Source organism: Pseudoduganella lurida (genome assembly GCF_007830455.1).
Lineage (GTDB): Bacteria > Pseudomonadota > Gammaproteobacteria > Burkholderiales > Burkholderiaceae_D > Rugamonas > Rugamonas lurida.
This window is the reverse complement of record NZ_VLLB01000001.1, coordinates 1-57,671: the sequence shown is the minus strand read 5'-3', so window position 1 is coordinate 57,671 and position 57,671 is coordinate 1. Positions and strand designations below refer to the sequence as shown.

44 protein-coding genes, 3 tRNA genes and 1 pseudogene (1 of these 48 running past the window's edge) are annotated in these 57,671 nt (G+C 67.0%); 19 read left to right on the top strand and 29 right to left on the bottom strand.

Going from position 1 to position 57,671, the window contains the following annotated elements; all coding sequences use genetic code 11:
• On the bottom strand, positions 1-560 hold the 5' end (the start) of the coding sequence (gene purL / locus IP91_RS00240) for a phosphoribosylformylglycinamidine synthase (protein ID WP_145646605.1). 3,457 nt of this gene lie to the left of the window's left edge; 560 of the gene's 4,017 nt are visible here — the first part of the coding sequence; its start codon is at positions 558-560; its stop codon lies off the left edge, out of view.
• A gap of 293 nt (positions 561-853) precedes the next feature.
• On the opposite strand from purL, the gene IP91_RS00235 reads away from it, so the two are divergent.
• Entirely contained in the window at positions 854-2,392 is a 1,539-nt protein-coding gene (locus IP91_RS00235; protein WP_145646603.1) for a response regulator, read from the top strand.
• A 64-nt stretch (positions 2,393-2,456) separates the two neighbouring features.
• Here the strand turns inward: IP91_RS00235 and IP91_RS00230 are convergent, their stop codons facing one another.
• On the bottom strand, positions 2,457-6,062 hold the full coding sequence (locus tag IP91_RS00230) for a hydantoinase B/oxoprolinase family protein (RefSeq protein ID WP_145646596.1): 3,606 nt from the start codon (positions 6,060-6,062) through the stop codon (positions 2,457-2,459).
• A 95-nt stretch (positions 6,063-6,157) separates the two neighbouring features.
• Here IP91_RS00230 and IP91_RS00225 point away from each other — a divergent pair, with 95 nt between their 5' ends.
• The gene (locus tag IP91_RS00225; protein ID WP_145646593.1) at positions 6,158-7,660 is read left to right on the top strand and encodes an NAD(P)H-hydrate dehydratase; all 1,503 of its coding nucleotides are present in this window, start codon (positions 6,158-6,160) and stop codon (positions 7,658-7,660) included.
• A 122-nt stretch (positions 7,661-7,782) separates the two neighbouring features.
• Here IP91_RS00225 and IP91_RS00220 read toward each other — a convergent pair whose 3' ends face one another.
• Positions 7,783-8,505 carry an ABC transporter ATP-binding protein gene (locus IP91_RS00220; protein WP_145646591.1) on the bottom strand — a complete coding sequence of 241 codons (723 nt, stop codon included), beginning with the start codon at positions 8,503-8,505 and terminating at the stop codon, positions 7,783-7,785.
• 37 nt (positions 8,506-8,542) lie between these two features.
• Here IP91_RS00220 and IP91_RS00215 point away from each other — a divergent pair, with 37 nt between their 5' ends.
• A complete protein-coding gene (locus IP91_RS00215) occupies positions 8,543-9,166 on the top strand; it encodes an arylesterase (RefSeq protein WP_145647959.1) in 624 nt (207 codons plus the stop codon).
• Positions 9,167-9,169: 3 nt separating this feature from the next.
• The gene (gene mnmH / locus IP91_RS00210; RefSeq protein ID WP_145646588.1) at positions 9,170-10,225 is read left to right on the top strand and encodes a tRNA 2-selenouridine(34) synthase MnmH; all 1,056 of its coding nucleotides are present in this window, start codon (positions 9,170-9,172) and stop codon (positions 10,223-10,225) included.
• A gap of 111 nt (positions 10,226-10,336) precedes the next feature.
• On the opposite strand, the gene IP91_RS00205 is transcribed toward mnmH, so the two are convergent.
• The 11 genes from IP91_RS00205 to IP91_RS00155 all read right to left on the bottom strand — a co-directional run bounded on the left by IP91_RS00205 (position 10,337) and on the right by IP91_RS00155 (position 24,891).
• Positions 10,337-12,274 carry a SurA N-terminal domain-containing protein gene (locus IP91_RS00205; protein WP_145646586.1) on the bottom strand — a complete coding sequence of 646 codons (1,938 nt, stop codon included), beginning with the start codon at positions 12,272-12,274 and terminating at the stop codon, positions 10,337-10,339.
• 434 nt (positions 12,275-12,708) lie between these two features.
• Positions 12,709-12,785: transfer RNA gene (locus tag IP91_RS00200), tRNA-Asp, on the bottom strand.
• Positions 12,786-13,087: 302 nt separating this feature from the next.
• A tRNA-Asp gene (locus IP91_RS00195) sits at positions 13,088-13,164 on the bottom strand.
• A gap of 64 nt (positions 13,165-13,228) precedes the next feature.
• On the bottom strand, positions 13,229-13,501 hold the full coding sequence (locus IP91_RS00190; RefSeq protein WP_145646584.1) for an HU family DNA-binding protein: 273 nt from the start codon (positions 13,499-13,501) through the stop codon (positions 13,229-13,231).
• Between the two features lie 337 nt (positions 13,502-13,838).
• Entirely contained in the window at positions 13,839-16,250 is a 2,412-nt protein-coding gene (lon, locus tag IP91_RS00185) for an endopeptidase La (RefSeq protein WP_145646582.1), read from the bottom strand.
• Positions 16,251-16,559: 309 nt separating this feature from the next.
• Positions 16,560-17,828, bottom strand: a complete 1,269-nt coding sequence (gene clpX, locus IP91_RS00180; protein ID WP_145646580.1) for an ATP-dependent Clp protease ATP-binding subunit ClpX — start codon at positions 17,826-17,828, stop codon at positions 16,560-16,562.
• 362 nt (positions 17,829-18,190) lie between these two features.
• On the bottom strand, positions 18,191-18,808 hold the full coding sequence (gene clpP / locus IP91_RS00175; RefSeq protein ID WP_371860595.1) for an ATP-dependent Clp endopeptidase proteolytic subunit ClpP: 618 nt from the start codon (positions 18,806-18,808) through the stop codon (positions 18,191-18,193).
• Between the two features lie 140 nt (positions 18,809-18,948).
• A complete protein-coding gene (gene tig, locus IP91_RS00170; protein ID WP_145646576.1) occupies positions 18,949-20,289 on the bottom strand; it encodes a trigger factor in 1,341 nt (446 codons plus the stop codon).
• Positions 20,290-20,321: 32 nt separating this feature from the next.
• Positions 20,322-20,408 (bottom strand) — tRNA-Leu (locus IP91_RS00165).
• A 236-nt stretch (positions 20,409-20,644) separates the two neighbouring features.
• The gene (locus IP91_RS00160; RefSeq protein WP_145646574.1) at positions 20,645-23,749 is read right to left on the bottom strand and encodes an efflux RND transporter permease subunit; all 3,105 of its coding nucleotides are present in this window, start codon (positions 23,747-23,749) and stop codon (positions 20,645-20,647) included.
• The gene (locus IP91_RS00155; protein ID WP_229473698.1) at positions 23,746-24,891 is read right to left on the bottom strand and encodes an efflux RND transporter periplasmic adaptor subunit; all 1,146 of its coding nucleotides are present in this window, start codon (positions 24,889-24,891) and stop codon (positions 23,746-23,748) included. The genes IP91_RS00160 and IP91_RS00155 overlap by 4 nt, the downstream gene beginning before the upstream one ends.
• 196 nt (positions 24,892-25,087) lie before the next feature.
• On the opposite strand from IP91_RS00155, the gene hpnC reads away from it, so the two are divergent.
• The 5 genes from hpnC to IP91_RS00130 all read left to right on the top strand — a co-directional run bounded on the left by hpnC (position 25,088) and on the right by IP91_RS00130 (position 30,090).
• Positions 25,088-25,906: a squalene synthase HpnC gene (hpnC, locus tag IP91_RS00150; protein WP_145646571.1), complete on the top strand. Its 819-nt coding sequence runs from the start codon at positions 25,088-25,090 to the stop codon at positions 25,904-25,906.
• Positions 25,907-25,946: 40 nt separating this feature from the next.
• Positions 25,947-26,780: a presqualene diphosphate synthase HpnD gene (gene hpnD, locus IP91_RS00145; protein ID WP_145646569.1), complete on the top strand. Its 834-nt coding sequence runs from the start codon at positions 25,947-25,949 to the stop codon at positions 26,778-26,780.
• Between the two features lie 112 nt (positions 26,781-26,892).
• Positions 26,893-28,245 carry a hydroxysqualene dehydroxylase HpnE gene (gene hpnE / locus IP91_RS00140; RefSeq protein ID WP_199754503.1) on the top strand — a complete coding sequence of 451 codons (1,353 nt, stop codon included), beginning with the start codon at positions 26,893-26,895 and terminating at the stop codon, positions 28,243-28,245.
• 235 nt (positions 28,246-28,480) lie between these two features.
• The gene (locus IP91_RS00135) at positions 28,481-29,278 is read left to right on the top strand and encodes a DUF1700 domain-containing protein (RefSeq protein WP_229473695.1); all 798 of its coding nucleotides are present in this window, start codon (positions 28,481-28,483) and stop codon (positions 29,276-29,278) included.
• Positions 29,278-30,090, top strand: a complete 813-nt coding sequence (locus tag IP91_RS00130; protein ID WP_307724384.1) for a GIN domain-containing protein — start codon at positions 29,278-29,280, stop codon at positions 30,088-30,090. Before IP91_RS00135 ends, IP91_RS00130 begins: the two co-directional genes overlap by 1 nt.
• Here the strand turns inward: IP91_RS00130 and IP91_RS00125 are convergent.
• Entirely contained in the window at positions 30,077-31,345 is a 1,269-nt protein-coding gene (locus IP91_RS00125) for a TIGR03862 family flavoprotein (protein ID WP_145646567.1), read from the bottom strand. The genes IP91_RS00130 and IP91_RS00125 overlap by 14 nt on opposite strands.
• A gap of 73 nt (positions 31,346-31,418) precedes the next feature.
• Between IP91_RS00125 and IP91_RS00120 the strand changes: the two genes are divergently transcribed.
• Positions 31,419-31,676: a hypothetical protein gene (locus tag IP91_RS00120; protein WP_145646566.1), complete on the top strand. Its 258-nt coding sequence runs from the start codon at positions 31,419-31,421 to the stop codon at positions 31,674-31,676.
• On the opposite strand, the gene moaD is transcribed toward IP91_RS00120, so the two are convergent.
• From moaD to kbl, 6 genes are all read right to left on the bottom strand, one after another.
• Positions 31,673-31,930, bottom strand: coding sequence for a molybdopterin converting factor subunit 1 (gene moaD, locus IP91_RS00115; RefSeq protein WP_145646565.1), 258 nt, complete (start codon positions 31,928-31,930; stop codon positions 31,673-31,675). The two genes, IP91_RS00120 and moaD, sit on opposite strands and share 4 nt — an antisense overlap.
• A gap of 13 nt (positions 31,931-31,943) precedes the next feature.
• Positions 31,944-33,158: a molybdopterin molybdotransferase MoeA gene (locus IP91_RS00110; RefSeq protein ID WP_371860594.1), complete on the bottom strand. Its 1,215-nt coding sequence runs from the start codon at positions 33,156-33,158 to the stop codon at positions 31,944-31,946.
• A 23-nt stretch (positions 33,159-33,181) separates the two neighbouring features.
• The gene (thrC, locus tag IP91_RS00105; RefSeq protein WP_145646563.1) at positions 33,182-34,693 is read right to left on the bottom strand and encodes a threonine synthase; all 1,512 of its coding nucleotides are present in this window, start codon (positions 34,691-34,693) and stop codon (positions 33,182-33,184) included.
• Between the two features lie 216 nt (positions 34,694-34,909).
• Positions 34,910-36,289, bottom strand: coding sequence for an L-serine ammonia-lyase (locus tag IP91_RS00100; protein WP_145646561.1), 1,380 nt, complete (start codon positions 36,287-36,289; stop codon positions 34,910-34,912).
• A gap of 37 nt (positions 36,290-36,326) precedes the next feature.
• Positions 36,327-37,289, bottom strand: coding sequence for an NAD-dependent epimerase/dehydratase family protein (locus IP91_RS00095; protein ID WP_145646559.1), 963 nt, complete (start codon positions 37,287-37,289; stop codon positions 36,327-36,329).
• 31 nt (positions 37,290-37,320) lie between these two features.
• Positions 37,321-38,571: a glycine C-acetyltransferase gene (gene kbl, locus IP91_RS00090; protein ID WP_229473693.1), complete on the bottom strand. Its 1,251-nt coding sequence runs from the start codon at positions 38,569-38,571 to the stop codon at positions 37,321-37,323.
• A gap of 202 nt (positions 38,572-38,773) precedes the next feature.
• Between kbl and IP91_RS00085 the strand changes: the two genes are divergently transcribed.
• Positions 38,774-39,349 (top strand): helix-turn-helix domain-containing protein, encoded by a 576-nt coding sequence (locus IP91_RS00085; protein ID WP_199754458.1) that lies wholly within the window; start codon positions 38,774-38,776, stop codon positions 39,347-39,349.
• 78 nt (positions 39,350-39,427) lie between these two features.
• The gene (locus IP91_RS00080) at positions 39,428-40,000 is read left to right on the top strand and encodes a hypothetical protein (protein ID WP_145646557.1); all 573 of its coding nucleotides are present in this window, start codon (positions 39,428-39,430) and stop codon (positions 39,998-40,000) included.
• 72 nt (positions 40,001-40,072) lie between these two features.
• On the opposite strand, the gene IP91_RS00075 is transcribed toward IP91_RS00080, so the two are convergent.
• The 7 genes from IP91_RS00075 to IP91_RS00045 form a co-directional block, all read right to left on the bottom strand.
• Positions 40,073-40,327 (bottom strand): hypothetical protein, encoded by a 255-nt coding sequence (locus IP91_RS00075; protein WP_145646555.1) that lies wholly within the window; start codon positions 40,325-40,327, stop codon positions 40,073-40,075.
• On the bottom strand, positions 40,324-41,121 hold the full coding sequence (locus IP91_RS00070; RefSeq protein WP_145646553.1) for a DNA/RNA non-specific endonuclease: 798 nt from the start codon (positions 41,119-41,121) through the stop codon (positions 40,324-40,326). Before IP91_RS00070 ends, IP91_RS00075 begins: the two co-directional genes overlap by 4 nt.
• 102 nt (positions 41,122-41,223) lie before the next feature.
• Positions 41,224-41,568 (bottom strand): hypothetical protein, encoded by a 345-nt coding sequence (locus IP91_RS00065; protein WP_145646551.1) that lies wholly within the window; start codon positions 41,566-41,568, stop codon positions 41,224-41,226.
• Between the two features lie 80 nt (positions 41,569-41,648).
• Entirely contained in the window at positions 41,649-42,632 is a 984-nt protein-coding gene (locus IP91_RS00060) for a response regulator (RefSeq protein ID WP_145647953.1), read from the bottom strand.
• Positions 42,633-42,727: 95 nt separating this feature from the next.
• The gene (locus IP91_RS00055; RefSeq protein ID WP_229473691.1) at positions 42,728-43,918 is read right to left on the bottom strand and encodes a hybrid sensor histidine kinase/response regulator; all 1,191 of its coding nucleotides are present in this window, start codon (positions 43,916-43,918) and stop codon (positions 42,728-42,730) included.
• Positions 43,918-45,258: a sensor histidine kinase gene (locus tag IP91_RS00050; RefSeq protein ID WP_145647951.1), complete on the bottom strand. Its 1,341-nt coding sequence runs from the start codon at positions 45,256-45,258 to the stop codon at positions 43,918-43,920. Before IP91_RS00050 ends, IP91_RS00055 begins: the two co-directional genes overlap by 1 nt.
• Positions 45,258-46,649: a class I SAM-dependent methyltransferase gene (locus tag IP91_RS00045; protein ID WP_145646549.1), complete on the bottom strand. Its 1,392-nt coding sequence runs from the start codon at positions 46,647-46,649 to the stop codon at positions 45,258-45,260. Before IP91_RS00045 ends, IP91_RS00050 begins: the two co-directional genes overlap by 1 nt.
• A 304-nt stretch (positions 46,650-46,953) precedes the next feature.
• Here IP91_RS00045 and IP91_RS00040 point away from each other — a divergent pair, with 304 nt between their 5' ends.
• Positions 46,954-48,045, top strand: coding sequence for a flavodoxin family protein (locus IP91_RS00040; protein ID WP_145647950.1), 1,092 nt, complete (start codon positions 46,954-46,956; stop codon positions 48,043-48,045).
• Positions 48,046-48,158: 113 nt separating this feature from the next.
• Here IP91_RS00040 and IP91_RS00035 read toward each other — a convergent pair whose 3' ends face one another.
• A complete protein-coding gene (locus tag IP91_RS00035; protein WP_145646547.1) occupies positions 48,159-49,385 on the bottom strand; it encodes a glycosyltransferase in 1,227 nt (408 codons plus the stop codon).
• Between the two features lie 296 nt (positions 49,386-49,681).
• Here IP91_RS00035 and IP91_RS00030 point away from each other — a divergent pair, with 296 nt between their 5' ends.
• From IP91_RS00030 to IP91_RS00005, 6 genes and pseudogenes are all read left to right on the top strand, one after another.
• Positions 49,682-51,118 carry an iron-containing redox enzyme family protein gene (locus IP91_RS00030; protein ID WP_145646545.1) on the top strand — a complete coding sequence of 479 codons (1,437 nt, stop codon included), beginning with the start codon at positions 49,682-49,684 and terminating at the stop codon, positions 51,116-51,118.
• Positions 51,119-51,256: 138 nt separating this feature from the next.
• Positions 51,257-52,267, top strand: a complete 1,011-nt coding sequence (locus IP91_RS00025) for a methyltransferase (protein WP_229473685.1) — start codon at positions 51,257-51,259, stop codon at positions 52,265-52,267.
• Between the two features lie 16 nt (positions 52,268-52,283).
• A complete protein-coding gene (locus IP91_RS00020; RefSeq protein ID WP_145646543.1) occupies positions 52,284-53,204 on the top strand; it encodes an isoaspartyl peptidase/L-asparaginase in 921 nt (306 codons plus the stop codon).
• On the top strand, positions 53,201-54,139 hold the full coding sequence (locus tag IP91_RS00015) for a cyanophycinase (RefSeq protein ID WP_145646541.1): 939 nt from the start codon (positions 53,201-53,203) through the stop codon (positions 54,137-54,139). Before IP91_RS00020 ends, IP91_RS00015 begins: the two co-directional genes overlap by 4 nt.
• Positions 54,136-56,814 (top strand): cyanophycin synthetase, encoded by a 2,679-nt coding sequence (gene cphA, locus IP91_RS00010; RefSeq protein ID WP_145646539.1) that lies wholly within the window; start codon positions 54,136-54,138, stop codon positions 56,812-56,814. Before IP91_RS00015 ends, cphA begins: the two co-directional genes overlap by 4 nt.
• A gap of 503 nt (positions 56,815-57,317) precedes the next feature.
• Positions 57,318-57,671: pseudogene (locus tag IP91_RS00005) on the top strand (hypothetical protein); the annotation flags it as partial.

The following is a 57,671-nucleotide window of genomic DNA, read 5'->3' as shown; positions in this document are numbered from 1 at the left end:
GCCCGCACCAGCGCGGCGCGGCCGGCTCCCAGTACGTCGATCGATTCCAGGCCCTTGCCTTCCAGGCTGCGGAACAGGTCCTGCGCCTGGCTGGCATGGCGCAGCACGGATTCCGTCATGCGGTCATGCAGCAGCGCGGCCACGGCCTGCGTCTGCTCGCTGTCGAGGCCCTTCGTGGCGCCGATGCTGGTGCCCAGGAAGCCGCCCTTCAGCTGCACCCGGTACGCCACGCCCCGTTCGACGCGGTGCACATGCGTCATGCCGCAGTTGTGCACGATGTCCGTTGCCTTCGATGCCCATGGCGAGATCGTGCCGAAGCGGGGAATCACGAAGAATTCCTCGACCGCGCCCTCCGCCGTTTCCGGCAGCGCCGGCTCGCCATACGTCAGCAGGCCCTGCAGGCGTGCCAGATCCTGTTCGGACAGTTCGCTGGGGCTATCGACGAAGTGGATGTAACGGGCCTGGACGGCCGTCACGGCAGGAAGCACGGCTTGCAGTTGGGCGAGGAGACGCTGGCTACGGAATGCGGACAGGGCATTGGAGCCCGGGAGTATCAACATGGTTGGGGGCGAGTTGATGCAGCGGAGCTGCGGATTAAAGGAATGCACGACGGACGACGCATACAGACATGGATAGCTTTTCTGCTGGCCTGTGGCGCTGAATGGGCCGCAGGAGTGCCGGCATTATACCCCTTTCAACCTCCGCTTCACAGGGCCGCCAGGGCCACCCACATCTGCGGCGGATGCAACACTTGGTGACCGCTTGCACGAGAAAACTGCCGGTTTCGCCGGATCGGGTGTTGCCCCTTGCCTGTTTTGGCATATCCTTGCGCTGTCGCGTTACCGCTCACGCCATGCCCAGCCAGCCCGCCCTGTCCGACCTGTCCGTCCTGATCGTCGATCCCAATCCGGGGATGCGCGGCAGCCTGCACAATATGCTGGCCGGCGCGTCGATCACCCAGATCGACTATGCGCTCAGCTCCGGCACGGCGATCCGCCAGCTGGGCCGCCGCAATTTCGACCTGATCCTGTGCGAATACGACCTCGATGCGGGCGGCGAGAACGGCCAGGATGGCCAGCAGCTGCTGGAAGACCTGCGCCACCATCGGCTGATCGACGCGGCCACCATCTTCATCATGCTCACCTCCGAAGGCGTGGACAGCAAGGTGATGGGCGCAGCCGAACTGACGCCGACGGACTATGTGCTGAAACCGTTTACGGCCGACGGCCTGCTGCAGCGGATCAGCCGCGCGTTCGAGCGCCGCATCGTGATGCTGCCCGCCTGGCGCCAGCTCGCGGCCGGCAACCTGCGCGACACGGTGCGCCTGTGCCGCGCAGGCGTGACCGGGACGCCCCGCCTGGCCGCCGACTTCCTCCGCCTCGAGGCCGAGTGCCACGCGGCGCTGGGCGACTGGGCGTCCGCCGAACGCATGTACCGGGACCTGCTGGCCGCGCGGCCCGCCGGCTGGGCCCAGCTGGGACTGGCGCGCTGCCAGTACGCGCAGGGTCGCATCGAGGATGCCCGCCACGGCCTGGAACTGCTGATCGACACCAATCCCCGCTTCATGGCCGCCTACGACCTCCTCGCCCGCACCTACGAGGCGGCCGGCCAGCCGGAGCAGGCGCGGCGCGTGCTGGAGAATGCCGTCACGATTTCCCCGCACATGGTGCGGCGCCTGCGCCGCCTGGGCGAGCTTGCGCTCGACACGGGCGACGTCGGCGGCGCCGAACGGGCCTTCCGCCAGGTGGTCACCAAGGCCAAGTACTCGGAGTTCCGCGACCCGCAGGACCATGTGAACCTGGTGCGCACGCTGGTCCGCAAGGGCAATGCCGCGCAGGCCAGCGGCATCGTGCGCGAAATGGAACGCACGCTGCGCAACAACCCGGAAACGGATGCCTGCCGCGCGATTGCCGCGGCGCTGGTGCAGGAAATGGCCGGCAACGACGGCGGTGCGGTGGCCGAGCTGTCGAAGGCCGTGGCGGCCACGCAGATGGCGCAGGGCCTGTCCGGCCGCACCCGGCGCGAACTGGTGCATTCGTGCCTGCAGTACAAGCTCGATGACGATGCTTCCACCGTCGTGCTGGGCATGATGAACGACCCGGCCGATCCGATGACGATGGCGCAGGCCGTCGGCCTGTTCGAGGCGGCCGGCCGCCACGACCTGGCCGCTGGCGTGAGCCGCCTGATCGGCCAGCGGGTCGACACGCTGATCGCCGACGTGCGCACGCTGCTGCACCAGCTCGACGAAGGGGGCTGGGAAGTGCCGCTGGCCGACCGCGCCAGCCACCTGCTGGCCCGCCTGCGCACCCTCGATCCGGCCAACGACGCGCTGCCGAACCTGTCGCAGCAGTACCTGCACACCCAGCGCAAGTACGGTATCGCTGCCGCCTGAAGCGGCGTCACGCTGCCGAGCAGGTGTCCTGGTGCCAGGCACCGAGACACGAACCGGGCAGTGCTCAGTCTGCGCTGCCGGGGATGCCGAACCCGCCGCCGCCGGGCGTCTCGATGACGAACACGTCGCCGGCTCCCATCTGCACCTTGGCGATATGGCCCAGCGCCTCGACGGTGCCATCGGCCCGCTCGACGCTGTTGCGGCCAGTGGCGCCCGCTGCGCCGCTGGCCATGCCGAACGGTGCATGCAGCCGGTTGTTGGACAGGATCGCCGCCGTCATGGGCTCCAGGAAGCGCACGCGCCGCACGCCGCCATTGCCGCCTTGCCAGCGCCCGGCGCCGCCGGAACCATGGCGGATCGCATAGCTCTCCAGCCGCACGGGGAAGCGGAATTCGAGGATCTCCGGGTCCGTCAGCCGCGAATTCGTCATGTTCGTCTGCACGACATCGGTGCCATCGAAACCTTCTCCGGCACCCGAGCCGCCGCTGATCGTTTCATAGTACTGGTAACGCGCGCTGCCGAACGTGAAATTGTTCATCGTGCCCTGCGATGCGGCCAGCACGCCGAGGGCACCATACAGCGCGTTCGTGATGCAGGTGGACGTCTCCACATTGCCCGAGACGACCGAGGCGGGATGGCGGGGATTGAGCATCGAGCCGGGCGGGATGATCACCTGCAGCGGCTTCAGGCAGCCGGCATTGAGCGGGATCTCGTCGTCGACCAGCGTGCGGAACACGTACAGCACGGCGGCCATGCAGACGGCCGATGGCGCATTGAAATTGTTGGGCAGTTGCGCCGACGTGCCCGTGAAGTCGATCGTGGCCGTGCGCGCCGCCTGGTCGACCCGCACCGCCACCGCGATGCGCGCGCCGTTGTCGAGATCGACCGTGTAGGCGCCATCGCGCAGCGCACCGATCACGCGGCGCACGGCTTCCTCGGCATTGTCCTGCACGTGGCCCATGTACGCGCGCACCACGTCCAGCCCGAAATGGGCCACCATGCGCGCCAGCTCGTCCACGCCCTTCTGATTGGCGGCCACCTGGGCGCGCAGGTCCGCCAGGTTCTGGTCCGGATTGCGTGCCGGGTAGCGGGCACTGCTCAACAGCTCGCGAGTGGCCGCTTCACGCAACACGCCCGCCTCGACCAGCCTGAAATTCGAGATCAGCACGCCCTCTTCCTCGATCGTGCGCGAATCGGGCGGCATCGAACCGGGCGTGGTGCCGCCGATGTCCGCGTGGTGGCCGCGCGAGCCGACGTAGAACAGGATGGTTTCATCGTCCGCAGTGAACACCGGCGTGATCACCGTGACGTCCGGCAGGTGCGTGCCGCCGTTGTACGGATCGTTCAGCATGTACACGTCGCCGCGCCGCATGCGCCCGGCGTTCTGCTGCATCACCGTCTTGATGCTCTCGCCCATCGAACCCAGGTGCACCGGCATGTGCGGCGCGTTGGCAATCAGGTTGCCGTCGCCATCGAACAGGGCGCACGAAAAATCCAGCCGCTCCTTGATGTTGACGGAATGGGCCGTGTTCTGCAGCCGCAGGCCCATCTGCTCGGCGATCGACATGAACAGGTTGTTGAAGATCTCCAGCATGACGGGATCGGCGCTGGTGCCGATGGCGCGCCGCTCCGGCAGCGCCGCGACGCGCGAGAGCACCAGGTGGTCCTGCGGCGTGACCACGGCCTGCCAGCCCGCCTCCACCACCGTCGTGCCATTCGCTTCGGCGATGATGGCCGGGCCGGGCAGCACGTCGCCGATGCGCAAAGCGGCGCGGCGGAACAGCGCCGTGTCCCGCCAGCTGCCACCCGTGTACATGGGCACGACGCGGTGCGGGTCGGCGGCGCCGGAACGCGGTGCCGCCACCGGCACCGGCTCCTCCGGCGCGTCCGAACGGCCGACCGCTTCCACCGACACGGCTTCCACGATCAGTGCCCGCGCCGGCATCAGGAACGAGAAGCGCTTTTTGTACGCGTGGGTGAACTGCTCCCCCATGCCATCCACCGTATCGAACGCCACGACGAGCGCGGAATCGGTACCCTCGTAGCGCAGATGGGCCCTGCGCAGCACGGCGATGCGCGCGTCATCGACACCCTGCATCGAAAGCTCCGCTTGCGCTTCGGCCGCCAGCGCATCGAGCTCGCGGGCCAGCAGCGGCAAGGCGTCCGCCGCGAGCCGGGTTTCCACCGCCCGTTCGCGCATCGCCACCTGGTCCGCCAGGCCCATGCCATACGCGGACAGCACGCCGGCCAGCGAGTGGATGAACACGGTCTTCATGCCCAGCGCATCGGCGACCAGGCAGGCGTGCTGGCCCCCGGCGCCGCCGAAGCTGGTCAATGCGTATTCCGTGACATCGTGGCCCCGCTGCACGGAGATCTGCTTGATGGCGTTGGCCATATTGCCGACGGCGATCTCCAGGAAGCCGGCAGCCACTGCCTCGGCCGTCGTGGCGACGCCGGTGGCGCGCCCGATTTCCGCTGCGAGGTCCGCAAAGCGCGCGCGCACGATTCCGGCATCGAGCGGCTCGTTGCCGGCGGGGCCGAACAGGTGCGGGAATGCATCGGGCTGCAGCTTGCCCAGCATGACATTGCAGTCGGTGACCGCCAGCGGTCCGCCGCGCCGGTAGCTGGCTGGACCAGGATTGGCGCCCGCGCTGTCCGGCCCCACGCGCAGCCGGCTGCCGTCGAAATGCAGGAGCGACCCGCCACCCGCCGCCACCGTGTGGATGCTCATCATCGGCGCGCGCATGCGCACGCCCGCCACCTGCGTCTCGAACACGCGCTCGAACTCGCCCGCATAGTGCGAGACGTCCGTCGACGTGCCGCCCATGTCGAAGCCGATCACCTTGTCGAAGCCGGCCAGCCGGCTGGCGCGCACCATGCCGACGATGCCGCCGGCCGGGCCGGACAGGATGCTGTCCTTGCCCTGGAACGCCCGCGCATCCGTCAGGCCGCCGTTCGACTGCATGAACTGGAGACGCACGCCGGGCAGCTCATGCGCCACCTGGTCCACATAGCGGCGCAGGATCGGCGACAGGTAGGCATCCACGACGGTCGTGTCGCCCCGCGCGACGAGCTTCATCAAGGGGCTCGCTTCATGCGAAACCGAAACCTGGGTGTAGCCGATCTCGCGGGCGATGCGGGCGACCGCGGCCTCGTGCGCGGTGTAGCGGTAGCCGTGCAGGAACACGATGGCCACGCTGCGCAGGCCACGGTCGTAGGCGGCCTGCAGCCCGGCCTGCGCACCCGCCGCATCGAGCGGCTGCACGAGGTCACCGTGCGCGCCGATCCGTTCGTCGATCTCGATCACGTCGCCGTACAGCAGCTCGGGCAGCACGATGTGGCGGTCGAACAGGCGCGGCCGGTTCTGGTAGGCGATGCGCAGGGCATCCCGGAAACCCCGCGTGATGGCCAGCACCGTCGGTTCGCCTTTCCGCTCTAGCAGCGCATTGGTGGCCACGGTGGTACCCATCTTCACGGCGCCGATCAGGCCCGGGGGCACCGGTGCACCGCTCGCGAGTCCCAGCAGATGGCGGATACCGGCCAGCGCGGCATCGCGATACTGCTCCGGATGCTCGGACAGCAGCTTGTGGGTGACGAGCGTGCCATCGGGGCGGCGCGCCACGATGTCCGTGAAGGTGCCGCCGCGATCGATCCAGAACTGCCAGTCCATGCTGCCTCCGTCGCCCGTGTGAAACCTCATTGTAGTGGGTACGACCGGTATGCGGGCCGGTGCTAGAATCGGCCGTTCTCCCTACGGCACCGGCCATGAAACCACTATACAGCGTTGCCCAGATCCGCGAAGTCGAACGCAGTGCGCCGGGCGACTTGATGGCGCGCGCGGGCGAGGCTGCGGCGCGGCTCGTGCTGGAGCTGCTGGCGTTGCGGGCACTGCGGGCGCACGAAGCAAAGGTGCTGGTGCTGGCCGGCCCCGGCAACAATGGGGGCGACGCGTTCGACGTGGCGGCACGCCTGGCCCATGGGGGCGTGCGGGTCACCGTGATGCACCTGGGCGGCAGTGGTGCAACGTCACCGGAACGGGATCGCGCGCTCCAGCGTGCCCGGGCAAGCGCGGCGGCCTTCATCGAGCCAAGCCCGCAGGACATCGCCGAGACGGCATGGCACCTCGTCGTCGACGGACTGTTCGGCATCGGCCTGGGGCGGCCGCTGGCCGGGCTGGCGGCCGCACTCGTTGCAGCCGTCAACGCACTCACGTGCAGCGTGCTGGCATTGGACGTGCCCAGCGGCCTCGATGGGGACACCGGCTGCGTCATCGGTCCCGGCGGCACCGCGATCGAGGCCACGCACACGGTCACCTTCATCGGCGACAAGCCCGGCCTCCACACCGCTGACGGCCGCGATCATGCCGGTGCCGTTACCGTCAGCGCGCTGGCCATCGATCCGGCGCTCTACCCGACGGCGACGCTGCACCTGAACGAGCCGGCACTGTTCGTCAGCCATCTCCAACCCCGCCGGCACAACAGCCACAAGGGCAGCTTCGGCAACGTGGCCGTGCTGGGCGGCGCGCCGGGCATGGCGGGCGCGCCGATCCTGGCCGGCCGTGCGGCCCTGCACGCGGGCGCCGGCCGCGTCTACCTGTGTTTTGCGGGGCCGCCGCTGGCGCTGGATGCCGGCCAGCCGGAACTGATGTGCCGCGCCGCGCAGGACTTCGATGCGGCCGGTGCCGTGACGGTGGCCGGCCCGGGGCTCGGCACGGCGCCGGCAGCGGCGCTTCTGCTGGCGCGCACGCTGGCGGCGGACCAGCCACTGCTCGCCGATGCGGACGCATTGAATCTGCTCGCGACCGATGCGGCGCTGCACGCAGCCCTGGCCGCGCGCACGGCTGCCACCATCTTGACGCCGCATCCGCTGGAAGCGGCGCGCCTGCTTGCGACCGGCATCGGCACCGTGCAGTCGGACCGCATCGCCGCCGCCCGGGGGCTCGCGCAGCAGACGCGGGCCATCGTCGTATTGAAAGGATCGGGAACGGTGATCGCGGCGCCGGACGGCCGCATCGTCATCAACCCGACGGGCAACCCGGCTCTCGCCACGGCGGGCACGGGCGATGTACTGGCGGGGTTGACGGGTGCACTGCTGGCCCAGGGGTGGCCGGCATGGGAAGCGGCGCTGGCGGCCGTCTGGCTGCACGGCATCGCGGCCGATGAGCTGGTGGAGGATGGCGCCGGCCCGATCGGCCTGGCTGCCGGCGAGCTGATTCCTGCGATCCGCGTGGCGCTCAACCGGCTCGTGGCGGCGCAGGCCCGACGCTGAACTCGCAGCCGTGGATCGGTGCAGCCGAGATCGGCGCAGCCGTGGATCAATGCAGCCGAGACCAGTGCAGCCGAGATCAGCGCAGCCGAGATCAGTGCAGCCGAGATCAGTCCTTCCCAGGCTTAGACCAGGCGTCCCGCAGCGATCGTGATCGTGCGGCCGCAACGCGCCGCCATGGCCGGATCGTGCGTAACGAGCACCAGGGTGGAGCCGTGCTCGCGGTTCAGTTCGAACATCAGTTGGATCACGGCCTCGCCCGTCGTCGCATCCAGGCTGCCGGTCGGCTCGTCGGCCAGCAGCAGCGGCGGCTGCGTGACGAAGGCGCGCGCCAGTGCCACGCGCTGCTGCTCGCCGCCGGACAGGAACTTCGGGTAATGCTTCAGCCGGCTACCCAGGCCCACGCGGCCCAGCATCGCTTCCGCCTTCGGCCGCGCGGCGCCATCACCCGACAGTTCGAGCGGCAGCATCACGTTTTCCACCGCCGTCAGGTGTGGCAGCAGCTGGAACGACTGGAACACGAAACCCAGCTTGGCCTTGCGCAGCGCGGCGCGACCGTCCTCGTCCAGCGCGAAGATATCCGTGCCATCGATGCGCACCGTGCCGTCGCTCGGCGTGTCCAGTCCGGCCAGCAGGCCGAGCAGGGTCGACTTGCCCGATCCGGATGCGCCCACGATCGCCAGCGTCTCGGCCTTTTGCACGGTAAAATCCACGCTGTGCAAAATGGTGAGTTCGCCGCTTGCATCGGCCACGCGTTTCGTCAGTCCCGTCACCCCAATCGCGGGCACGGCAGCAGGAACGGAAGCGTGGGAACTGAAACTGCTGGTCGCGTGAGGATTATCTGGCATGGTTGAACGGTATCTGGCGGGTGCGTTATTGCGTCGTATGTGGATGGGACTGGCCATGCTGCTGCTGTGCTGCAGCGCGGCGAGCGCGGCGAGCGCCTATTCTGCCCCAAAAACGCTGCTCGTGGTGGGCGACAGCCTGTCGGCCGAGTACGGCCTGACGCGCGGCGCCGGCTGGGTGGCACTGCTCGAACGGAGGCTGCAGGCGCAGAAGGCCGACATCCGCATCGTCAACGCCAGCGTGAGCGGCGAGACGACCAGCGGCGGCCGCACGCGCCTGCCGGCCCTGCTGGCGAAGCACCGTCCGGACATCGTCGTCATCGAGCTCGGCGCCAACGACGGCCTGCGCGGCCTGCCCGTTGCCGCGGCGGAAATCAATCTGCGCGCGATGACGAAGACGGCGCAGGCATCCGGTGCGCGCGTGCTGCTGGTCGGCATGCGCATCCCGCCGAACTACGGCCGCGATTACTCGGAAAAATTCTTCGCCATGTTCCGCACCGTGAGCCGCGACGAGAAGGCCGACCTGGCGCCCTTCATGCTGAACGGCGTGGCCGAAAAGGCCGAGATGTTCCAGGCAGACCGCCTGCATCCGCTGGCCAGCGCCCACCCCATCATCCTCGGTAACATCTGGCCGCATTTGCAGCCCCTGCTGAAAGCAAAGTAGAACATGAAGTATCCCGAAGTCCTGCCCATCGGCGACGTGCTGGCCCGCCTCGACGCATTCGACGCGATCATCGACGCGCGCACCCCGTCCGAGTTCGCGCTCGACCATCTGCCGGGCGCCATCAACTGCCCGGTCCTGGACGACGAGCAGCGCATCGCCGTGGGCACCACCTACAAGCAGGTCGGCGCATTCGAGGCCAAGAAGCTGGGCGCACCGCTGGTGGCCGCGAACATCGCGCGCCACATCGACACACTGTGGCACGACAAGCCGCGCGAGTGGCGGCCGCTGGTCTACTGCTGGCGCGGCGGCAATCGCAGCGGCTCCATGGCGCACATCCTGGCCAAGATCGGCTGGCCCGTCGTGCAGCTGGAAGGCGGTTACAAAGCGTTCCGCAACCAGGTCAATGCAGACCTGGAAGGGGCGCCACAGCTGGACTTCCGCGTCATCTGCGGCACCACCGGCAGCGGCAAGACGCGCCTGCTGGACACGCTGGCGTCGACCGGCGCACAGGTCCTCGACCTGGAAGGACTGGCGGCGCACCGCGGCTCCGTGCTGGGCAATCTGCCGAGCCGGCCGCAGCCCACGCAGAAGGCGTTCGAGACGGCGATCTGGACGCAGCTGCGCCGCTTCGATCCGGCCCGGCCCGTGTTCGTGGAATCGGAAAGCAAGAAGGTGGGCGCACTGCGCGTGCCGGCCGCGCTGATGGACCGCATGCGCGCGTCACCCTGCGTGGCGCTGCAGGTGGCGCGCGAACACCGCGTGCAGCTGCTGATCGAGGACTACCAGCACTTCGCCAGCGATGCGCCGGCACTCAACGCGCAGCTGGCCTACCTGACGGACCTGCACGGCAAGGCGAAGATCGCGCAGTGGCAGCAGATGGCCACCGACGGCCGGATGGCCGAACTGGTCGACGAACTGCTGGTGGACCATTACGACCCGGCATACACCCGTTCCATCTTCCGCAATTTCGCGCAGTACGACCGCGCGCAGGAAGTCGTCCTTCCGGACATCTCGCCCGCATCGTTCCAGGCCGCAGCGCGGCAGCTGCACGACGCCTGAAGCAGCTCCGGCAACGGCGTAAAAAAAAAGCCACCTGATTTTCAGGTGGCTTTTTCGTTGGCGCCGCGCCGACGGCGGTGCGCTTGGTGTGGCTTGCTTGGTGTGCCTCGCTTACTGTGGCTCGTTGGACGCCTGCAGCGACGACAGCGGCTTGACGATCTTGACCTTCGCCTTTTCCTTCAGCACCTCGACATACGTGGCCATGTCCTGCTGCGCGACGACGGTGCCGATCTGCTCCTGGGCCGCCTTGCGGTTGCCTTCGTCCGACGTGGCCGGCTGGTGCACCTTGCCGATGCGGTACACGGCATAGCCCATGCCTGGCAGCTCCACGCCCACGTAGGCCGGCAGCTTCGATGCATCGGCCTTCAGCACGGCGCGCGCGGCCACCGGGTTGACGCCTTCGGCCTTGACGCGCGAGATCGTCTTCGGTGCCGTGAAGCCGGTCGTGTCGTCGGCCTTCTTCAATGCGGCCAGCTTGGCTTCGCCGGCAGCCTTGGCGGCCTTGACCGCTTCTTCCACGGTCACGCGCTGGCGAATTTCCGCCGTCACGTCCGCCAGCGGCTTCTTCGCGGCCGGCATGAATTCCACGATGCGGCCGGACACCAGCGTGCTCGGTGCCGTCTCGACGGCTTCCGTATTGCGCTTGTTCTTCAGCGAATCGGCCGAGAACAGGGCGGCCAGGAACTTGGCGTTGTTGTACGGCGCAGGTGCGGCACCCGGGGCCGGCGTGCGCGTCAGGCCGGCGGCCGTTTCGATCTTCAGGCCCAGCTTGTCGGCGACGGGCTTCAGGCTCTCCGACTGCTCGTAGACGGTGTTGGTGAACGTTTCCGCCACTTCCGAATACTTCTTGCCCGCTTTCTGCTTCTTCAGTTCGGCGGCGATCTCCGTCTTCACGTCGTCCAGCGGCTTGACGGCCGACGGCTTCAGCGACGTCACGGTGATCACGTGGTAGCCGAACTCGGATTCCACGACATTGCTCACCTCACCCTGCTTGAGCGCGAAGATGGCCTGCTCGACGGACGGCACCAGCGTGCCCTTCTCGATCACGCCCAGGTCGCCGCCCTGCTCCGCGGAGCCCGGGTCTTCCGACCTGGCCTTGGCCAGCTTGGCGAAGTCGGCCGGAGCCTTCTTCACGTCGGCCAGGATCGCTTCCGCCTTGGCTTTCGCGGCGGCCTTGTCGGCCGGCTTGGCATCCTTGGCGGCGGCGACCAGGATATGGCTGGCGCGACGCTCTTCCGGCGCCGTGTAGCGCGCGGCATTGCCCTTGTAGTAGGTGGCGACTTCGTCGTCCGACACGGTCACCTGGCTGGCGATCGCATTGGCGTCGAGGACCACGTATTCGATGCGGGCCTGCTCCGGCACTTCGTACAGCTTGGCGTTCTTGTCGTAATAGGCCTTGACCATGTCGTCCGTGACCTTGACGGAGGCGGCGAAGTCGGCGGCCGGCAGGGCCAGCTCCTGGACGTCGCGTTCCTGTTCCGTCATGTCCGTCACCAGCTTGGCGACGGTACGGGGCGCAAAGGCGCTGCCCTGGATGCCGCTCACGAGCTGCTGCGTGGCCATGTCGCGGCGCAGCGACTGCACGAAGCCGTCCGGCGTCATGCCCGTACGGGTCGACAGGTAGTTGGCGAACGCGGCCTGGTCCAGCTTGCCGTCCGCCTGCACGGCGCCCGGCACTTCCTCGGCGATCTCGCCCAGCGTCCGGTCGATCGTGGCCTGGCTGACGGTGAAGTGGCCGCGCACGACTTCGGACGTGACGGCGCGCTGCGCGATCAGGTTGTCCAGCACGGACTGGCGGAATTCGGGGGTGTCGAACATTTTCTGGTCGAACTGCGCGCCGAACCGCTGGCGATACGTGTCGAGCTGCTGGCGCAGCGCGTTCTCGTATTCCTGCTGCGTGATCGGGCGGCCGTCGACCTTGGCCAGCGTGTTGGCGTTGTTGCCGCTGCTGTCGTAGCCGGCCACGCCGACGAAGATAAACGACGGAACGATCACGATCGCCAGCAGGATCTGCATCAGGCGCTGATGCGTACGAATGAATTCAAACATGGGCCATTTTTGATGAGTTATGCACTACAAAAAAAAGGCGAACCCGCGTTCGCCCTCTGCTGCTCTCGCGATTATAGGGCGCACGTTCTGCTATAGCAAGGCGGGGGTTTGAAAAATTGGCAAGCCATTTATCGACAGCTCAAGCTTTCAAGGACCAGAATGAAAAAACCCCGCAGCGCTTGGGCGCTGCGGGGTTTTTGATATTCAAAACGGACGGGGCTCGCCGACATTCTGCCGGCCGCGGTTTCGCTTGCAAGCGAAACCCTTCGAGCCCAAAAACATGAGCCCCGCAGGGGGCTTATTCTTGCAACTATGTTCTGGCGGAGCGGACGGGGCTCTCCCACATCCTGCGGGCCGCGGTTTCGCTTGCAAGCGAAACCCTTCGAGCCCAAAAACATGAGCCCCGCAGGGGGCTCATTCTTGCAACTATGTTCTGGCGGAGCGGACGGGGCTCGAACCCGCGACCCCCGGCGTGACAGGCCGGTATTCTAACCAACTGAACTACCGCTCCAGGTAGTGATAACGAACGCTAGGTCCAGCGGACGTTACTTGCTGCTCGTCGTAAAACTTTTCGATTCCACATGCTGGACCGATGGGCTCGCCGACGTTCCGGCCGGCCGCGGTTTCGCTTGCAAGCGAAACCCTTCGAGCCCAAAAACATGAGCCCCGCAGGGGGCTTATTCTTGCAACTATGTTCTGGCGGAGCGGACGGGGCTCTCCCACATCCTGCGGGCCGCGGTTTCGCTTGCAAGCGAAACCCTTCGAGCCCAAAAACATGAGCCCCGCAGGGGGCTCATTCTTGCAACTATGTTCTGGCGGAGCGGACGGGGCTCGAACCCGCGACCCCCGGCGTGACAGGCCGGTATTCTAACCAACTGAACTACCGCTCCAGCATCCCTACAACGTGGTCTTCAGGAGCAACCAAACTGCAAGCCGGTTGCTCACCGAAGTCCGTTAGTTTACAGCATCTTTCAGCGCTTTGCCAGCTTTAAATTTCGGCACTTTTGCTGCGTCGATGGTGATCTCTTCCTTGGTGCGCGGGTTGCGGCCGGTGCGGGCGGCGCGTTCGCTGACCATGAAGGTGCCGAAGCCGACCAGCGTGACGCTGTCGTTCTTGGCCAGAGTGGTGGTAACGCCATCGATCAGCGCGTCCAGCGCGCGTGCCGCGGCCGCTTTCGAGATGTCTGCGGAGGTGGCGATATGGTCGATCAGTTCAGTCTTGTTCACAGCTTGTTCCCCGTCACAAAGGTTTAAATCGTTTAAATCGTTTATACCGTTGAACGACTGGGCCGCGCACGGTACAAAGTAAGGCAGAGAAAAATCTCAGGCCGTATTAAACAGGCGGGCGTTACTCTGTGTCAAGGCGGAAAGATGTAAAAAGGGGCATGCAAAAAGTGAAATCGGCGAAAATCCGAGCCCCTCGGCCGCCATCGTGGAAAAACGCAGCCGGGATCGGCAAAAACGAACGGCAAAGCGAAGCGGGATGCGCCGGGCCGGCACGATGGGCACGGGCAAAAAAACGGGCACCCGAAGTTGCCCGTCCGTGACCGCGGGGTCTGCGAAATCAGTGCTTCACGACTTCGGTCTGGCCTTCCGGCTTCTGCGCGGCGGCGGCCACCGGCTCCACGGCCGGCACATCCGGCAGCGCTTCCGGCTGGCGTTCCAGCGCGATCTCCAGCACCTTGTCGATCCAGCGCACCGGCACGATCTCGAGCTTGTTCTTGACGTTGTCCGGAATCTCGGCCAGGTCCTTCACGTTCTGCTCGGGGATCAGCACCGTCTTGATGCCGCCGCGATGGGCTGCCAGCAGCTTCTCCTTCAGGCCGCCGATCGGCAGCACTTCGCCGCGCAGCGTGATCTCGCCCGTCATCGCCACGTCGGCGCGCACCGGGATGCCCGTGTACACCGACACCATCGCCAGCGTCATCGCGATACCGGCGGACGGACCGTCCTTCGGCGTCGCGCCTTCCGGCACGTGGATGTGCATGTCCTGCTTCTCGAACACCTCCGCCTTGATGCCCAGGCGCTGCGCCCGGCTGCGCACCACGGTGCGAGCGGCCTCGATGGACTCCTTCATCACGTCGCCCAGCGTACCGGTGCGGATGACATTGCCCTTGCCCGGCATCGACACGGCCTCGATGGTCAGCAGGTCGCCGCCCACTTCGGTCCAGGCCAGACCGACCACCTGGCCGATCTGGTTGTCCTTCTCGGCCACGCCGAAGTCGTAGCGGCGCACGCCCAGGAACTTGTCCAGGTTCTTCGGCGTGACGAGCACCTTCTTCTCGGTTTTCGACAGCAGCAGCATCTTGACGACCTTGCGGCAGATCTTCGACACTTCCCGTTCCAGCGAACGCACGCCGGCTTCGCGGGTGTAGTAGCGGATCACGTCGCGGATGGCCGCTTCGTTGACCGAGATCTCGCCTTCCTTCAGGCCGTTGTTCTTGATCTGCTTCGGCAGCAGGTAGCGCAACGCGATGCTGGCCTTCTCGTCTTCCGTGTAACCGGACAGGCGGATGACTTCCATCCGGTCCAGCAGCGCCGGCGGGATGTTGTACGAGTTCGAGGTCGCCACGAACATCACGTCCGACAGGTCGAAGTCCACTTCGATGTAGTGGTCCGAGAACGTGTGGTTCTGTTCCGGATCCAGCACTTCGAGCAGGGCCGACGATGGATCGCCGCGGAAGTCCGCGCCCATCTTGTCGATCTCGTCCAGCAGGAACAGCGGATTGCGCACGCCCACCTTCGACAGCGACTGCAGCACCTTGCCCGGCATCGAGCCGATGTAGGTTCGGCGGTGGCCGCGGATCTCGGCTTCGTCGCGCACGCCGCCCAGCGCCATCCGCACGAACTTGCGGTTGGTGGCCTTGGCGATCGACTGGCCCAGCGACGTCTTGCCGACGCCAGGAGGACCGACGAAGCACAGGATCGGGGCCTTGAGCTTGTCGACGCGCTGCTGCACCGCGAGGTATTCCAGGATGCGTTCCTTGACCTTCTCGAGGCCGTAGTGGTCCGTGTCGAGCACCTTCTCGGCGTTCGACAGGTCGCTGTTGACCTTGGATTTCTTCTTCCACGGCAGGCCGACCAGCGTGTCGATGTAGTTGCGCACGACGGTCGCCTCGGCGGACATCGGCGACATCAGCTTCAGCTTCTTCAGTTCGGCGTTGGCCTTGTCCAGTGCCTCCTTCGGCATCTTGGCGGCGATGACTTTCTTTTCGAGCTCGTCGAAATCGGCGCCCTCCTCGCCCTCGCCCAGTTCCTTCTGGATGGCCTTGACCTGTTCGTTCAGGTAGTACTCGCGCTGCGACTTCTCCATCTGGCGCTTGACGCGGCCGCGGATGCGCTTCTCGACCTGCAGGATGTCCAGTTCGCCTTCCAGCTGGCCGAGCAGGTGCTCCAGGCGCTTGGCGACGTTGAATATCTCAAGGATGACCTGCTTCTGCTCGAGCTTGAGCGGCAGGTGCGCCGCCACCGTGTCGGCCAGGCGGCCGGCATCGTCGATGCCCGACAGCGATGCCAGGATCTCGGGCGGGATCTTCTTGTTCAGTTTTACGTACTGGTCGAACTGCTGCACGATCGCGCGGCGCATTGCTTCGATCTCGGAGTCGTCGCCGATCTCGGAGTCCAGCGGCTGCAGCTCGGCCACGAAGTGCGTGGGCGTGTCGGTGATGTTGCGAATGCGGGCGCGCTGCGAGCCTTCGACGAGCACCTTCACGGTACCGTCCGGGAGCTTCAGCATCTGCAGGATGTTGGCAACGCAGCCGATCTCGTAGATGTCGGCCGGGGACGGTTCGTCCTTCGCGGCAGCCTTCTGGGCGGCAAGCATGATGCTCTTGCCCTGCTCCATGGCTGCTTCCAGCGCCTTGATCGATTTAGGACGGCCGACGAACAGTGGTATCACCATATGCGGGAAAACGACGACATCCCGTAAAGGCAACAACGGCAGTTGGGTCTGCTCAGTTAATTTGGAAGTTGTCATGGCGTACCTTATATAAAAGCATGTTTATGATGTAGGCGCTTGCAGCCGAATCACAAGACCCGCCACCGAATTATTCTCGACAATAAATGCCGACAATATTGGCAGCGTTGCTCTAAAAGACATCAGCGGAAATAAAAAAGCCACGCGCGACAAGCGCCGCGAGTGGCTTTTCGAATGAAGCCTGCTTCTCTTATTGGTTTCGATTGTACTGCCGTTGCTCCACGGATGCAAAACGCTTTTTCAAGCGGCCCGCCGGCGCACGATTCAATCAATCAATTGCATGCCCGATTGCCCGGCATGCGGTCCCAATCAATTCTCGCCGGAGGCTTTCGGCGTTTCCTGATAAATCAGCAACGGCTTTGCACCCTGGGTAATCGTGTTTTCATCGATGACCACTTTCGTGACGTTCTGCTGGTTCGGCAGATCGTACATGATGTCCAGCAGCGCGTGCTCCAGGATGGAACGCAGGCCGCGGGCACCCGTCTTGCGGGCCAGCGCCTTCTTAGCGATGGCGTGCAGGCCGGCCGGGCGGATTTCCAGCTCGGCGCCTTCCATTTCCAGCAGCTTGCTGTACTGCTTGATCAGCGCGTTCTTCGGCTCGATCAGGATCTGGATCAGCGCTTCTTCCGTCAGCTCGGCCAGCGTTGCGACGACCGGCAGGCGGCCGACCAGCTCGGGAATCAGGCCGAACTTGATCAGGTCTTCCGGTTCCGCTTCCAGCAGGATATCGCTGTTGGAGCGCTGCTCCTGGCTCTTCACGGTGGCGGAGAAGCCGATGCCGCTCTTTTCGGAGCGGTTCGAGATGATCTTCGCCAGGCCATCGAACGCGCCGCCGCAGATGAACATGATGTTCGTCGTGTCGATCTGCACGAAGTCCTGGTTCGGATGCTTGCGGCCGCCCTGCGGTGGCACGGAGGCCATCGTGCCCTCGATCAGCTTCAGCAGCGCCTGCTGCACGCCTTCGCCGGACACGTCGCGCGTGATCGACGGATTGTCGGACTTGCGGGAAATCTTGTCGATCTCGTCGATGTAGACGATGCCGCGCTGGGCCTTCTCGACATCGTAGTTGCAGCTCTGCAGCAGCTTCTGGATGATGTTCTCGACGTCTTCGCCCACATAGCCCGCTTCCGTGAGCGTGGTGGCATCGGCGATCACGAACGGCACGTTCAGCATGCGCGCCAGCGTCTGGGCCAGCAGCGTCTTGCCGGACCCCGTCGGGCCCACCAGCAGGATGTTGCTCTTGGCCAGTTCGACGTCGTCTTTCTTGCCCAGGTGCTTCAGGCGCTTGTAGTGGTTGTAGACGGCCACGGACAGGATGCGCTTGGCAGTCTGCTGGCCGATCACGTACTGGTTCAGCAGCTCGGCGATCTCGTGGGGCGTCGGCAGGTCCGACTTGGCACCCGTCACGGATTCGATGCTGGACGTCTCGTCGCGGATGATGTCATTGCACAGGTCGATGCATTCGTCGCAGATGAAGACGGAAGGTCCGGCGATGAGCTTCTTGACCTCGTGCTGGCTCTTGCCACAAAACGAGCAGTACAAAAGTTTTTCGCCGCTGGAGGATTTTTTGTCGGACATGGGACTTTTCTTTAGTTACAAGAATGGGTACTGCACAAAGACTGAGCTTCGGCACGCAAGGAACCGCGCCAGGCCAGGCCGGACAGCGGTCCGCGATGCGCGGGCGGAATCACGGAGAGGACCGGACGGACTGCGCACCGGGTCGGGAAAACCGCCCTCCACGACCTCGTTGCAATCTATACGGCATCTGGTCATTAAAACACCAGTACACCTGGCTTCGATCCCGCGTAAAGCTCGGCATGTGATGGGGCAAGAAGTCCTGCTCACAACCACATGCTACCCGAAATAAAAATAAAACGCCCGGCACGTTGTAGCGTCCGGGCGTTTTTTTCGCGAACTCGCGATGGCGCGCTTACGCTACATCAAGAACGGGTCGTCAGGACCTTGTCGATCAAACCATATTCGGCCGCTTCGTCGCCGGACATGAAACGGTCGCGGTCGGTGTCCTTGGCGATCTGGTCGATCGACTGGCCGGTACGCTCGGCCAGGATGCTGTTCAGGCGATGGCGCAGATACAGGATTTCCTTCGCCTGGATCTCGATATCGGATGCCTGGCCCTGCGAACCACCGGACGGCTGGTGGATCATGATGCGGGAGTTCGGCAGCGAGAAGCGCTTGCCCTTCGCGCCGGCGGCCAGCAGGAAGGCGCCCATCGAGGCGGCCATGCCGGTGCACAGCGTGGACACGTCCGGCTTGATGAACTGCATCGTGTCGAAGATCGCCAGGCCGGCCGAGACGGAACCACCCGGCGAGTTGATGTACAGCGAGATGTCCTTGTCCGGGTTTTCGCTTTCCAGGAACAGCAGCTGTGCCACGATCAGGTTGGCCATCTGGTCATTGACCGGGCCGACCATGAAGATCACGCGCTCTTTCAGCAGGCGCGAATAGATGTCGTACGAGCGTTCGCCACGACCGCTCTGTTCGATGACCATCGGCACCAGGCCGAGCATTTCCGTGTCCAGTGCCGGATTGCGGTTCATTCCGATCATTCTCTTTCCTTGTGAAGCAGCGCGGCCGGCTGAAGTGCGTGATTCACGTACCGTCAGCCGGCCGGCGCCGGTAATTAGCAGAGAGTAACCTCAGCAGAGAGTACCCTTGCAGCGGTTACCCCACGGGCCGATCAGCCCTGTGCGGTGCTTCCCATCAGTTCGTCGAACGGCACTTCCTTCGCCGACGTCTTCGACAGGCCCAGGACGTAAGTGACGACGTTTTCTTCCAATACAAGAGCTTCCACCTCGGCCAGGCGGCGGCGGTCGCTGTAGTAGTACTTCAGCACTTCGCGCGGATCTTCGTAGCTTTGTGCGAAGTCCTCGATCTGCGCCTTCACCTGCTCCGGCGTGGCGGCCAGTTCGTTCTCGCCCACCAGCTGCGACAGGATCAGGCCCAGGCGCACGCGGCGTTCCGCCTTTTCCTTGAACAGCTCCGGCGGGAATGGTACATCTTTTACGTTCATGCCGCGCGATGCCATGTCCTGGCGGGTCATCTCGGCCAGGCGCTCGGTGTCCTGGTCGATCAGGGCCTGTGGCACGTCCAGCGTGGCGGTGTTCACCAGCGCGTCCATCACGGCTTCCTTGTTGCGCGCCTTGACGCGGCCATTGACTTCGCGTTCCAGGTTGACCTTGATGTCTTCACGCATCTTCGCCAGGTCGCCATCGGCAACGCCCAGCGATTTGGCGAACTCGGCATCGACTTCCGGCAGGTGCGCCCATTCCAGGTTCTTCAGCGTGATCGTGAATTCGGCGGTCTTGCCGGCCACGTCCTTGCCATGGTAGTCCTCGGGGAATGGCAGCGGGAAGGTCTTCGACTCGCCCACTTTCAGGCCCACGGTGGCCGTTTCGAATTCCGGCAGCATGCGGCCTTCGCCCAGCACGAACGTATAGTCGTCGGCCTTGCCGCCTTCGAACTCGACGCCGTCGATCTTGCCGACGAAGTCCACCGTCACGCGGTCGCCATTGGCGGCCACGGCTGCACCGCCGTCGCCGTGTTCACCGGCTTCACCCTTGGTGTGGAAGTGCACGCGCTGCTTGCGCAGGATGTCGATCGTCTTGTCGATCTCGGCATCCGTCACGGACGATTTCACGGTTTCGATCTCGACGGCCGACAGGTCGCCGATCGTCACTTCCGGGTAGACCTCGAACGTTGCATCGAAGGTCAGCTGGCCTTCCGGCGAGTCTTCCTTCGGCTGGATGTTCGGGAAACCGGCCACGCGCAGCTGGTTTTCGTTGGCAGCGTCGTTGAAGGCGCGGCCGACCTTGTCGTTCAGGACGTCGGTTTCGATCTGGTAGCCGTACTGGGCTGCCACCATCTTCATCGGCACTTTGCCCGGACGGAAGCCGGGAGCGCGCGCGGACTTCGCCTGGACTTTCAGGCGCTTTTCCACTTCGGTGCGGACATCCGACAGCGGGAAGGAAATCGTGAGTCGGCGTTCGAGTTTGCCCAAGTTTTCGACAGCAGTTGCCATGTAAAAATCGTCCAAAAAATTGTAAATACTGTTGGTGCGAGGAGGGGGACTCGAACCCCCACACCATTGCTGGCGTCAGGACCTAAACCTGGTGCGTCTACCAATTTCGCCATCCTCGCGCTATCGGGGACCTCGAAAAGCCGTCGTGCCGTGCACGGCGCTTTTCGTGATCCCCAGGTCCGTCAAAACGGCATAAAAGCAAAGGGCGACCATTCAGTGAAAACGGGTCGCCCAACCCTGCGGTAGCACAGGGGCTTTCAACTTCAACACGGCATTTTACTGGGTTTTCCCAAAAATGGGGACGAATTTTGACCTTTCGCCAACTGGGCCATATTCATCATGAAACTGGGCCATTTCATTCTGCGGGCCGAGGCCGTTTCACGCGGAACCAGGCCGCGTACAGGGCCGGCAGGAACAGCAGGGTCAATGCCGTCGCGAGGACCAGGCCGCCCATGATGGCGACCGCCATCGGGCCCCAGAAAACCGAGCGCGACAGGGGAATCATCGCCAGTGCCGCGGCAGCGGCCGTCAGCAGGATCGGGCGGCAGCGGCGCACGGCCGATTCGATGACGGCGTCCCATGGCGCGGCGCCACCCTTGATGTCCTGCTCGATCTGGTCGACCAGGATCACCGAGTTCCGGATGATCATGCCGAACAGTGCGATGATGCCCAGGTTGGCGACGAACCCCAGCGGCCGGCCCAGCAGCAGCAACGCGAACGCGGCGCCCGCCACGCCCAGCGGCCCGGTCAGGAACACCAGCAGCGACCTGGAAAAGCTGTGGAGCTGCAGCATCAGCAGCGTAAAGATGAGGAACAGCGCCAGTGGCAGGTTCACGGCGATCGACTGCTCGGCCTCGCCGCTGTCCGACGCGGCACCCTTCTCCTCGATCGCGTAACCAGCCGGCAGGCTCGCGCGCAATTTGGCCAGCGCCGGATTGATCTGGCCGGAGACGGTCGGCCCCTGGATGCCCTCCACCACGTCCGACTGCACGGCGATCGCCCATTCGCGGCCCAGCCGCCAGACCACGCCCGGCTCCCACACGAACTGCACGCGCGCCAGTTGCGAGATCGGCACCGAGCGGCCGGACGCCGTGGGCACGTTGGTGTTGTTCAGCACGGACATGGTCTGCCGCTCGTCCAGCGGCTGGCGCACCTGGATGTCGATCAGCCGGATGCCCTCGCGGAACTGGCCGACCGTGGTGCCGGACAGGATCGTGTTCGCCACCCGCATCACCGTCTGCGTCGTCACGCCCAGCGCGCGCATGCGGTCCTGATCGAGGTCGAGGCGCAGCACCTTCACCGACTCGTTCCAGTTGTCGTTGACGCCCACCGTCCCGGCATTGGCGCGTACGATGTCCTTCACCTGGTCGGCGATGGCGCGCACCTTCTCCACCTCCGTGCCCGTCACGCGGAACTGCACGGGATACGGCACCGGCGGTCCATTCGGCAGCAGTTTCACGCGCCCGCGCACTTCCGGGAATTCGCGCTTGAACACGTCCGTGATCGTCTTCTGCAGCGCGGCGCGGGCCTGCAGGTCCTTCGGCAGCACCACGATCTGCGACACGTTCGTCTGCGGGAAGATCTGGTCCAGCGGCAGGTAGAAGCGCGGGCTGCCCGTGCCCACATAGCTCGTCACCGACACCACGCCGGGCTGCTTGCGGATGAAGGCCTCGAATTTCTTGACCTGCGCCTCGTTGGCCGTGAAGGCCGTACCTTCCGGCGACCACATCTCCACCATCAGCTCCGTGCGCGACGAATCGGGGAAGAACTGTTTTTCGATGAAGTTGAAGCCGTACACGCCCAGCGCAAACACCAGCAGGGTGGCGGCAATCGTCGTCTTGCGCCACGTGACGCACCAGGTCACCACGCTCCGGAAGCGCCGGAAGCCGGGCGTGTCGAAGGGATCATTTCCATGCCCATGGTCATTGCCGCCATCGGCATGGGGTTTCACCTTCAGCAGAATGTAGCCGATGTACGGCGTGAACATCACCGCCACCACCCACGACGTCACGAGGGCGATGGCATTCACGGAGAACAGGGAGAACGTGTATTCGCCGGCCGTCGATTTCGCCAGGCCGATCGGCAGGAAGCCGGCCACCGTGATCAGGGTCCCCGTCAGCATCGGCAGCGCCGTGGACGTGTAGGCAAACGTGGCCGCTTCCAGTCTCGATAACCCCTCCTCCATTTTACGGACCATCATTTCGACGGCGATGATGGCATCGTCCACCAGCAGGCCCAGCGCGATGATCAGCGCACCCAGCGAGATCTTGTGCAGGTCGATGTCGAGCATGCGCATGAACAGGAACGTCACGGCCAGCACCAGCGGAATGGTCAGCGCCACCACCAGGCCGGGGCGCACGTCGAGGCGCAGCTTCGGCTTGGTGTGCAGGCCCAGCGCGACGAAGCTCACCGCCAGCACGATCAATACCGCCTCGATCAGCGTGTGCACGAATTCGCCCACCGACGCCGTGACGGCCTGCGGCTGATTCGACACGCGTTCCAGCTCGATCCCCACCGGCAGCTTGGCCTTCAGGGCGGCGACGGTCTTTTCCAGTTCCTCGCCCATCGTGATGATGTTGCCGCCCTTTTCCATCGACACGCCCAGGCCGATCACCTCTTTACCGTTGAAGCGCATCTTGTCCTGCGGCGGGTCCTGGTAACCGCGCTTGATGGCAGCGAAGTCGCCCAGCCGGAACGTGGTGCCGTTGGCGCGCAGCTCCAGGTTTGCCAGGTCCTTCACGGTGGCCAGCGCACCCGTCACGCGCACCTGCAGGTTGTCGGTGGGCGTGACGAGCGTTCCGGTCGACTGGATCGTGTTCTGCGTGGCGATCTGGTCGACGATCTGGTCGAACGGGATGCCCAGCTGGGCGAACTTCTGGTGCGAGAACTCGATGGTGATCTTCTCGTCCTGCACGCCGAACAGCTCCACCTTGGCCACCTTGCCCACGCGAAGCAGCTGCTGGCGCACGAAGTCCGCGTAGTCCTTCATCTCCGCGTAGGTGAAACCGTCGCCGGAGAGTGCGAAGATCGAGCCGTAGGTATCGCCGAATTCGTCGTTGAAGGTGGGGCCGATCACGCCCTGCGGCAGCGTGCCGGCGATGTCGCCGACTTTCTTCCGCACCTGGTACCAGGCGTTCGAGGTTTCCTTCGGCGGCGTGGATTCGCGCAGCGACAGCAGGATGAGCGTCTGGCCCGGCTTCGAATAGCTGCTGATCTCGTCGATGTACGGCGTCTCCTGCAGCTTCTTCTCCAGTTTGTCCGTGACCTGGCTGGCCATCTGCAGCGCGGTGGCGCCGGGCCAGAAGGCCTGCACGACCATCACGCGGAACGTGAACGGCGGGTCTTCGTCCTGGCCCAGGTTCTGGTAGCTGAGGATGCCGCCGATGAGCATCACGGCGATCAAATAACGCGTGAGCGGGATGTGTTCCAGCGCCCAGCGCGACAGGTTGAAGCCCTTCATTGCGCACCCGTGGCGGCGGGTGCCCGCACTGCGTCCTGACCTGCTGCCTGACCTGCGGCCTGGCCGGTCTCGCTCGCCAGGATGCTCACCTTCTGGCCCGGCTTGAGCAGGTGCACGCCGGCCGTGACGACGGTCTGGCCGGCCGTCACGCCGCTGCCGAGCACGATATCGTTGCCGTCCGCGCCGAGCACGGTGACGGGCACCAGCTTCGCCACGCCTCCCTGCACGACCCACACCGACGTGGCATTGCGCTCATGGAACAGCGCCGTCAGTGGCACCTTGATGCGCGGCTGTGCCGACCTCGATTCGAACTGCACGACTGCCGTCATGCCCAGCTTCGCGGCCGCCAGACCGGCCGGCAGCGTCACCTTGAAGGCGTAGGTGCGCGTCGCGGGATCAGCGACCGGCGACACTTCGCGTACCTTGGCCGCTACCGGCGCGCCCGGCACGGCCCACAGCCGCACCTTCACGTTCGCCACATTGCGCAGCTGGTCCACGCGGTCTTCCGGCACGCCGAACACCACTTCCTTTTCATCCGTGCGGGCCACGCGCGCGACCACCGTCCCGGCCTCCACCACCTGCCCCGCTTCGGCGGCCAGCACGGTGACCACGCCATCGACATCGGCTGTCAGGTTCGCATAGCCGGCCTGGTTGCTCTGCTCCCGATAAGCCGCGCGTGCCGCCGCCACATTGGCTTCCGCCGACTTCAGTGCCGACTCCTTGGTATCGAGCACCGAGGCGGCCACGAAATTCTGCGTGCGCAATTCGCGGTAGCGCTTCAGGTCGGCCAGCGCCAGGTCGCGCGCGGTTTCGGCAGCGCGCAGCGTGGCCAGCGCCCCCGCCTGGCCGAGGCGCAGGTCCTGCGGATCGAGCTGCATCAGCACCTGGCCCTTTTTCACCATGGTGCCCACATCCACCTTGCGGGCCACGATCTTGCCCGGCACCCGGAAGCCCAGCTGCGATTCGTAGCGGGGCCGCACCTCGCCGGAAAACTCGGCATTGACGTCCACGTCGCTGCTCTGCAGGACGATGGCGCGGACCGGGCGGATGTCTTCGGCTTTCTCGGCCGGTTTCGAGCAGGCCGCCAGCAGCCCCAGTACTGCGAGCCAGGCAAGGCGATGGGAGCACTTCGGGAGATGCACGGTATTTTCCTTCATCGGTTGCGGCGGCCGGACGGCACACCAGGGCGCACGCGGCGATCCCGCATTGCCTGGATCCCGTCCAGCCTCTATGATTGCGGCCTGATATAAATGACTTTCCATTTAATAACAAAAAATTATAGTCGGCGAGGTCGTTTTTGCAAATGACTTTAACGTCAGTAATAAATCAAAGACGTCCATGGCTGTCGATCATTATGAAAACTTCCCTGTCGCGTCGCTGTTGCTGCCGCGCCGGCTGGTGCCCGCCGTGCAGGCCATCTATGCCTTTGCGCGCAGTGCCGACGACATCGCCGACGAGGGACCGGCCACGCCCGCCGAACGCATCGCCGCGCTGAAGGACTACGAGGCGGCGCTGGTGCACATCGAACTGGGCCAGCCGCCGGCGGACCCGCTGTTCCAGAACCTGGCCGCCACCATCGCCGCGCACGACCTGCCGTACCGGCCGTTCCACGACCTGCTGTCTGCGTTCCGCCAGGATGTGACGGTGTCCCGCTACCAGACGTATGAAGAGCTGCTCGATTACTGCCGCCGCTCGGCCAACCCGGTGGGACTGCTAATGCTGCACCTGTACGGCGCCGCCACGGAAGAAAACGTGCGCGATTCGGATGCCATCTGCACGGCGCTCCAGCTGATCAACTTCTGGCAGGACGTGGCGATCGACCGCCAGAAGGAGCGCATCTACGTGCCGCTGGAAGACCTGGCCCGCTTCGCCGTCTCGCCGGCCCACCTGCACGAGCCGCATGGCAAATGGCGCACGCTGATGCGCTTCGAGGTGGAACGCACCCGGGCGCTGATGCTCTCCGGTGCGCCGCTTGCCACCCGTCTGCCGGGCCGCATCGGCCTGGAGCTGCGCATGATCGTGCAGGGCGGGCTGCGCATCCTGGAGGCGATCGAGGAAGTGGACTACGACGTGTTCCGCCGCCGCCCCACGCTGCGGCGCGCCGACTGGCTGAAAGTTTTCTGGCGCGCACTGCGGATGCGCCGGGCTTCCCTATAAAATAGCGGCTTCGACCGCGCAAGATCAGAAAAACCAGTCCATGTCCCCCGACGAATACTGCCAGCAGAAAGCCGCCCAGAGCGGCTCGAGTTTTTATTACAGCTTCCTGTTCCTGCCGCCGGAGCGCCGGCGCGCGATCACGGCGCTGTACGCGTTCTGCCGCGAAGTGGACGACACGGTCGACGAGTGCACCGACGAATCCCTCGCCCGCATCAAGCTGACCTGGTGGCGCACCGAGGTCGCCGCCATGTACGAAGGGAAGCCGAACCACCCCGTCACGCAGGCACTCAAGCCGCACCTGGCCGTCTACGGTCTGCAGCAGGAGCACATGCAGGCCGTGATCGACGGCATGGAGATGGACCTGAACCAGACCCGCTACCTCGATTACGCCGGCATGAGCAAGTACTGCTGGCACGTGGCCGGCGTGGTGGGCATCCTGTCGGCCAGCATCTTCGGCGTGACGCGCCCGGAAACCCTGCGCTATGCGGAGAAGCTGGGCCACGCGTTCCAGCTGACGAACATCATCCGTGACGTGGGCGAAGATGCCCGCAAGGGCCGCATCTACCTGCCCGTCAACGAGCTGCAGCAGTTCGGCGTGACGGCGGCCGACCTGCTGAACGCCCGCCACACGGACAACTTCACGAAACTGATGGCGTTCCAGACGGCGCGCGCGCAGCAGGCCTACGACGAGGCCTTCGCGTTGCTGCCGAAGGAAGACCGTCGCGCCCAGCGCCCCGGCCTGATCATGGCCGCCATCTACCGCACGCTGCTCGACGAAATCGAGCGCGACGGCTACCACGTGCTGACCCAGCGGATCTCCCTCACGCCGATCCGCAAGCTGTGGCTGGCATGGAAGACCTGGATGCGCGGCTGATGCCAACCCATTCCACCAGCCAACAATTTCCAAAATTCGGGGACTGTCCCCGTTTTTTGGAAATATTTGCGTGGGGCACTGAAAAGTGGCTTGAAACGGCCCATTTTGTGGGCTGCGCAGGGGCTGGCGGGGGCGCGGGGTGAGGGTTGCGGTGGTGGGGGGCGGGTGGGCCGGGTGTGCGGCGGCTGTCGCGCTGGCGCAACGGCGTGGCGTGGAAGTGACGGTGTTCGAGGCGGCGCGCACGCTAGGCGGCCGCGCCCGCCGCATCGAGGCGGGCGGCAAGGTGCTCGACAACGGCCAGCATATCCTGCTGGGCGCCTATGCGCAGACGCTCAAGCTGATGCGCCAGGTGGGTGTCGACGTCGACCAGGCCATGCTCACCGTGCCGCTGCAGATGCGCTATCCGCCCGGCGGCATGGATTTCGTGGCGCCCCGCCTGCCCGCGCCGCTGCACCTGGCGGTCGCGCTGCTGCGCGCCAAAGGCCTGGCGCGCGCGGACAAGCTGGCCATGGCGCGCTTTTCCACCACGGCGCGCTGGATGGGCTGGCGCCTCGACGTCGACTGCACCGTCGCCGAACTGCTGGAACGGTTCGACCAGACGCCACGCCTGGTCCAGCTGATGTGGCGCCCGCTGTGCCTCGCCGCGCTGAACACGCCGCTCGAGACGGCATCGGCGCAGGTGTTCCTGGCCGTGCTGCGCGACAGCCTGGGCGCGCGGCGCCACGCTTCCGACATGCTGCTGCCCCGCCATGACCTGTCCGCACTATTCCCCGACCGCGCCGCGCAGTGGCTCGCGAAGCGCGGCGCCACGGTGCACGCCGGCGTCAAGGTCGATGCCATCGCGCCCCAGGAAAACGGCTGGCGCATAACGGCAACCGGAGGGGCGATCGGCGGCGCCCAGACCCAGGACTTCGACCGCGTGGTGCTCGCCACGTCGACCGCGGCCGCCGCCGCACTGCTCGCACCGCTGCCGGAAACGGCCGCACTGAGCGCGCAGCTGGCAGCATTCGAGACGGCGCCCATCACCACCTGCTACCTGCAATACGGCCCGGCAGAACGGCTGCCACAGCCCTTTTTCGCGCTGGAGGACGATGCCGCGGCAGGCCGCTGGGGCCAGTTCGTGTTCGACCGGGGCCACCTCGATGCGGCGCAGGCCGGCCTGCTTGCCGTCGTCATCAGTGCCGCCGATGACGCAGCCGCTGTGCCGCAGGCCGACCTGGCTGCTGCGATCGCGGCGCAGCTGGCGGCCACCTTCGGACGGCCGGCCCTGGCGCAACCCGCCTGGAGCAAGGTGATCACGGACAAGCGCGCCACGTTTGCCTGCAAGGCCGGCCTGGTCCGCCCCGCCAACGGCACGACGCTCGCCGGCCTGGTGCTGGCCGGCGACTACACGGCCGGCGACTACCCCGCCACCCTCGAGATGGCCGTGCGCAGCGGTACGGCTGCCGCTGCGCTGCTGCGATGAACCGCCTGTCCCTGCCGGTGCCCGCCTGCCCCCGCCTTTCCGCAGCCTGTCGCATGTCCTTGGCATGCTCCTTGCGAAATCCATACAGTGCCAGCATCGGGCATTTCGTGGAGGCGGCAATGAAAACAGGCAGGACGGCACTGGCCAGCCTGATGGTCATCACGGTGGTTGCCCTGAGCGCGCTGGCCATCGTGCGCCTGGCCGGCCATCCGCTGGCGCTGCAGCTGGCACTCAAATGAGCGATTGGGCAGCCATGAACAGGCAGGACTATCTCGGGGCACTGGAACGGGCGATGGCCGGCCTGCCGCCGGCCACGGTGGCGAAAACGCTGGGCTACTACGAGCAGCGTTTCGTCGATGGCGTGAACGCCGGCCGGGGCGAGGCCGACATCGCGGCCGGGCTGGACGACCCGCGCAGGATCGCCATGACGCTGCGCGCCAACGCGCACCTGGAATCGTTCGCGCGCCGCCGCACGCCCGCCGGTTTCGGCCGCATGGCGCTGTCCTTCCTGGGACTGGCCATGTTCAACCTGTTCATGATCGTCCCCGCCGCCGTGTTTTCCGCGCTGCTGCTCACCGTCTACGTCTGCTCGTTTTCCTTCTATGTGGGCGGCATCGCCGTGACGGCCAGCGGCCTGGCCGGCGCCAACGAGATGGTGCTGGCCGGCCCGCTGCACCGCTGGATCGATTTTTCCGACGAGGGCGACCCGTCGCGCATCCAGACCCGCGTGTCGATCGGCTCGGACGGCATCCACCTCAGCCAGGAATCCTCGCCCGGCCTGGAAGAGGAACTGGCCGCCGACGGCAGCCGCTCCGGCCGCCTGCTGGACAGCGCCGAGGCGATGGCGGACGGGAACCTGCGCGTCAGCGTCGACCCGGAAGGCGCCTCGCGCGTGGCGCAGACGATGATCGGCTGCGGCCTGGTGCTGGGCGGGATCGGCCTGTTCCTGCTGTCGCTCGTCGTCACGAAGTACACGATGGTGGGCGTGCGCCGCTACGTGCAGATGAACCAGTCGCTGCTGCGGGGCCGTTGATGCGGATCCGCACCCTCTTCAAGGTGGGCGTGGCGCTGCTCGCCCTCGCCATCGCCCTGATCGGCCTGTCCTACAGCATGCTGCGCGCGCAGGGCGTGGCGAATCCGTCCACCACGGCCGGCCGCGTCACGCGCGCGGAAAACCGCGAGATCGGCCACGGCATCACGGCAGTCGACCTGCAGGGGCCCATCGACCTGGTGCTGCGCCAGGGCGACCGGCCGTCGCTGAAGGTGCGCGGCGAACAGCGCCTGCTGGCCAATGTGGCGGCCGTGCAGGAAGGCGCCACGCTGCACATCGGCACGACGGGCATGGTGTTCCACCACAAGCGCCCGCTGCAGGTCGAGGTGGTGCTGCCGTCGCTGCAGTCGCTCACCGTGCGCGGCAATGGCGACAGCGCGGTGGCCGGCTTTTCCGGCGAATGGCTGCAACTGGTGCTGAACGGCTCCGGCTCGCTGGCCTTCACGGGACGCTACCGCCACATCAATGCGTCCGTGCACGGCAACGGCAACCTGGAGCTCAAGGCGGGCAACGGCGAAGAAGTGGCGCTGGCCATCTACGGCTCGGGCGTCATCAACGTGTCCGGCAGCGCGGACAAGCTGGCCACATCGCTGACCGGTTCCGGCACCATCGATGCGCAGCACATGGCGGCCAACCTGGTCAACGTGGAGATCAAGGGCTCCGGCACTACCGAAGTGTTCGCGCGACAGGCGGCCGCCATCGCGGTGGCCGGCAGCGGCGACGTGATCGTCTACGGCAATCCGGACACCCGCAGCGTCAGCCGCACCGGCTCGGGCGAGGTCACGTTCGAGTAGGCGTAGCCGGCTGTTCCGCCAGCCAGCGCGCCACGTCATCGGCCACCGCCACGCCGCTGGCCAGGCAGGCCGTCAGCAGGTAGCCGCCGGTGGGCGCTTCCCAGTCCACCATCTCGCCGGCCACGAATACGCCCGGCAGCGCCTTCAGCATCAACCCTTCCAGCGCTGCGAACCGCACGCCGCCGGCGCTGCTGATGGCCTCGTCGATGGGCCGCGGCGCGCGCAGCGTCAGCGGCAATGCCTTTAGGGCCCGCGCCAACGTGGCCGGATCGGCGTATTGCTCGCGGCCGAGGCACTCGTGCAGCAGGCCCGCCTTCACGCCGCGGATGCCGAGGCGCCCCTGCAGGTGGCTGGACAGCGAGCGGGCGCCGCGCGGCCGCGTGACTTCGGCCAGCACCCGTTCGGCTGGCAGATCCGGCAGCAGATCGAGCTCGATGGTGGCGCTGCCGGCAGCGGCGATCTGGTCGCGCAGCGGCGCGGACATCGCATAAATCAGGCTTCCTTCGACGCCGCTGGCCGTGACCACGAACTGGCCCTGCCTGCGCACGCGCGCACCCGCGCCATCGGTCCAGGTCGCCGCCACCGTCGTCAACGGCTCGCCCGCGTGACGCGTGGCGAAATGGTCGCTCCAGCCCACGTCGAAGCCGCAGTTCGACGGCACCAGCGGCGCCACCTCGACCGCACGTTCCGCCAGCAGCGGCACCCAGGCGCCGTCCGAGCCCAGCCTGGCCCAGCTGGCGCCGCCCAGCGCCAGCACCGTGGCCGCCGGGTGCACCAGCAGCTCGCCCTCCGGTGCGGCAAACCGCAGCGCATCGCCCTGCCAGCCCAGCCACCGGTGCCGCTGGTGGAACTGCACGCCGCCTTCGCGCAGCCGGTGCAGCCAGGCACGCAGCAGCGGCGCTGCCTTCATTTCGGTCGGAAAGACGCGGCCCGAGGTGCCGGCGAACGTCTCGATGCCCAGCCCGTGCACCCAGTCGCGCACCGCGTCCGGTCCGAACGCATCGAGCATCGGCCGAAGTTCGGCAGCCCGTGCGCCATAGCGCGTGACGAAGCTTGCATATGGCTCCGCATGCGTGATGTTCATGCCGCCGCGGCCGGCCAGCAGGAACTTGCGGCCGACGGACGGCATCGCATCGTAGACGTGCACGGCCAGGCCGGGCCGGCGCGCCAGCACTTCGGCCGCCATCAGGCCGGCCGGGCCGCCGCCGACGATGGCGACGCTGTTCGAAGAGGATGGGGTCGATGCTGGAGTCATGGGTGCAGGATTGTAGTGCAAAACGGCGCCCATCCCGGCATACTGGCCGTCACGAACAACGGAGGAGGCTGAGATGGGAGCTGGCTACTGGATCGGGCGCTACCTGCTGGCGGCCCTGCCGCTGTTTGCCATTCTGGCGGCGGTGGAATGGTTCAAGGGGACCGCGGGCACGACGGAAATCGTCACGGCCGCGCTGTGGGCCGCAGCGGCCGCGGCGATCTTTACCGGGGCCGCCTGGCGCCGCTACCGCAAGGCGCTGTCCTGCCCGGTCTGCGATGGCGTCACGCCGCGCACCGGCAAACCGGCCGGCCGCCAGCGCTCCCGAGGCTAGCCGCCCGTCACGGGCGGGAAGAACGCCACTTCGGCGCCTTCCGACAGCGGCGTGGCCGCATCGCACATCGTCTGGTTGCAGGCAGTGCGCAGCGCACGGCCTTCGCCGAGCGCCTCGGCCCACGCCCCGCCGCGCGCCACCAGCAGCGCACGCAGTTCGCCCACGGTGGTCACATCGTCCGGCACGTCGACCGGCTCGCCGGAAGTGCCCAGCTTTTCGCGCACGCTGGCGAAGAATTTCAGTTGCAGCTTCATGTCGTGAAAGTACTCAATACAGGAGTTCGGTGAACGGGGTGAAACGCACGATGTCGCCGGCGCGCACCGGCTGGCCGGCCGGATTGTCGACCAGGCCGTCGCCCCACACGGTGGAGGTCAGCACGCCGGAACCCTGGTTGCCGAACAGGTCCAGGCCACCGGCCCCATTGACTTTCACGCGCAGGAATTCGTTGCGGCGATCGCCCTTCCAGTCGAAGTCGGCACGCAGCGGGAAGGACAGGGCTGCCTGTACTGCCGCCCCCTGCAGCTTGAGCAGGAACGGCCGCACGAGCAGCAGGAACGTGACGAAGCTCGAGACGGGATTGCCCGGCAGGCCGATGAAGAAGGCATCGCCGGACTCGCTGCTCGCTGCCCTTCTCACTTCGCCGAACGCCAGCGGCTTGCCCGGCTTGATGCCGATCTGCCACATGTCCAGGCGCCCTTCCGCCTCGACGGCCGGCTTGACGTGATCTTCTTCGCCCACCGATACACCGCCGGAGGTGATGATCAGGTCCGCGTCCTGCGCCGCCTTGCGCAGCACGGCGCGGGTCGCGTCCAGCGTATCGGGCACGATGCCGAAATCGGCGATCTCGCAGCCCAGGTTTTCCAGCAGCGCGCGCAAGGTAAAGCGGTTCGAGTTGTAGATCGCGCCCGGCGCCAGCGGCTCGCCCGGCATGGCCAGCTCGTCGCCAGTGAAGAACACGGCCACGCGCAGCTTGCGCAACACCGGCAGCGTGGCAAGACCGACGGAGGCGGCCAGTCCCAGCTCCTGGCTGCGCAGGCGCGTGCCGGCCGTCAGGATCACGCTCCCCTGCATGATGTCCTCGCCGGCGCGGCGCACCCATTCGCCCGCCTGCGGCGCGTGGCGCACGGTGACGCTGTCGCCTGCCGCTTCGCACTGCTCCTGCATGACGACGGCATCGGCGCCCTCCGGAATCAGCGCGCCGGTGAAAATGCGCGCCGCAGTCCCCGGTTCCAGCGCCGTGCCCACATGCCCGGCCGGGATGCGCTGCGAGACCTTCAGCACCGCCGCGCCGCTGGCGCAGTCGGCGGCGCGCACCGCGTAGCCGTCCATCTGCGTGTTGTCGTGGGCGGGTACCGTCAGCGTCGAGACCTGGTCGGCGGCCAGCACGCGGCCGTTGGCCTGCAGCGTATCGACCGCTTCGACATCGGCCAAGGGACGGCAGGCGGCCAGCAGGAAGTCCAGCGCCTCCTGGCGGGTGAGCATCGGCTTGCGCGCTTGCGACATCGTCACAGGCCCGTGTTGGCCGCGATGTAGGCCTTCATCTTGTCGACGTCGGGCGGCATCACGGTGAATTTCTGCGGCAGCGACTCGATGTCCTCGAAACCGGCCGGGCGCTCGGCATCCTCGCCCAGCGCTTCCAGGATGGTTTCGTTGAACTTGGCGGCCAGCGCCGTCTCCAGCACGATCATCGTCACGCCTGGCTTCAGGTGCTCTTTGGCGACCTTGATGCCGTCCGCCGTGTGCGTGTCGATGACGATGCCGTAGTCGTCGGCCACGTCGCGGATCGTCTGCACGCGGTCGGCATGGGTGGATTTGCCGGAGACGAAACCGTACTGCGCCACCTTGGCGAATTCGTCGCCATCGCTGTTCGGGCCGCCGGAGAGATCGAAGCCGCCGTCCGCCTCCACCTTCGTGAACAGCGCCTTCACCCGTTCCGGGTCGCGACCCACCAGATCGTAAATAAAACGTTCGAAGTTGGACGCCTTGCTGATGTCCATCGACGGGCTGCTGGTGTGGTACGTTTCGGCGGACTTGCGCACGCGGTAGATGCCGGTCGTGAAGAATTCGTTCAGCACGTCGTTCTCGTTGGTGGCCACCACCAGCTGGTCGATCGGCAGGCCCATCATGCGCGCGATGTGGCCGGCGCAGATATTGCCGAAGTTCCCGGACGGGACGGTGAACGACACCTTCTGATCGTTCGACGCGGTGGCCGCCAGGTAGCCGCGGAAGTAGTACACCACCTGCGCCACGACGCGCGCCCAGTTGATGGAATTGACGGTGCCGATCTTGTGGCGCGCCTTGAATGCCAGGTCGTTCGAGACGGCCTTGACGATGTCCTGGCAGTCGTCGAACACGCCTTCCACGGCGATGTTCAGGATGTTCGGGTCCTGCAGGCTGAACATCTGCGCCGTCTGGAACGCGCTCATCTTCTGGTGCGGCGACAGCATGAACACGCTGATGCCGCGCTTGCCGCGCATCGCATACTCGGCCGCGCTGCCCGTGTCACCGGAGGTGGCGCCGAAGATGTTCAGCTGCGCATCCTGCTTGGCCAGCGTGTATTCGAACAGGTTGCCGAGCAGCTGCATGGCCATGTCCTTGAACGCCAGCGTGGGGCCGTTGGACAGCGCCTGGAGCACGAGTTTCTTGCCGTCGCCCTCTTCCAGCACGCGCAGCGGCGTGATGTCGGCCGCGTTCTCGCCTTCGCGCGCATTGCGGTAGACGTCCGCCGTGTAGGTCTTGCGGGCCAGCGCCTGCAGGTCGGCGGCCGGGATATCGGTGGCGAACTTGCTGAGGATTGCCACGGCCAGGTCCGCATACGACAGCTTGCGCCACGCATCGAGTTCCGCGCCGCTCACCTGCGGATACTCGGCCGGCAGGTACAGGCCGCCGTCCGGGGCCAGGCCGCCGAGGAGAATGTCGCTGAACCGGGCACTGGGCTGTGCACTGGACTGCGCGGAAGCTTGCGGGGAAGACGATGCTGCGGCCGACGCGGCGGCGCGGGTGGACACGTAGTGCATTTTCAGGAAATCCGGTTGAGCGCAAAAGAGGGAGGTCTATTATAGTGCGCCCCGGATTTCTTTGCGAAATACGCAATGTCCCCGCTGCCGAGCTCGTGTCCACCCGGGGGTCAGACCCCGACATGGACACGAACTCAGCTTTAAGATCAGGCTGTGACATTGATGTGCTCGTGTCCGTGTCGGGGTCAGACCCCAAGGTGGACACGGGCTCGGCTGTTAGCAGGCGGCGTGGTTCACGGTGACGACGTGGATGGCCAGCCCGCCCAGCGAGGTTTCCTTGTACTTGGCCTGCATGTCGGCGCCCGTCTGGCGCATCGTTTCGATCACGTCGTCGAGGCTGACGAAATGGGTGCCGTCGCCCTTCAGCGCCAGCGAAGCGGCCGTGATGGCCTTCACGGCGCCCATGCCGTTGCGCTCGATGCAGGGAATCTGCACCAGGCCGCCGATCGGGTCGCAGGTCATGCCCAGGTGGTGCTCGATGCCGATCTCCGCCGCGTTCTCGATCTGCAGGTTGGTCCCGCCCAGCGCGGCAACCAGGCCGGCGGCAGCCATCGCGCAGGCCACGCCCACCTCGCCCTGGCAGCCGATCTCCGCGCCGGAGATCGACGCGTTGCGCTTGCAGAGCATGCCGATCGCGGCGGCCGTGAGCAGGAAGACGCGCACGCCCGTCACCGGATCGACCGGCTTGCAGTCTTCCGCGTAGTACTTCAGCACGGCCGGGATGATGCCGGCCGCACCGTTGGTGGGCGCCGTGACGACTCGCCCGCCCGCCGCGTTTTCCTCGTTGACGGCCATCGCATACAGCGACACGCCATTGAGCGCATCGTGCGGCAGCGCGTTGGCGCGGTCGGCACCCTGCGCCTGCTTCCACAGGTTGGCGGCGCGGCGCTTCACGTTCAGGCCGCCGGGCAGCTGGCCGGCCGTCTCCAGGCCATGCGCGATACAGCCATGCATCACGCGCCAGATGCGGTCCAGGCCCGCGTCCAGCTCCTCTTCGGTCATGCGGGCCAGTTCGTTCGCCCGCAGCATGCGGGGAATCGTCAGGCCCGAGCGCAAACCGTGGCGCAGCAGATCGGCCATCGTGTCGAAGGGATACGGCACCGGGGCCACGCCCGGTTCGGCCACGGCGGCATGCTCGCCCTCGGCGCGAATGAAGCCGCCGCCGATGGAGTAATACACCTTGCTCGTTTCGGTGCCGTTCGCGCGGCGCAGCGTGAACCGCATGCCGTTCGGATGTTCCGGCAGGTTTTCGGTCTTATGGAACAGCAGGTTCAGCGCGCGCGTAAACGGCACGGGCTGTATGCCGAGAAGGCGCAGTTCGCCGCGCGCCTCGGCCTCGGCCAGCAGCGCATCCACGCCGGGCGGATCGACTTCCTGCGGGGTTTCGCCCATCAGGCCGAGAATCACGGCCTTGTCGGTGGCGTGGCCGACACCGGTCAGCGCCAGCGAGCCATACAGCTCGGCCGTCACGGCCACCACGTCGTCCAGCGGCGCGCAGTCCAGCAGGAAGCGGCGCGCCGCCACCATCGGTCCCACCGTGTGGGAACTCGACGGGCCGATACCGATCTTGAACAGATCGAAAACGCTCATGTCCATCCGTGTCTCTTTCTGATTGTTGGAAGGATGAACCGCGTCAGGCGGCCTGGCCGAGCTTCACGTCGACATTGGCGAGCATGTCGCGCACCATCTCGTCGATGCCGACGCGGGCCTGCCAGTCCCAGTCGGCACGCGCGGCGGCGTCGTCCAGGCTGTGCGGCCACGTGTCGGCGATCGCCTGGCGGCTGTCCGGCCGGTAGTCGATGGCGAAGCGCGGCACCTGGGCACGGATCGCGGCGGCCAGCTGTTCCGGGTTGAACGACACACCCGCCACGTTGTATGAAGAGCGCACCTTCACCTGCTCGGCCGGCGCTTCCATCAGCTCGATGGTGGCGCGGATCGCGTCGGGCATGTAGATCATCGGCAGCGTCGTCTGCGGGCCCAGGAAGCATTCATAACGCTCGCCGCGCAGGGCCGCATGGAAGATCGCGATCGCGTAATCCGTGGTGCCGCCGCCCGGTGGCGATTTATAGCTGATGATGCCCGGGTAGCGGATGCTGCGCACGTCCACGCCGTATTTCAGGTGGTAGTACTCGCACAGGCGCTCGCCGGCGAGCTTGCTGATGCCGTAGATCGACGTCGGATCCATCACCGTCATCTGCGGCGTGGCGTCCTGCGGCGTGTTGGGGCCGAAGGCGGCAATGGACGATGGCCAGAACACCTTCAGGGGTTTGCCGGCCTCGCCCCGTTCGCGGGCGATCTCCAGCACGTTCAGCAGGCCGTCCATGTTCAGCTTCCAGGCCCGCAGCGGCGCCTGTTCGCCCGTGGCCGACAGCATCGCCGCCAGCAGGTAGACCTGCGTGATGTCCTGCGACGTGATCAGCTGCGCCAGCGCTTCCTCGTCCAGCACGTTCAGCACCTGGTACTGCTCGGCGTTGTAGAGATTGGTGGTCGAGATATCCGTGGCGAAGACATTGTGGGGGCCGTGGCGGTGCGACAGCGCCTCCACCAGCTCGCTGCCGATCTGGCCGTTGGCGCCGATGACGAGAATACGTTCCATGAAGCTGCTTCCTGTTCTTGTACTGTGATGCTTATTGAATGATGCCCAGTTCCTTGCCCGCCTGCTCGAAGGCGGCCAGCACCGTGTCCAGCTGCGCCCGGGTGTGGGCGGCGGACAGCTGCACGCGCACGCGCGCCTGCCCCATCGGCACCACCGGATAGAAGAAGCCGGACAGCAGCACGCCCAGCTCGTACATGCGCGCCGCGAATTTCTGCGCCACCGGCGCCTCGAACAGCATCACCGGCACCACCGGGTGCGTGCCCGGCTTGATGGTGAAGCCGATCTCCTCGATCCGCTGGCGGAAGTAGGCCGTGTTCTCGTGCAGGCGGTCGCGCAGTTCCGTCGATGCCGACAGGCGCTCCAGGACCGCCAGCGAGGCGCCGGCAATCGATGGCGCCAGCGTGTTGGAGAACAGGTAGGGACGCGATTTCTGGCGCAGCGTGTCGATCACTTCCTTGCGGCCGGACGTGAAGCCGCCCATCGCGCCGCCCAGCGCCTTGCCCAGCGTGCCCGTAATGATGTCGATGCGGCCGAGAACATTGTGGTGCTCGTGCGTGCCCCGGCCCGTCCTGCCCATGAAGCCGGAAGCGTGGCACTCGTCGATCATCACCAGCGCGCCATACTGTTCGGCTAGCGCCACGATGCGGTCCAGCTGGGCGATCGTGCCGTCCATCGAGAACACGCCATCGGTCACGATGATCTTGTGGCGCTTGCCGGCCGCGGCCTGCAGCTGCTTTTCCAGGTCGGCCATGTCGTTGTGCGCGTAGCGGAAGCGCGCCGCCTTGCACAGCCGGATGCCGTCGATGATCGAAGCGTGGTTCAGCGCGTCGGAGATGATCGCGTCGTTGTCGTCGAACAGGGGCTCGAACACGCCGCCGTTGGCATCGAAGGCGGCCGCGTACAGGATGGTGTCTTCCGTGCCCAGGAACTCGGAGATGGCCTTCTCGAGCCGCTTGTGCACCGTCTGCGTACCGCAGATGAAGCGTACCGAGGACAGCCCGTAGCCATACTGCTCGGTCGCCTCGATCGAGGCCTGCGCCACCCACTCCTCGCCCGACAGGCCCAGGTAGTTGTTGGCGCACATATTGATGAGCGTACGGCCATCGTCGCCCGTCACCTCGGCGCCCTGGCGCGAGGCCAGCACGCGTTCCGGCTTGAAAAGGCCGTCGCCCCGCAGCTGGTCGAGACCCTGGCGCAGCTGGCCGTAAAACGCTTCACCGCGGGGCGCTGCAACGCCCGCATCCTGGCTCGCAACCTTGCTCGTACCCTGGCTGTCATCCATGCTCGACTCCACGCTCATCTCGATTCCTTCGCTGTCGGACCGGCGGCGCCTTGACCGCCCCAGGCCCATGTTGTACCGTGCATCGCGGAGAACAGGGTATCGAAAATCGTTCCGATTCCAGTATTTTCTCCTGCATCCATTATTTTGAACCCGAGTTCAATATAATGGATGTTACCGAAGCCCATTGAACTTTGCAACCTCCATGCTGAAACCGCCGATCGCCAATGCCCCGCCCGAGGTGGGCGCCGCCCTGCAACGCCTCCGTCTCGCCCGTGGCCTGACGCTGGAGGACCTGTCGCGCATCGCCGGCGTCTCGAAATCGATGCTGTCGCAGATCGAGCGGGAAAAGGCCAATCCCACGATCGCCATCACCTGGCGGCTCGCCAACGCGCTTGGCGTGCCGATCGGCGACCTGCTGGCCGACGAGCAGCGCGCCGTCGAGACGATCCGCGTGGTCGATGCCCACGAAACGCCCACCCTGCCGGGCACCCACGCCGGCTATGTGCTGCGCATCCTCGGACCGATGGAGCTGGCCGGCCGCTACGAATGGTATGAACTGACGCTGGCGCCGGGCGGCGAGCTGCTGTCGCAGGCCCACGATCCCGGCACGACCGAGCACATGACGGTGATCCACGGGACGATGGAGCTGGAAGTGGGCGCGCAGCGCAAGAAGATCAAGCTCGGTGGCACGGCCCGCTATCCGGCGGACCAGCAGCACGCCATCCGCAACCCCGGCAAGACGGAAGCACGGGCGCTGCTGGTCGTCATTCACCGCTGACACGGGACGCCTTTCTCCCGTGCTCGGCCATTTCGGCGGCGCGGCCTACAATGGGTTTTTCGTCACCGGCCGTGCTTCATGAATATCGCCTGTCTCGCCTGGGGTTCGCTGCTGTGGAAACCGGGCCCGCTGAAACTGGCCTCCGGATGGCATCCGGACGGTCCCCATCTCCCCCTCGAATTTGCCCGCGACAGCGACGACAGCGCCGAACTGGCGATCGTGCTGTGCGAGGGCGTGCCGGCCGTGCCGACCTACTGGGCGTACCTGGACGCGCCGGACCTGGACGCCGCGCGCGCCATGCTCCAGGCGCGCGAGAAGGTCCGGGAGGACCGCCCCGAATGGATCGGCAGCATTCCGGCCGTCGGTGGCGCTGACGAATCGCCGGCGATTGCCGCCTGGATGAAGGCCCGCCGCATCGATGCCGTCGTGTGGACGGCGGTGCCGCCGAAATTCGCCGGCGTCGAGGGTCGCATGCCGACCCAGGAGGAAGCGGTCGCGTTCCTGGACGGACTGACGGGAACCACGCGCGAGGAAGCGGCGTTCTACCTGCGCCGCACCCCCGCGCACATCGACACCCGCTACCGCCGCGCCGTGGAAGCGCGGCTGGGCTGGCGGCCGCTGCGCGAGGCGCACGTCACGGCCATGTGCTGAAAGATGGACTGAAAAAGGAGCCGAGAAAGCAGCCGAAAGCCGAACGGCCGGCAGGCGCCTGCCCGGCCAGGCTCAGTCGAACGGATTGGCCGCCTTGGCCACCTTCGGGGCCGGCAGCTTCGCCGGCAGATCCTTCTGCGCTTCCAGCTTCGCGATCGCGGCACCCAGCAGCTGGTACAGCGCGCGCGCCTGGTCCAGGCCGGCCTGGTCCAGCGTCAGGTCCGTGTCGCCGTCGATGGTGATGCGGTCCAGGCGGTTCTCGATCTGCAGGCCGCCGATGCGCAGCACGTCCGCCTCGTTGGCGTAGGGGGTGAATGGTTTGCTCATGATTGTCCTTTGCGCTTCCTGCCCTTGGTCGAAGGCAGCTTCAGCATCGCCCCCTTCTCCCGTTCCGTCAGCGACGGTACCAGATTGATGCCGATCGTGCGTTCCAGTTGGGCGATCGTCATGGTGCTCGGCTGTGCATCCGGCAGGTTCGCCACGTACCACGCGCCGCCGGCACGCTGGCGCGGGCTGTAGACCACCTTGTACAGGTGGCTCGGCACCAGCACCTTGCCCACCTTGCGCAGTTCGCTGCCGATGAAGGCGGGACCGGTGATCACGTACAGCGCGCCGTCCTTCTTCGCCATCTTGCGCACCGCGCCCTCGATCGTCGCCCACACATGGCGGTTGATGTCCGCCTCCTGCGGCACCATGTTCGCCAGCGTGAAGCTCTGGTACTGGCTGGCGCGGTCCGGCATGTCGCCGTTCGGCGCCATGTGGCCGCGGTCGAAGCCGCTGCGGGCGTAGTCGGCCAGTTCGGCGCGCTGCGCCGCCGGCAGCGCCTTCTCGGCATGGAAGGCATCTTCCCGCGACAGGTCTTCGGCGGACCGGATGTTCTTCGCGGTCAGGTGCTCGGCGGACCAGAGCGGCGTGCGCGTGACGCCGCTATGCATCACGCCGAACACGTCGAAGCACAGCGCCTTCGTGGAACGCGCCATCTTTTCGTTGAGGATCTGCGGCGGCTGGCCGTCCAGGTAGTGCTGCGGGCAGGAAGACGATGGTGCGAGCGGTGTGGCGGTGGCGGCACCGGCCAGCAGCAGCGCAGCCAGCGCGGTGAAACGGATCAGGGAGGGGAACATCGACAGCGGGTGCTTGAAGTGGGCGAGCGGGCATTCTAGCCGAGCGGCCTGCTTAAAGACAGGCCGTCATGCCGGAGCGGGCATGACGGCGCCGGATCGCCTTCAGTGCAACCGGTCCAGCGCTTCCAGCACGCCCTTGCGGTTCTTGTGCTTCGTCTCGTAGGTACGCACCTTCTTGCGCTGGGCCGCCGTCAGGTCGGCCAGCGCACTGCGCACCTGCGGCACCGTCAGGTGCTCGTAATTCTCGATCGGCACGCTACGGTCCGGCGAAGCGCCGGCCTTGTCCTTTGCCTTCGCCGCCTTCGTCTCGCCGAACTGCTTGCGCTGCTTGTTGACGATGCGCGCCGCCACCTCTTCCTCGCGGCCCTTGTAGCGGCCTTCCTTCTCGAACGACTTTTCCAGCTTCTCGTATTCCTTTTCCCGTTTCGGGCTGGCGCCTCTTGGCATGATGTTCTCCTCGATGGTGGATGAACCCATGTTAGCCAAGCGGCCATGCCGCCGGCGCACGGCTGGGCGCAGGCGCCCCCTCAGAACTGCTCGATCCAGCCGGCCAGCTGCGACACCGTCGGTGCCGATTCGGCCGGCACGAGCTTCAGGTGCACGCCGTCCGGACCGCCCGTCATCTGCAGCGTGTGGCCATGCCGGCCCAGCCAGAGCAGCGTCGCCAGCCAGAACGCATGCTGGGGCGAGACGTCGCTGGCGGTGGGCGTTTCCAGGAATTCCGTCAGCCGCGAGGTGTGGACGATCGTGCCGCCGCCGTCGGTGCGGTCGAAGCCGTCCGTGAACGTGGCGGCCAGCCAGTCGAATACGCTCGCCGGGGCGCCGCCACGTTCGGCCAGCACGGCCAGCTGGTCGCGCACGGCGCTGCCGAAGGCGGCGCTGCGGAAGGCTTCGGAGCTGATCAGGTCCGAATAATCCATCATCAGCCAGTCCGGCTCCGGCGGCGTCAGGCCGGCGCACAAGGCCGCCGACAGATACGCCTCCACCGGCACCGCGCCGGCCGGTCCCGCCACGCCGGCGCACAGCGCATACAGCGTGCCGATGCGGTTGGCCACCGCCTGCTTCTGCCGGATCAGCAGCTTCTCGCGCAGCAGCTGGGCATGTTCGCGGCGCAGCTTGGCCAGGTCCACCGCCTGCTTCATTTCCATGCGCAGGGCCGAGATGTCCCACGGCTTCTGGATGTAGCGGTGGATCTGGCCCTGGTTGACGGCTTCCACCGTGTGCTGGATCTCGGAATACGCGGTGGTGAGGATGCGCACGATGTGCGGATAGCGGTCCCACGCGTAGAACAGCAGTTCGTTGCCATACGCGCCGGGCATGCGCTGGTCCGAAACGAGGACGGCGATCGTGTCCGCATGCTGGTCCAGCATGCGCTTGCCTTCCTCCACGGATTCGGCGGTCAGGACATTGGCCTGGCTGCCCAGCGCGCGCTGGAAATACTTCAGGGCCGTCGGTTCGTCGTCGACATACAGGATGGCCGGCAGCGCCCTGGTACCTTCGCCCATGCTCATTGCACTGCCCGTGCTGCTGTTCGTACCACTGGCTGTGCCATTGTTCATGCCGCCGTTCATGCCACCACTCAGGCCACTACCTATGCTGGTTCCGCTCATGCTGGTTCCTTTACTGGATCTGGAAAATTCATCGTCACGGTCGTGCCGCGGCCCAACTGCGACTGCACCCGCAGCCCGCCGCCGACCGACTGCATCACGCGGTTGCAGAAGATCAGGCCCCAGCCATGCTCCGCGCCGCCGTGCATCGGCACCGGGTCGAGCAGCAGCCGGTGCAGGATGTGGGGCGGGATGCCGGCGCCGTTGTCCTCGACGGCGATCGCCGGCCGCGCGCCCGTGCCGACGGTGATGCGCAGCCGCGCGGCCGGCTGTTCCTGCAGCGCGCGCAGCGCATTGTCGACCAGCGAAGAGAGCACCAGCGCCACGCAGTTCGGCGCTGCAGCGATGGGGAAATCGTGCTCGGGAACGATCTCGATGGCGGCACGCTGCGTTGCCGACATCGGGTAGGAGGCCAGCAATGCCGTCACCATGCGGTGCGCCCCGCCATCCGCCACCCGCGCCGCCGGCACCAGCGACGCGCGCTGCACCGAGGCGACGAAGGCATCGAGCACCGACAGGCAGTAGCGCGCATTGTCGTTCATGTGCGCCACCGCATTGCCGAGCTGCGCCTGCAGCGGCAGGCTGCCGTCGTCATCCGCCGCGCGCCCGCTTTTGCTCCCGCCTTCACTCCCGCCTGCACTGCCGCTGCCGCTCACGCCGCGCGCCAGCGCCAGCGCGAAACCGGCGATGGTGGCCAGCGGCGTGTTCAGTTCGTGGGCCAGGAACGCCACCGTTTCCTCGATCGCCAGCAGGCCGTGGCGGCGCGCGGCCCGTTCGCGGGCGCGGCGCTCCGCTTCGCCGCTGGCCTGGCGCAGTACCTCGCGCAGCGCCTCCTGCCGCACCGGCTTCTCCAGCACGCGGAACACGTCGCCGCCGTTCACGGTCTCCATCAGCACGTCCTTGTCCGCATAGGCTGTGACCAGGATGCGCACCAGGCCCGGGCGGGTCTGCTCCACCTCGCGCAGCAGCTCGCCGCCGGCACGGCCCGGCATGCGGTAGTCCGTCACCAGCACGTCGACCTCGTGCTCGCCCAGCAGCGCCAGCCCGGCATCGACGCCGGGCGCCGTCAGCACGCGGTATTCGTTGCTGAAGGCACGCGAGAAATACTTGCGCGCCAGGTCCTCGTCGTCCACGTACAGCACCGTCGGCATGCCGGCCCCTGGCGCGGCGCCCGTCGTCCATTGCTCCATCACTGTCCTCCGCCTGCCACGGGCAGGTCGAACGTAAACCGGGTCCATTCCCCCGGCACGCTTTCGGCCGTGAGCTGGCCGCCGTGCCGCTGGATGACGCTGTAGCAGATCGCCAGGCCCAGCCCGAGGCCCTGGCCCACCTCGCGGGTGGTGAAGAACGGCTCGAACACCCGCGACAGGTGTTCCGGCGCGATGCCGGGGCCGTTGTCATGCACCCAGATGCGCAGCCGGCCGTCCTGCTGGTGCGCGCCGACCTCGATTTCCGGCCCGGCGCGCCCGCCCTTGCGCAGGGCCAGCGCGGCATTGCCGAGCAGGTTGATCAGCACGCCGATGATGGCCGCCTCGTCGCCGCGCACCAGGGTCTCGCCCTGCAGGTCGCGGCGGATCGGGATGCCCTTCGTTTCATGGCCCACCAGCCGCACGGCCGCGTTCAGGGCCCGCTCGAACAGGAAGGCCGTGTCCTGCATGGCCTCGTTCCGGTAGGCGAAGGTCTTCAGGTCCGAGACGATGTACTGCACGCGCTGCATGCCCTGCTTGGCATCGTCCAGGCATTCCAGCAGCATCGGGCTGGCCTTCGCGGCCGGTTCTTCCAGCGCCACGTCGATCGCCATCATGCAGAAGTTGACGGGGTTGTTCACCTCGTGCAGCAGGCCGGCGGACAGGGTGCCCAGCGCGGCCATCTTTTCCTGTTGCAGCATCTGTCCCTTGATCTCGGCGAGGCTGCTGTTGGTGCGTTCCAGCTCGCCGTTCTTGCGCGCCAGTTCGTCCTTCAGTTCGAACAGCTGGCGCCGTCCCCGCTCATTGTAATAGGTGTACACGGTGCTGGCCGCCACGGCAAACAGGATGATCGTCGAGTGAAACAGGAACTGGCCGTGGTCGATCACGCCGCCCGGCCGTGTCACGCACGCCAGCCAGTACAGCAGCAGAGTGAGCATGCCGAAACCCAGCGTGTACATGAAGCCCACCGGGAACAGCGTGCCCACCGCAAACGTGGTCAGGATGATGCCGGCGTAGAACAGCGACGATTCGCCCTGCGTCACGTGGATCATCCAGGCGATCATCACCTGCGGGAACGTCAGCCACACGAAGGTGATGGCATGCACGTGGCGGCGGCCGAACCGCGTGTACAGCAGGGCCAGGCCCAGCAGCACGGCGGCGCTCGTGATCACGCGCGCCAGCGCGAACCGGTCCATCAGCTGCGGGTAGACGGCGTAATCCAGCACGATCCCCAGCAGCACCAGCACGATCACCGTCACCGCGCAGGCGCGGCTCTGCATCAGGTGGAAGCCCGACAGCTCCCTGGCGTAGCTGCCCCGCACCGGCGTGGCGGCCGCCTCCATCACGACGCGACCGAGGTTTCGGCAAACACGTTCACGCCCGTCGAATCCGTGTAGATGTGCGTGTCGCCGCGGCGGGCCGGCAGGATCGCCTCCATCCTGCCCTCGTCGCGGTAGATCAGGTACCACTCGAGGATGTGCTCCATGCTGAAGCGCTCCGGATTGGCGCTGTGCACATTGGTCACCAGCAGCCGGCCGCCGGGACGGATGCGCGAGACGAAGTAGTTGTTCAGGCGCGCGCACACCTTGTCGGACAGGTAGTCGAACAGGCCGGCACAGTAGACGGCGTCGAATTCGCCCTGGCCGGCACCTTCCGTGTCGCGGCGCTTGAGCAGCTGGTGCACCGAGTCGTGCACGAATTCGATCGACGTGCGCTTGCCGCTGGCCGCAGCCACGCCGGCCAGGCGCTCGCGCGTCCAGTCCAGCGTTTCGGCGGAAAAGTCCATCAGCTGGAACGACAGCAGCTCCGGCTGGTCGAACGTTTCGATGAAGCGGGCGATCTCCTCGGCCGGTCCGCAGCCCACGTTCAGCACGCGGAACGGCCGGCCGGCAGCCCGCGCGGCCTGCGCCAGGCCGGTGAGGTACTGCACCAGGATATCGATGCGGTGGCGGTGCGCGGTGGCGACGGCCGTCTGCAGGAAGGCCGTGTTCACCACCTGGAAATAGGTGCTGGGGCCTTCGCGCGGATTGCCGAGGATCTGGTTGACCATCTGGTAGTCGCCGGCATAACCGAGCGGCTTGGTGTAGGTGCGGAACACGAACGGCGCGCGCAGGATCAGAGGATGGAGGGCCGCCTGCACGAAGGCGCGGTGGGCCGGCGCGAGCTCCTCCTCCACCTCCGCCGCCTCGCCGTTGAAGCGGTCGAAGCACGCCTTCATCTTTTCCATCAGCGGCAGCGCCAGTTCGAAGAAGTATTCCGTCGGCAGCCGCGCCGGGACGGCGGAACCGCCCTCCGTCAGGTCCATCTGTTCCAGCCAGCGCGACGCATCGGCCAGGAAGGCGCGCGTTTCGTTGACCACGATCTGGTAATCGCGGCGGATGCGGAAGCGGTCGCCCCAGTCCTCGACGAAGGCACGCGCCTTGTGGCCGATGATGCCCGGCACCAGCGCCACCTCGGTCAGCTCGCGCCATTCGTCCGTCAGGCTGACCGATACCATCGCCGTCAGGCCCGTGTTGACCATGCTGATCACCACCGCCTTGCCGACATACGCGTTGCGCGCCCCCATGCGCACCGTCAGCTCGCTCAGCACCTCGCTGACCTGGACAATCGACCACGGGTTGTACACTTCCATCACGAGCGAACGGCGCTGCAGGTTGACGATCGTGGCGCGTACCGACTCGCCCTGGGTATTGAAGAAGCTGACGACGGGATCGATGTGTGTTGGGGAGTACACGGGGGTCTTTTGCTTGCAATATTAATGCCGAGTGTACATGGATGCCGGGCACCCTGCAACGAACCGCTGCTGCCGTTGCAAGGGCTCCCGTGCCATTTGCACAAAGGGTCTGGTCGCCTTAGCAAGCATCGCGGTGGCGCGCCGGCAGCTCGCACGACGCAAGTGGCGGCCGCACGGCACGCAGGGCCTTGTCCGTACTGCGTACGCCAGCGAACGGAGCGGGCCGGGCGCCCATGTCACAGTCCCGGCAGCACAGGAGAGTCCCATGACGCAAGCAAGTGAAGCAAACCCGAACCAGACCGACATGAAGCCCGACCATCACGCAGTTCCCCCGGCCCGCAAGGGCCAGGCGCCGGAAAAACTGGCGCGCATCGAATTCCATAAAAAATTCACCGCCTCGTTCTACGATCCCCGCTTCGACCCGCTGCGCGGCGAGATCGCGAAACTGGAGGACGTGGCCTGGCAAAACTACCAGGACAGCCGCAAGGCGCCCGTCACCGTCAAGGCCGGTCCAGGCTTCGCCGATCCGGACTACGACATGTCGACCGAATGGATGGCCGCGCGCGACACGCTGCTGGCCGCCGAACGCACCCAGAAGGATCCGGCCACGCCGTCGCGCGTGCTGCTGATCGTGGGTTCGTCGCGCAACGACGGCACCTGCCCCGGCGAGATGTCGAAATCGTTCCGCCTGGCCGAATGGGCGCGCACCGCGTTCGAGACGGAAGGCATGCAGGTCGACCTGCTGGACCTGTCGCTCGTCACCTCCACCTACGACCATCACATCCATCCCTGCAAAGGTTGCGTGTCGACCGCCATGCCGCTGTGCCACTGGCCGTGCAGCTGCTACCCGAACCACAGCCTGAACCAGGTGAACGACTGGATGAACGACATCTATGAACGCTGGGTGCTGGCGCACGGCGTGCTGATCATCGCGCCCACGTACTGGTACCAGTCGCCGTCGCCATTGAAGCTGATGATCGACCGCCTGGTGTGCGCGGACGGCGGCAATCCCGATCCGTCCAGCACGCACGGCAAGGAAGCGGAAGAAGCGAAGGCCATCGAACTCGATGGCTGGGACTATCCGAAGCACCTGGCCGGCCGCGCGTATGGCGTGATCTCGCACGGCGACGTGGCCGGCATCGAAAGCCAGCGCCGCAACCTGTCCGACTGGCTGGAGTGGATGGGGCTGATCGGCGCCGGCCACCAGGCCATGCTGGACCGCTACATCGGCTACTTCGAGTCGTACGCGGAGAGCCACGAAACGCTGGACCACGACACGCCGATGCAGGAAGAAGCCCGCATCGCCGCGCGCGCCGTGTCCGAGGCGGTGCGCCAGATCCGTGCCGGCACGCTCAAGGCACCGGATGCGAAACTGCGCCCGGCACGGCCGAAGTAAAGGCGGGCGGACTTAGTAATGGCAGATGCAGTAAAGGGTGACTGCAGTAGGGGTGACTGCAGTGCCAGTGACTGCAGTAAGGGGCGACGGCAGTAAGGGGTGGCGCAGTCAGGCTAGCGCCGCACCAGCCGCCGCTCCAGCGCATCGGCCACGCGCTCGGTGCGCTGCAATCCCGTGCGGTCGCCGCGCCGGTGTGCGAACGCGGCCGCGGCGTGCCGGTAACGGCCATCGTCCAGCAGGCTGCGCACGCTGGCGCGCCAGTCTTCCACCTTCCCCACGCCGCCCGGTGCGTGGGGCGCCGCGCGCGCACCGTTGATGCCGCCGCCCCAGCTTTCCACCCGCCGCGCCAGCAGGAACTGCTCGAGCTGCATCGGCAGCATCAGCACGGGCACGCCGGCCAGCAGCGCCTGCACCAGCGTCGCTTCGCCGGCGTGGCACACGCACAGCGCGGCGCCGGGCAGCACGGCATCGAGCGCCAGCGGCCGCTGCGAGTAGGCGATGCGCGGCGACAGCACTGGCGCGGCGCGCCCGGCCGCCACTTCCGGCAGGTAGCACAGCACGCGGCAGCCTTCGTCCGCCAGCGCCTGCAGCACCGCTGCATGGCTGCCATGGTCGTGCTTCAGATAGGCGAACACCCGGGGACCGTCGCCCGGCGGCCATGCGGGTGCAGCACCGCCCAGCGGCATGCACACCGGGCCGTGCCAGACGGCTTCGGGGGCAGCACGGCCGTAGTGATCGAATTCCGGCCAGGTGCAGAGCACTGGTACATCGCCCAGCAGCAGGCGCGCTGCATTGGGCAGTTCCGGGGCGCCGTGCAGTTCCAGCACGGCGTTCGCCACGTTCAGCACATGCGCCTCGGCCCGCGCCAGGCGCTGTGGCGCCACGTCCTCCCAGTCGCGCAAATTGGGCAGCGGCCCTTCCGGCGGCGGGATGCAGAAACCCACGCCCACGCTGCTGGCGGGGAGCCCGAGCGTGCGGGCCGCCAGCAGGGCCGTGGGCGCATAGTCACCCACCACCAGGTCCGGCGCGAAGCCCTGCAGCAGGCCGCGCCAGCCCTCCACCAGTCCGGCCAGGCCGGCCGCTTCCAGGTAACCGGCCGGCAGCAGGATCTCGGCCAGGCTGGCCTGGTTCGCCGGCATGCCTTCCGTGCGGTGCAGCCAGACGGGTGCCTGCAGGCGGGGCACGGGCAGGTCCGCCAGCACGCGCTGCGTGAAGCCGAGGTCGCGCAGCGCCAGCGTGACGCGGTGCCCGCGCGCCAGCAGCACGCGCGCCAGCATCTTCAGCCGGCCGGCGTGCCCCAGGCCGCCGCCCAGTTCCCACGAGAGCAGGATATGTGCCATCGCAGCCTCAACGGCCGGTCCCGGCCAGCCGGGCGACACGACAATCCAGCCAGAAGCAGCGCTGCAGCAAATCCGTCGACGACGCCATGCCAGCCTCCCGTAGTGACCGATGACCGATTATAGATGCGCGCGCGAGCACTATAAATGCCTTTTGTGTAATCCCTCTCTTACAAGGCCACGGCATGCGGACTGCTACTCAGCACGGCAGGGCCCGGCCATACTTGCAACCTAGATAACAATGCCGTGCCGCTCGGCCCGGTGCACACGAGCTACCCGACAGGAATGACGAGACCAGAATGACGACGACCGCCCTCGCCCACACCCCCGATTTCGCCATCGACTGCGATGACGATCACGCCGTCTACCAGTCCCTGTACACGTCCGGCGATTCGACCCTGGCTGCCAGCTACCTGGAACGCCGCCTGGAAGAAGCGGCAACGCTGCCGAGCGACCTGCCCGCCACGCTGGACGAGATGGCCGCCTGGATCGACCGTCACACGGATGCCGTGGGCGTCGAATACCGCGAATACCTGGCGGCCCGCAAGAACGGCGCGCCGCGTCGCTATTTCCGTACCCGTTCGCAGGCGCTGTACTTCCTGAAGGCCGTCGCGCCGACCAAGCTGGTCGATGGCGCCTGGCTGTACGGCGTACTGGCGCGCTGGAACGATCCGGATGCGCAGCACCTGATCCGCATCTACCTGGAAGAGCTGGGCAACGGCGTGCCGGACAAGAACCACGTGGTGATCTACCAGAAGCTGCTGGAGCAGCACGGCTGCGAGAACTGGCACAACCTGCCGGGCGAATACTTCGTCTCCGGTGCCATCCAGCTCGCGCTGGCGGCCAGTGCCGACAATTTCCTGCCCGAGGTGATCGGCTACAACCTGGGCTACGAACAGCTGCCGCTGCACCTGCTCATCACGTCCTACGAACTGAACGAACTGGGCATCGACCCCTACTACTTCACGCTGCACGTCACCGTGGACAATGCCGACACGGGCCACGCCCGCACGGCGCTGGAAGCGGTGCGCCGCATGCTGCCACGGGTGGGCGACGAGGCAGCGTTCCTGAAGCGGGTGGCTGCCGGCTTCCGCATGAACGACCTCGGTGTCGGCACCGTCGAGGCGATCGAATCGTTCGACCTGGAGCGCGAAACGGTGGCGATGCTGGCTGCCAAGGCGGCCGTGGGCAAGAACATGCACTCGGATTACTGCCGGGTGGGCGGACGCACCATCAACGACTGGCTGGCCGAACCGGCGCAGATCCCCCAGTTCCTGGAAAAGATGGAGCAGCAGGGCTGGATCCGCCGCGGCGAACCGGCCGAGAACAGCCGCTTCTGGAAGCTGATCCACGGCGAGCGCGCCGAGATGTTCGGCGTGTTCAGCCCCTACGAACAGCAGCTGATGTCGGACTGGATCGCCACGCCGCGCGAAGGCGGCGAGCCGGACCTGCCCCGCGTGCCGAGCTACCGCGCACTGCGCCGCAGCATGGACACGCTGGAAGGCACCGCCGCCCGCACCACCGCGCCGCGCGGCGTGATCCGCCACCGCTTCCCGGCCGACGAGCATGCGTGGGAGAGCATCGGCTGCGAGCTGCGCCTGCTGGAAGCCCAGCTGGCCGCCACGTCCAGCAAGGACGAAGCGATGGCGCTGCTGATCGGGCTGATGTCGCCGGCGCAGCACCACACGTCGGCCGGCCTGATGGCCACCCGCGTCTTCACGCGCCTGTACCAGTGAGGGGCGCGCGGTGCGCCACCGCGCGTACCGTGCTGCCGCTCATCCGTCGTTTCCGTCCGCTTTGCCGTACCCGCCGTACCACCACGCAAGGCGCCGTCCGGTGCCCTGCCTGACCACCATCCAGGAGACGAGGCTCACATGATGACCTTCACCGCCAGCGCCGCCCCCCTGGCCGCGTCCTGCATTCCAGTGGCCGCCCCACTGATGCCGGATGCGGCCGCACTGCAGGAACTGGGGCACGCGCTGCGCGCCGCCGGTTACCGCTTCACCACCGTCACGCCTGCCACCCACAGCCGCGTCAAGGCCAAGGTCGATCATGTGTGGGCGCATGATCTGCACGACGTGTTCGGCTGGAGCCGGCCGTTCCGCGCCCACGCGCTGCCGGCCGGCCTGCTGGAACTGATGCACCGCGCCGGCATCGCCCAGCCGCACCGCGACGGCTGGCGTTCGACACTGCGCGCCGCCACGCTGGAAGGCGACCTGTACTTCCATTCGGCCTACCCCACCAGCGACACGGATGCCGTGTTCTTCGGTCCCGACACCTACCGCTTCGCCCGCGCCCTGCGCGCCGAGCTGGCACTGATGGCGGCCGCCGGCCGGCCCGTGCTGCGCGCGGCGGACGTGGGCGCCGGTGCCGGCCCGGGTGCGCTGACCATCGCGCGCCGCCATCCGGATGCGGAAGTGCTGGCGCTGGACATCAACGAGCGGGCCATGCACCTGTGCCGCGCGAACGCCTCGCTGGCCGGCGTGACGAACCTGACGGCGCGCTACAGCAACCTGCTGCAGGATGCGCCGGGCGACTTCGACCTGATCGTCTCGAACCCGCCCTACCTGCTCGACAAGGGCGAGCGCGCCTACCGCCACGGCGGCGGCGAACTGGGTGCCGGCCTGTCGCTCGACCTGGTGAAACAGGCGCTGACCCGCCTGGCGCCGGGCGGCACGCTGCTGCTGTACACGGGCGTGGTCATGGTCCGCAACGACGACCCTTTCCTGCGCCGCATCGAACCCCTGCTGGCGCAGGCCGGGATGGCCTGGCAGTACGAGGAAATCGATCCCGACGTGTTCGGCGAAGAACTCGACACGCCGGCCTATGCCGAAGCGGACCGCATCGCCGCCGTCTGGCTCAAGGCCAGCAGGCCCCTGCACTGACTCCCACTATTGCCTCATGACGCAAACGACGAATGACGCCCGGCACACGGTTGCCGCGGTAGTGACCCATGGCGGCGCCGGCGGCAGCCGCGACCAGGACGACGGCTGCCAGCTGGCGGCCCGTGCCGGCCTCGATCGCCTGCATGGCGGCGGCTCGGCGCTCGATGGCGCCGTGGCCGCCTGCGTGGCACTGGAAGACGATGGCCGCTACAACGCCGGCAGCGGCGCCGTGCTGTGCCTGGACGGCAAATCCGTGGAGCTCGACGCCTCCATCATGGATTCGCAGGGCGCTCTGGGCGCGGTGGCCTGCATCCAGCGTGTCAAGAATCCCGTGCTGGTGGCGCAAGCCGTGAGCCGCTCGCCGCACTGGCTGCTGGCCGGCGCCGGCGCCGAAGCCTTTGCCCGCACGGTGGGATTCGAACACCATCTCCAGATCAGCGAACGCCAGATGGCCAAGCATGTCAAGCTGATGGCGGCCCTGGGCGCGCGCGAACCGGTCACGCCCGGCGTGGCCAACCGCGCTTTCCACGACTACTGGAATTACGACACAGCACCGGCATTCTCGCCGTGCGACACGGTGGGCGCCGTGGCGCGCGATGCGCAGGGCAACTTCGCCGTGGCCTGCTCCACCGGCGGCTCGGCACCCTCGCTGCTGGGCCGGGTGGGCGACACGCCCATCATCGGCAGCGGCTTCTATGCCGGCAGCGCCGGTGCGATCGCCGTCACGGGCATCGGCGAGCACATCGTGCGCAAGCTGCTGGCCTATACCGTCCACGGCTGGATCGAGGGCGGCATGGGCGTCGGCGAGGCCGTCGAACGGGGCGTGGCGCTGTTCCCGCAGGAGATCGACGTGGGCATCATCGCCATCACGCACCAGGCTACCGGCATGCACAGCAACCGCGAGATGCCTTGCGCGCAGACGGGAGCCCCGGCATGAGCGAACCGGACAACCAGGCCTTCGACCAGGGCCAGCACGGCCATCTCGTGATCGTCGGCGGCCACGAGGACCGCGAGAGCAGCAAGGAGATCCTGTCGCGCTTCGTGCAGCTGGCCGGCGGCGAAGCTGCCGTCATTGCCGTCATCACGGCCGCGAGCCGCGTGCCGGACACGATGTGGGAGCGCTATGACACGGTGTTCCGCGAGCTGGGTGCGCGTGACATCGTGCACGTCGCCCTGCCGGACCGCGCCACCGCCAACGATGCCGAACAGGCCGCGCGCGTGCGCGGCTGCTCCGGCATCTGGATGACGGGCGGCGACCAGAAGCGCCTGCTGGCCATGATCGGCGGCACGCTGCTCGACGAGGCGATGCATGGCGCGCTGAAGGAATCCGGTGCCTGCATCGGCGGCACGAGTGCCGGCGCCTCCGCCATGTGCGGCCACATGCTGGCCGACGGCAAGGCCGACCTGCTGCCCGAGAAAGGCTCCGTCAGTCTCGGCGCCGGCCTCGGGTTCGTGCAGCGCGTCGTCATCGACCAGCATTTCTCGGAACGCCACCGCCTGGCGCGGCTGCTATCCATCGTGGCCCAGAACCCCTACCTGCTCGGCATCGGCATCGACGAGGACACGGCGCTGGTCGTCGAGCGGGGCGTCGGCATCGAAGTGATCGGCGCCGGCAGCGTGACGGTGGTCGATGGCCGTCACGTCGTCTCGAACGTGGCCGATATCGCTGCGGGCGGCACGCCGCAGATGATCGACGTGCGGCTGCACCTGCTGCCGAGCGGCAGCAGCTTTGCACTGCCCGAGGAAGCCGGCCAGCAGAACCAGCTGCAGCGCGCGACCGGGGCCGGCGACATGGCAACCGCCGCCCCGCCGGCCCCGCCCGCCCTCGCCGACTTCGTGCGCATCGTCACCAAGAGGAATCCCCGTTCATGAACATCCTGGACCAACGCGTGCTGCGCGGCCCGAACCTGTATGCCTCGCGGCCCTGCCTGCTCACGGTGCTGGACCTGGGCGAGCTGCACGGCGTCGCCTCGACCGATGTGCCGGGCTTTACGGATGCGCTGCTGGCGCTCATGCCCAGCCTGATGGCGCACCGCTGCTCGCCCGGCCATGCCGGCGGCTTCGTCGAGCGCCTGCGCGATGGCACCTACATGGGCCACATCATCGAGCACGTGACGCTGGAGCTGCAGTGCCTGGCCGGTACCAAGGCCGGCTTCGGCCGCACCCGCCGCGTGCGCGGCAAGCCGGGCGTATTCCGCATCGTCTGCGCCTACCGGGTGGAAGCGGTGGTGCTGGAAGCGTTCGACCTGGCCATGGCCCTGGTGGGCGCCCTGGCCCGCGGCGAGGCGTTCGACCTGGAAGCGCCGCTCGCGGCGCTGCGGCGCACCGAGGAACGCCATGCCGTCGGCACCAGCACGGCGGCCGTGCTGAATGGTGCGCGCCGCCGCGGCGTGCCCTATTTCCGGGTGGGCGAAACGGGCAATCTGTACCAGCTGGGCTGGGGCAGCAAGCAGAAGAAGCTGCAGGCCACGCTCACGGGCGATGCGAGCAATATCGCCTGCCGCATCGCCAGCGACAAGCAGCTGACCAAGACGATGCTGAAGGAAGCCGGCGTTCCCGTGCCGGGCGGCAGCCTGGTGACGACCGTCGAGGAAGCCCAGCGCGCCGCGCGCCGCCTGCGCGGTGTCGCCACCGTCAAGCCGCTCGATGCCAACCAGGGCAAGGGCGTCACCACGCAGTGCCATACGCCGGAAGAAGTGGCGATCGCCTTCGAAGCGGCCCGCAAGCATGCACGCAGCGTGATCGTCGAGCGTTTCATCGAGGGCCAGGATTACCGCGTGCTCGTCACCGGCAACAAGGTGGCCGCGGCCTCGCTGCGCCGTCCGCCCTGCGTCACCGCCGATGGCCACCGCACCGTGCGCGAACTGGTGGCGCTGGAAAACCAGAATCCGGCGCGCGGCAAGGGCCACACGAACATCCTCACGCAGATCCCGCTGGACGACCATGCCCTGCAGGCGCTGGCGAAACAGGGCTATGACCTGGACAGCGTGCCGCCGGTCGGCGTGCCGGTGCGCCTGCGCGGCAACGCGAACCTGTCCACCGGCGGCACCGCCGAAGACGTGACGGACCTGCTGCCGGAAGAGACGCGCGCGATCTGCGTGCGCGCGGCGCAGAAGATCGGCCTGGACGTGGCCGGCATCGACCTGATGTGCCGCGACATCGCCCAGCCGCTGGCGGACCAGGGCGGCGCGATCATCGAGGTCAATGCCGCGCCCGGCATCCGCATGCACCAGTATCCCGCCGCCGGCAGGCCGCGCGATGCGGGCGGCGCGATCGTCGAAGCCATGTACGGCAGGGACAATGGCCGCATTCCCGTCATCGCCATCACCGGCACCAACGGCAAGACCACCACCACCCTGATGGCGGCGCATGCGATCCGGCTGGCCGGCCGGCGCACCGGCGTGACGACTACCGAAGGCATCTATATCGATGGCCGCCGCATCCAGAAGGGCGACTGCAGCGGCTACTGGTCGGCGCGCACCGTGCTGACCGATCCGACCGTCGATTTCGCCGTGCTGGAAACGGCGCGCGGCGGCATCCTCAAGCGCGGCCTGGCGTTCGACCGCTGCGACGTGAGCGTGGTGCTGAACGTGGCCGCGGACCACCTGGGCCTCGATGGCGTGGAGACGGTGGAAGACCTGGCGCGCGTGAAAGCCGTGGTGGCCGCATCCGCCGCGCGCTGTACGGTGCTCAATGCCGAGGACCGTCATTGCGTGCGCATCGCCGGGAAATTGCGAGACCGTATCGAGGTGCTGTTCTTCTCGCTCGATCCGGACAACCCGGTGCTGCTCAAGCACCTGGCCGCGGGCGGCCGCGGCGCCTACCTGCAGGACGGCGAACTGGTCATCGCCAACGGCGCGCGGCACCAGGCGCTGCTGCGGGCGGCCGACATGCCGTCGACCCTGGGCGGCCATGCCCGCTACAACATCGCCAACGGCCTGGCCACGGCACTGGCGCTGCTTGCTTCCGGTTTCACGCCCGAGCAGATCGCGGCCGGACTGGCCGGCTTCGTGTCGGACGGGCTGAACAACCCGCTGCGCAGCAATGTGTTCGACATCCACGGCGTGACGGTGGTCGTCGACTATGCGCACAACCCGGCCGCCTACACCGCCCTGTCCTGCATGGCGCGCGGGCTGGTGAGCAGCGTGGCGGGCGGGCGCACGGTGGGCGTGATCACCTCACCGGGCGACCGACGCGACCAGGACATGGCAGCCGTGGGCGACGCCTGCGCGCGGGGCTTCGACGAAGTCGTCATCTATGAATCGCAGACCCGCGGGCGCGCCGCCGGCGAGACGGTGCAGCTGATGATGACCGGCGCGCTGGCCACCGGCCGCAGCCAGGACCTGGTGCACGGCCGTCTGAACGGCCGCGAAGCGCTGCGCCATGGCCTGTCGCTGTGCCGGCCCGGCGACGTGCTGGTGTTTGCCTGCGGCTCCTCGCTCAATGAAGTGGTGGAGGCGCTGCGCGAGAGTGATCCCGTGAGCGCCAGCCGGATCGCCGCGCAGGTGGCGCCGGTGGCGCGGTCCGTGGAAAGCGTGGCCGACTGACAGGTGCGCGTTGTCGGGCAGCGCAACGGCGCATCTGCGAATTGCGAATTGCGAATTGCGAATTGCGAACTGCGAACTGCGATGGTGACGGGGATTTTGCACAGGCCACAGCGATGGGGGCCGGTCCATGGCGACTGGCGACTGGCGACTGGGGGCCTGGGTCGACTGGGGGGCACGGTTGGGGCCTGGTCGGGCTGGGTCTGTGGCCGGCGGTCGGCGCCGGGTTACGGTAGTGGGGCGCAGGCAGTGGGCGAGCAGGATGAAAAGCGCCTCGCTGACGCCGCGTGATTCGTGCTGACCTGGTGGGGACGATGCGGTCGAGGCCGAAGATGACTGCATCGCGCTGCAACTGCATGGAGCGGCAAGCCGGCGACAAGGCGTGCGGCGGATGGCGTAAGACGGATTGCGTGCGACGGATCGCGCGTGACGGAGGGCGTGCGACGGGCGGCGGACGGGCGGCAGGCGGCAGCCGGCAGGCGTAGGTGGCGTGTGACTTGTAACGTGTGGCGTGTGGCGAGCTGCTTGTAAGGGCCGGCTGGCGGGATGGCGGGCAGTGGACAGAGTCGAACGGCGGCAGCGGCAGCAGCGGCAGCGGCGGTAGCGGCGGTAGCGGCGGTAGCGGCGGTAGCGGCGGTAGCGGCGGCAGCGGCGGCAGCGGCGGCAGCGGCGGCAGCGGCAGCGGCAGCGGCAGCGGCGGCAGCGGCAGCGGCAGCGGCAGCGGCAGCGGCGGCAGCGGCAGCGGCAGCGGCAGCGGCGGCAGCGGCAGCGGCAGCGGCAGCGGCAGCGGCGGCAGCGGCAGCGGCAGCGGCGGTAGCGGCGGTAGCGGCGGCAGCGGCAGCGGCGGCAGCGGCAGCGGC

Excerpts from the sequence above, each read along its gene's own strand:
- IP91_RS00235 (WP_145646603.1), top strand. The coding sequence starts at position 854 with ATGCCCAGCCAGCCCGCCCTGTCCGACCTGTCCGTCCTGATCGTCGAT.
- IP91_RS00230 (WP_145646596.1), bottom strand. The coding sequence starts at position 6,062 with ATGGACTGGCAGTTCTGGATCGATCGCGGCGGCACCTTCACGGACATC.
- IP91_RS00225 (WP_145646593.1), top strand. The coding sequence starts at position 6,158 with ATGAAACCACTATACAGCGTTGCCCAGATCCGCGAAGTCGAACGCAGT.
- IP91_RS00220 (WP_145646591.1), bottom strand. The coding sequence starts at position 8,505 with ATGCCAGATAATCCTCACGCGACCAGCAGTTTCAGTTCCCACGCTTCC.
- IP91_RS00215 (WP_145647959.1), top strand. The coding sequence starts at position 8,543 with ATGTGGATGGGACTGGCCATGCTGCTGCTGTGCTGCAGCGCGGCGAGC.
- mnmH (WP_145646588.1), top strand. The coding sequence starts at position 9,170 with ATGAAGTATCCCGAAGTCCTGCCCATCGGCGACGTGCTGGCCCGCCTC.
- IP91_RS00205 (WP_145646586.1), bottom strand. The coding sequence starts at position 12,274 with ATGTTTGAATTCATTCGTACGCATCAGCGCCTGATGCAGATCCTGCTG.
- lon (WP_145646582.1), bottom strand. The coding sequence starts at position 16,250 with ATGACAACTTCCAAATTAACTGAGCAGACCCAACTGCCGTTGTTGCCT.
- clpX (WP_145646580.1), bottom strand. The coding sequence starts at position 17,828 with ATGTCCGACAAAAAATCCTCCAGCGGCGAAAAACTTTTGTACTGCTCG.
- clpP (WP_371860595.1), bottom strand. The coding sequence starts at position 18,808 with ATGAACCGCAATCCGGCACTGGACACGGAAATGCTCGGCCTGGTGCCG.
- tig (WP_145646576.1), bottom strand. The coding sequence starts at position 20,289 with ATGGCAACTGCTGTCGAAAACTTGGGCAAACTCGAACGCCGACTCACG.
- IP91_RS00160 (WP_145646574.1), bottom strand. The coding sequence starts at position 23,749 with ATGAAGGGCTTCAACCTGTCGCGCTGGGCGCTGGAACACATCCCGCTC.
- hpnC (WP_145646571.1), top strand. The coding sequence starts at position 25,088 with ATGGCTGTCGATCATTATGAAAACTTCCCTGTCGCGTCGCTGTTGCTG.
- hpnD (WP_145646569.1), top strand. The coding sequence starts at position 25,947 with ATGTCCCCCGACGAATACTGCCAGCAGAAAGCCGCCCAGAGCGGCTCG.
- IP91_RS00135 (WP_229473695.1), top strand. The coding sequence starts at position 28,481 with ATGAGCGATTGGGCAGCCATGAACAGGCAGGACTATCTCGGGGCACTG.
- IP91_RS00130 (WP_307724384.1), top strand. The coding sequence starts at position 29,278 with ATGCGGATCCGCACCCTCTTCAAGGTGGGCGTGGCGCTGCTCGCCCTC.
- IP91_RS00125 (WP_145646567.1), bottom strand. The coding sequence starts at position 31,345 with ATGACTCCAGCATCGACCCCATCCTCTTCGAACAGCGTCGCCATCGTC.
- IP91_RS00120 (WP_145646566.1), top strand. The coding sequence starts at position 31,419 with ATGGGAGCTGGCTACTGGATCGGGCGCTACCTGCTGGCGGCCCTGCCG.
- moaD (WP_145646565.1), bottom strand. The coding sequence starts at position 31,930 with ATGAAGCTGCAACTGAAATTCTTCGCCAGCGTGCGCGAAAAGCTGGGC.
- IP91_RS00110 (WP_371860594.1), bottom strand. The coding sequence starts at position 33,158 with ATGCTCACCCGCCAGGAGGCGCTGGACTTCCTGCTGGCCGCCTGCCGT.
- thrC (WP_145646563.1), bottom strand. The coding sequence starts at position 34,693 with ATGCACTACGTGTCCACCCGCGCCGCCGCGTCGGCCGCAGCATCGTCT.
- IP91_RS00100 (WP_145646561.1), bottom strand. The coding sequence starts at position 36,289 with ATGGACATGAGCGTTTTCGATCTGTTCAAGATCGGTATCGGCCCGTCG.
- IP91_RS00095 (WP_145646559.1), bottom strand. The coding sequence starts at position 37,289 with ATGGAACGTATTCTCGTCATCGGCGCCAACGGCCAGATCGGCAGCGAG.
- kbl (WP_229473693.1), bottom strand. The coding sequence starts at position 38,571 with ATGGATGACAGCCAGGGTACGAGCAAGGTTGCGAGCCAGGATGCGGGC.
- IP91_RS00085 (WP_199754458.1), top strand. The coding sequence starts at position 38,774 with ATGCTGAAACCGCCGATCGCCAATGCCCCGCCCGAGGTGGGCGCCGCC.
- IP91_RS00080 (WP_145646557.1), top strand. The coding sequence starts at position 39,428 with ATGAATATCGCCTGTCTCGCCTGGGGTTCGCTGCTGTGGAAACCGGGC.
- IP91_RS00075 (WP_145646555.1), bottom strand. The coding sequence starts at position 40,327 with ATGAGCAAACCATTCACCCCCTACGCCAACGAGGCGGACGTGCTGCGC.
- IP91_RS00070 (WP_145646553.1), bottom strand. The coding sequence starts at position 41,121 with ATGTTCCCCTCCCTGATCCGTTTCACCGCGCTGGCTGCGCTGCTGCTG.
- IP91_RS00065 (WP_145646551.1), bottom strand. The coding sequence starts at position 41,568 with ATGCCAAGAGGCGCCAGCCCGAAACGGGAAAAGGAATACGAGAAGCTG.
- IP91_RS00060 (WP_145647953.1), bottom strand. The coding sequence starts at position 42,632 with ATGAGCATGGGCGAAGGTACCAGGGCGCTGCCGGCCATCCTGTATGTC.
- IP91_RS00055 (WP_229473691.1), bottom strand. The coding sequence starts at position 43,918 with ATGGAGCAATGGACGACGGGCGCCGCGCCAGGGGCCGGCATGCCGACG.
- IP91_RS00050 (WP_145647951.1), bottom strand. The coding sequence starts at position 45,258 with ATGGAGGCGGCCGCCACGCCGGTGCGGGGCAGCTACGCCAGGGAGCTG.
- IP91_RS00040 (WP_145647950.1), top strand. The coding sequence starts at position 46,954 with ATGAAGCCCGACCATCACGCAGTTCCCCCGGCCCGCAAGGGCCAGGCG.
- IP91_RS00035 (WP_145646547.1), bottom strand. The coding sequence starts at position 49,385 with ATGGCACATATCCTGCTCTCGTGGGAACTGGGCGGCGGCCTGGGGCAC.
- IP91_RS00030 (WP_145646545.1), top strand. The coding sequence starts at position 49,682 with ATGACGACGACCGCCCTCGCCCACACCCCCGATTTCGCCATCGACTGC.
- IP91_RS00025 (WP_229473685.1), top strand. The coding sequence starts at position 51,257 with ATGATGACCTTCACCGCCAGCGCCGCCCCCCTGGCCGCGTCCTGCATT.
- IP91_RS00020 (WP_145646543.1), top strand. The coding sequence starts at position 52,284 with ATGACGCAAACGACGAATGACGCCCGGCACACGGTTGCCGCGGTAGTG.
- IP91_RS00015 (WP_145646541.1), top strand. The coding sequence starts at position 53,201 with ATGAGCGAACCGGACAACCAGGCCTTCGACCAGGGCCAGCACGGCCAT.
- cphA (WP_145646539.1), top strand. The coding sequence starts at position 54,136 with ATGAACATCCTGGACCAACGCGTGCTGCGCGGCCCGAACCTGTATGCC.